This is a genomic window from Arthrobacter sp. NPDC093125 (assembly GCF_044754225.1).
Classification (GTDB): domain Bacteria; phylum Actinomycetota; class Actinomycetes; order Actinomycetales; family Micrococcaceae; genus Arthrobacter.
The window spans coordinates 282,961-340,458 of sequence record NZ_JBIVOQ010000004.1; the positions used below are offsets into that span (position 1 = coordinate 282,961).

Genomic DNA, 57,498 nt, shown 5'->3' on the forward strand with positions numbered 1-57,498 from the left:
CCAGCAGCCCCAGCGTCAGGGAGCCAAGGCCCGGCCCCACCTCAAGGACAGTCTCCTCCGGCCCGATGCCGGCAGCGGTGACAATCCTGCGGATGGTGTTGCCGTCGATCACAAAGTTCTGGCCCAGCGTCTTGGTAGGCCGGACACCGAGATCCTCGGCCAGCCTGCGGATATCGGAGGCGCCCAGTAGAGGAGCAGGGGCGGTACCGGAGGCGGAAGGAGTCGGGTCAGTCACCTAGGTATCCTATCCCGCAGGCCGCGCATGTCCCTTGCTCCGCCGCCGTGCCTGCAGCCGGAGTGCGAGCCCGCGCGCCTGCCACCGGTTGCGCCCTATGTCTGCCTGAACGGCAAAGGCCGGGCCCGGAAATTCCGGACCCGGCCCTCGCGGACGCTTCCCTCGGGGGCTTCCCTCGGGGACGCTTAGCTGCTGGCAGCCCAGCCGCAGCCCCACGGCTGAAGCCCGCGCTCGGCGTACACACGGTTGGCAATGTCGATCTGCTGCGCCTTCGAGGCCTGGCTGGCATTGGGCGCATACTGACCGCCGCCCGAGCCAATCCAAGTCTGGATATCGAACTGCAGTCCGCCGTAGTACCCGTTGCCGCTGTTGATCGACCAGTTGCCGCCCGATTCACACTGGGCGATCTTGTCCCACATGCCCTCGTTCATCATGGCCGGAGCTGCGGCGCCGGTGTTTCCGCTTTCAGCCTCGGCAGCAGGCTTGGGCTTGGGCTTGGGCTTTTCCTTGGTGCCCACGGTGACCTTCTCCGTGACCGGCTCACGGGTCACGGTCCGGGAGACGAGGGTACGCGATGCTTCGCGGCCGTCGACCAGGACGAGCTTGTACTTGTGGGTGACGATTCCGGGGGCCCCGGCCTGGGTGACCTTTTCCTCGCCCTTGAGGATGGCCGCGCTGTTGGTGGACAGCGTCTCAAAGGGAATCTCTTCGGCGACGGTGGCTGTCTTGCTGGTGTCGACGCGGGAGACCTTGACCACCATGTTGCTGACGACCTTCGCGTTGGCCGGCTGCGAGGTGCGGTCAGCCGCGGCCAGCTTCACCCGGGCGTCCTTGAGCACTTCGCCGACGGTTGCGGCGGTGGTGGTTGTCTTGGCGGCTTTTCCGTCGGCCAGAATAGTCACGGTCTTCGGCGTCGAGATGGCAACGAAGGAGCCGTCGACTGACAGCTGGGCGGTCTTCGGGACCGAGAGTTCGGAGGAGCTGGCAACACCGAGCTGGGTGACGAGGCCGGCCACGTCCCGGGCCGTGGTGCTGACGGTCTTTTCAGCACCGTCCAGGTTCACTTTGACAGCCTTGGCAAGGTTGACGTTGATCACCGAGCCGTTCTCAACGGTGGCATCCAGCGACGGGGACACGCGGTCGGAGGCCTTCAGGTCCACCTTGGCTGCCTTAACGACCTGCTCCACGGTGCCGCCGAAGGTCTGGACGGAGCTCACTTTGCCGTCAACGTTCAGGGTCACAGTCTTGTTGTTGCCCACGAAGGCAACCAGCCCCAGTACGAGAGCCGAGAGCACCACCAGCTGCGTGGCTACCTTAGCGACGCTGAACTTGCCGTCCGACGTAAAGAACTTGTCCACGATTGCCCACATCTTTTGAGCCATCCGGGCACGGGGAAAAACGCACAGAGGCAGCCACGGCAGGACACCCGGGGGGTGGCTCCGGGCAGGCCGGAGTTCTGCAGCGGGCTTGTGCGCCGCCACACTCAAGGCATGACACCGCGAGGCGCCCTGCCTAAAAATTGAGTGACATCATCCGGAGGCCTTCCCCGACCCCGGCTAATAATTGTTCACTGTAACCGATCCGTTATAAAGCGGCCAAAAAATGTTACATACCGGGTATGCACGCCGTTTTCGTCCGGGCGCAGCATTACTCCCAAGAGCCGTAAGCACGGAGCGTGTTTTCACTGATCCGGCTGCAGAACTCGCCCAGGTCCGAACCTGTCAATTCGGCCATGGCCCGGACCGTGTAAGGCACCATGTAGCTGGCATTGGGCCTGCCCCGGTGGGGATGCGGCGTGAGGAAGGGTGAATCGGTCTCCACCAGAATGAGCTCCGGGTCGGCAACTGCCAGTGATGCCCTGAGGTTGTCCGCATTTTTGAAGGTGAGCGTTCCTGCGAAGGACATGAACCACCCTTCGCGGTTGCAGATCCTGGCCAGGTGCTCGTCCCCGGAATAGCAGTGGAAAACCACCCGGTCCGGAGTGCCTTCCTCCCGCAGGACCTGCACCACGTCATCGTGGGCGTCCCTGTCGTGGATCTGCAGTGTCAGATCCAGCCGCTTGGCGATGTCGATGTGCCGGCGGAACGAGTAACGCTGATGAACCAGCCCCTCCCCTTCGGTGCGGAAGAAATCCAGACCTGTTTCTCCAATGGCGCGGACCCGGGGATGCGCCGCAAGCTCCTCGATTTCACGCAGTGCCTCCTCCAGTTCCCCCCGGCCCGCATAGTCTGGAGCATCGTTCGGGTGAATTGCCACCGCACCCAGCAGCCGGCGGTCCGTGTCGACCGCCTGGACCGTGAACCGGGATGATTCAAGGTCGGTGCCGACCTGCACAGCACCGCTGACTCCCACCGCTTCGGCAGCATCCAGCGCGGCGCTGATCTCCACCTTAATGTCCGTGAAGGGGTAATCCAGGTGGGTGTGGTTGTCCATGACAGGCACCGGCAGCGGCTCCGGAGCCGGCGGATAGCCCTGTTTGCCGGACCCGTCGGTTCCGGGCGCTCGGTACGGCTGGGGAGTCAGGGAATTGCACATTCCTCCAGCCTAGCGGCGGGTAGCGGACCCATTCGGCCCCGGGATATGACCCAGGGCTCAGAAGCAGGCCAGAATTACCCGGAACTCTCTGTCAGGCACAGCAGTTGTGTTAGTACGCTGGTATGGAGAGATGTGTCCGCCCTGACGGTCAACGGCAGCGCGCCTGCCATACCGTTTCGCGTGACACTCAGGCCTGAAAGGTTGCCGATGGAACCGCACCGACATACCAGCATGGATGACATAGTTCCGGGCGGGCACGGCTTTGTTGGAAGCGGCGGGCTCGGCACCCAACTCAACGGCCACAAGTCCGCAGCCATGGGCCCCCAGGCCTTCCGTGGCGCGAGCGAGCGCATCCTCACCGCCATCAATACGGTCATCGACGGCAAGGCCGAGGCGGCGAAGCTGGCCTTGACGGTCCTGCTTGCCCAGGGCCACCTGCTTGTTGAAGACGTTCCAGGGGTGGGCAAAACCCTCCTCGCCAAGACGCTGGCTCGCACCATCGACTGCTCTGTCAGCCGGATCCAGTTCACTCCGGACCTGTTGCCGTCCGACGTGACCGGCGTGTCCATCTACAACCAGTCGTCGCGGCAGTTCGAATTCCGTCCGGGAGCCGTCTTCGCGAACATCGTCATCGGCGACGAAATCAACCGCGCCTCGGCGAAGACGCAGTCCGCCCTCCTCGAATGTATGGAGGAGCACCAAGTCACGGTTGACGGCCACTCCTACGGGCTTGCCGAACCGTTCATGGTGGTGGCGACGCAGAACCCGATTGAGATGGAAGGGACGTATCCGCTGCCGGAGGCCCAGCGGGACCGCTTCATGGCCCGGATCTCCATGGGGTATCCGGACAAGGATTCCGAGATTGAAATGCTGGAGACCCACCAGGCGACGTCGCCGCTGGCGCACGTGACATCCGTGGTGACATCTGCTGACGTCGCCGCCATGATTGCCACGGTCCAGCAGGTTTACGTGTCCCAGTCTGTGAAGGAATATACGGTTGCCGTGGGACGTGCCACCCGTGACAGTGCCATGCTGCGCCTGGGAGCCAGTCCGCGGTCGATGCTCCAGCTGCTTCGCGCAGCCAAGGCCACGGCGGCTTTGGACGGCCGGGATTTCGTGCTGCCGGATGACGTCGTTGCCGTCGCGGAATCGGTGCTGGCGCACCGGATCATTCTGGACCGGAAAGCCGCCGGCACCGGCGAGACGCCGCAGAGCGTGATCCGCAGCGTCCTTGCCAAGCTTCCGGTCAGCCAGGAAATGGCTGACTCGGCCCGGGCCCCCCGGCATGCGGAGGCCGCCGAACTCCGCCCGAGCCGCTAGCAGGGCAGCGCCGTGGCACTGCGTGACCGCCTCCCCCGACACCTCTTCACCACACGCGGCTGGGGACTCATAGCCGCGGGCATCGTTTCCCTGCTCTGCGCCCAGGTGATGGGCCGCCGGGACCTGCTCGCCCTGGGCGTCTTCCTGGTGGTTGTGCCGCTGATTTCGCTCGCCGGGATCCGGCTGGTCAAGCCCAGGTTCCGTGTCTACCGGGAGTTCAGCCCCTCCACGGTGGAGACCGATTCTGTCACCACCGTACGGCTGGCCGTCGCCAGGACGGGCCCGGGCACCGGAAGGGTCATCATGGAGGAGCGGCTCCCGTCGAGGTTCGGCGAATCCCCGGCGTTCCATTTTCCTGCCAGGTCGGCCAGCGGCGGAACCAGCCGCTACGAGTACCGTCTGCGCTCCGGGCGGCGCGGACAGTTCACGATCGGACCGGTGACGGCGGAATTCACGGATCCGTTCGGGCTTTCGCTGCACAGGCACACGATTGACGACGGCGACACGCTCACCGTGACGCCGGCCGCCGTCGAACTTCCCGCGACAGGGCTCGCCGGCGCAAGGGGAAATGACGGGATCACTGCGACGCGGATCCGGGCCAACCCCAGTGACGATGACGTCATGACCAGGGAATACCGCCACGGCGATCCAATGCGGCGCGTGCACTGGCCCGCGACTGCCCGTCACGGCGCCCTCATGGTGCGGCAGGAGGAGTCCGTGACCACCCCCGAGGCGACCGTTATCCTCGACCAGCGGTTCGCCGCCCACTCCTCCGGCTTCGGTCCGGTTTTCAGCGGCGCCGGCGACGATGGCGGCCACCTCGTCGGAAGCGACACCTTCGAGTGGGCCGTAACGGCCGCCATGTCCGTCAGCGCCCACCTTTCGGAACGGAACTATGCACTCCGGTTCCTGGACGCCGCGGGTGAGCCCGGGTTCCGCCGCTCCCCCTCAGCACCGGAACCCGACAGTGAGGAATATAGAGGCGCAGCAGGACTTCAATCCATTGCAGAAAGCCTTGCAGCCATCCAGCTGACCGGACAGCACCACCTGCGGCGCGAGCATGACACGGTCCGCCGGGAGCACCCGGCGGCCGGCGAGTCCGGGCAGGCAGTGTTCGACGACCTGCTCATGGACAAGCTCGCGGCACACCGGATGCGCGGACCGGTCCTGGCACTCCTTGGCAAAATATCCCTGGCCGAGGCACGCGCGCTGGCGCCGGCGGCCGGCTACGCGGCAAACGCTTTTGCCATGGTCATGACCGACAGGACCTCCGAGTCTGCCGAACTTCTTGAGGCCCTGCGCCAGGGCGGGTGGCGCGCCGTAGCTGTGGATGCGGCCACCTCCCTGCCTGCCGCGTGGACATATTTCGATGAGGGCGACGCCACTGTGGCAGCTGCGGCTGCCGATGTGCGCCGCGGTGCGGAGGTGGCACGGTGACACTGGCTCCCCAACGTCAGCACGGCTCTGCTGAACAACCGCCCCCCGCAACACCCCGCCGTACCCGGCGCCCGGGCCCGGGGGCATACCCCTGGGCGATGTCGGGAGCGGTGGCCGTCGGGGTGGCCGGCGCCGCGCTCTCCCTCAACGGGGTGCTGAGGGGCTGGGCCTGGTACCTGCCGGTGCTAACGACCATCCTTGTGGTGTCCCTGACGATGGCCGGACTGCGCGCCCTGCGGGCCCAGCCGTTGCTGGTGACGCTGGGCGGCTTCGTGGCGCTGTTGTTCATCCTGGGCTTCACATTTTTCCGCCGCGACAATCTCGCAGGCTTCATTCCCACGGACGCAACCATGACGGCGCTGGGCAGGCACCTGCGGCGGGCCAGCGAGACCGTGCTGTCAGAAAGCTCGCCGGTGGCCCCAAATGCCGGCATTGTGCTGGTGACATGCGCCGCCTTGGGGCTGGTTGTGATCCTGGTGGACGCCCTTGCCCTTCCTCTCGGCATGCCGGCGACCAGCGGCCTGGGTCTGCTGGCGGTGCTAGTGGTGCCGGCCATGATCAAGCCGCAAAGCATCGGGGTCGCAGGATTCCTCGGGACAGCCATCGGATTCCTGCTCATTCTCGCGTGCAGCCAATGGTTCTCCCCGGATGCCCGCATCCAGGCGGACACCTCGCGAAACCCCGGGCAGGCCAAGCGGGCGGCCCTGTCCGGTGCCGTGGCCCTCGTGACTACGCTGGTTCTGCAGCTCGTGATCCCGGGCTTTGACCAGGGCACGTTCCCGCAGGGTTCACGGCTGAATCCGTGGGCGTCCTCGAGCGGCCTGAATCCGATGATCAGCCTGGGCAACAGCCTCCGCCGCCCCACGGGTGACGGCCGGATCACGTACGCCACGAACGCCGCCACTCCGCTGTACCTGCGCTCCGTGACCGTGGACAGGTTCGACGGCGAGGCCTGGTCACCAGATGACCGCGATGCCGCCCGCAGGGCCGGCCCCGGGCGGATGGAGACAGGCCACGAGATCCTCGCCCCGGAGCAGGTCCGCACGGTCACGGCCGTCAACACGGGTGATTTCACCAGCCCGTACCTCCCGGCTCCCTACGCACCCGAAGCTGTCAACGGCCTGAGCGGCCGGTGGAGCTGGGATCCGGCGACCCTGAGCATCAAGGGCACCGACACCAACTCCCGCAACCAGCAGTATCTGGTCCGGTCGACGGCCCCGAAACTGACAACGGAACTGCTGGACCAGTCATCGGCGGCAGTGAGCGGGATTCCCGAGGAATTCGTCCGGCCGCCCGCCAACGTCCCCGAAATCGTCCGTACCACCGCCGATTCCGTGACCTCGAACAGCAGGACTGCCTTTGAGAAGGCGATGGCACTCCAGAGGTTCCTGCGCTCCGCGGACTTCACCTACTCCCTCGAATCACCGATTCAGGGCGGGTATGACGGCAACGGGCTGTCCGTGTTGGCGGACTTCCTCACCCAGAAGAGCGGATACTGCATCCACTTCGCGTCCGCCATGGCCGTCATGGCCAGGGTTGAAGGAATCCCGAGCAGGATCGCCGTGGGCTACGCGCCCGGCCGGCTTACGGGTGCCACAGTGTTTGTGCCCGGCCAGGGAGCACTTCCGGAGTTCGAGGTGGACGCCAGGGACGCCCATGCCTGGCCCGAACTGTACTTCCAGGGCCTCGGGTGGGTGCCTTTCGAGCCCACTCCCTCACGCGGCGTCGTGCCGGCCTATGCCCAGGACCCCTCTTCGGGCGGCGCCGGCACCAGTGACGGCAACGACGGACTGCTGCCCACAAGCGGACCGGTTCCGCCACCCGTGACGCCACCAGCTCCGCTTCCCCTTCCCGAGGGCGGGGAGCCCCAGGCAGGCAACCAGTCCCTCGTGGTGATTTACGGCGCCGCCGGGGTGCTCGTACTGCTCCTGATCGCCGCTTCTCCCCGGCTGGTCCGCACCAGCGTGCGGTCCCGCCGCCTGCGGGCTCCGGACCCGGGACAGGGATTTGATCCGGCACCGCTCGCCTGGTCAGAGCTGCGGGACCTGGCGACGGATTATGGCGTTCCCCCAAATTCCAGTGAGACACCCCGGGCGTTTTCTGCGCGGCTCCGGAGCTTCCTTGCGCTCCCGCGGACCGCAAAGACCCGGGTGGCGGAGGCGTCTGCCCGGGCAGTCCCCGGACAGCCTGCAGCAGAGGGCCAGTCTGCAGCAGAGCGCGCCGCTGAGGCCGCGGTGCAAGACCTGACGGCAGCCTATGAGCGCCACGAGTACGGGCGGCCGGGTGCCGTGCCGGCCGCCGGCTCTGGCGGGTGGGGTGCCGGCGCAGAAAACGCCGGTGGAGAAAACGCCTGGGCGGAAAACATAGCTGCCGTGCGGAAGGTGCTGCGCCGCAATGCCGGAGTATTGGGACGGCTGCGCGCGGAGTGGTTGCCGCCGTCGGTCATGGCCCGCTGGGGCCACACCGCCGGATCGCCCTTCCGGGCCCTGGGCCGGGCAGCAGCCCGCGCCGGACGGGCCGTCGCGGGCTCCTGGGCAGGTGCACGCGACGGCCTGAGGCGGCTGCGGGACGGCTAGCCGGCGTACGGGTCGGCGATGCCGATGTACTGCGTGTAGAGGTATTCCTCGATGCCTTCCAGGCCGCCTTCGCGTCCCAGGCCCGACTGCTTGACCCCGCCGAACGGCGCGGCGGCGTTGGAGATGACGCCGGCGTTCAGGCCAAGCATGCCGGTTTCGAGCCGCTCGCCCATCCGGATGCCGCGGTTCAGGTCCTTCGTGAACACGTAGGCCACCAGGCCGTATTCGGTGTTGTTGGCCAGACGGACAGCCTCGTCCTCGCTGCTGAAGGTGATGATCGGCGCGACCGGGCCGAAGATTTCCTCGGACAGGATCCGGGTCCCTTCAGTGACGCCCTTGAGGATGGTGGGCTGGTAGAAGTAGCCCGGCCCGTCCACTGGCGCCCCGCCGAGGACTGCGCTGGCACCGGAGGAAACGGCGTCGCTGACCAGCTCGTGGACCTTGTCCCGGCTCTTCGCATCGATCAGCGGCCCCACCTTCGACTCAGGGTCGGTGCCGCGGGCGGTGGTCATATCCTTCATCTTGGCCGCGAACTTCTCGGCGAATTCGTCGGCGACCGATTCGTGCACGATGAACCGGTTCGCGGCCGTGCAGGCCTCGCCCATGTTCCGCAGCTTGGCGAGCATGGCTCCGGCGACGGCGGCGTCGACGTCGGCGTCCTCGAACACCAGGAACGGTGCGTTGCCGCCCAATTCCATGGACGTGCGCAGCACAGTCTCGGAGGCATCCGCAAGCAGCCGGCGGCCCACCTCGGTGGAACCAGTGAAGGAGAGCTTGCGCAGCCGGGAATCCTTGATCAGCGGCCCCGTGGTGGCCCCGGCGGTGGAGGTCGGAATGACGTTCAGCACTCCGGCGGGCAGGCCGGCCTCCTGCATGACCGAGGCAAACAGCTGGGAGGTCAGCGGCGTCAGGTTAGCGGACTTGAGCACCATGGTGCAGCCGGCAGCGACCGCGGGGGCGACCTTGCGGGTGGCCATGGCGAGCGGGAAGTTCCACGGTGTGATCAGCAGGCACGGGCCCACCGGCTTCTTGGTAACGAGCAGGCGGGACTTGCCGTCCGGGGAGGTGGAGTACCGGCCGAAGGCACGGACGGCTTCCTCGGAGAACCAGCGCAGGAACTCCGCACCGTAGGTGACCTCGCCGCGGGCCTCGGCGAGGGGCTTGCCCATCTCCAGAGTCATCAGCAGCGCGAAGTCCTCGGCCCGCTCGGTGACCAGGTCAAAGGCCCGGCGCAGGATTTCGCCCCGTTCCCGCGGCGGAACCTTCGCCCAGGACTCCTGGGCCGCTGCCGCCGCGTCCAGGGCCGCCTTGCCGTCCTCCGCCCCGGCGTCGGCGATGCTCACCAGGACCTTGCCGGTGGAAGGGTCCTCGACGTCGAACGTCTTGCCGGACGCGGCCGGACGCCACTCACCGTTGATCAGCAGGCCAGTGGGAACAGCAGCAAGCAGTTGGCTTTCGCGCTCTGCGGTAACAGTGGATTGTGTGGTTACGGACACGGTGACTCCCTCGTCGGCAATCGGATTGCGAATTGGTGCAGCCACCGCAGCGGGCCCCTGTGGACTGCTGCACATGCGGCTGGTTTAAGGCCACGCTACTGCCCGGCTCCAACCAGTGTCTACGCATGCGCGCACTACGCATTCCCTTTCCTGCTGTGCAGCTGCACAGCAGGAAAGTCCGTCGTTTCTGGAGTTTCGCGCCTGCGCTTGGTTACCGGGCAGCCAGCACAGCAGCGTACAGTTCACGCTTGCTGACCCGCGCCTCTTCAGCAACGGCGGCAACGGCGTCCTTGAGGCGGAGCCCACCCGAAACCAGCGCATTGACGGCGGCCACGTTGTCCTCCGGGGCTCCCGGCGGCCGCTCCGGTGCGCCGCCCACCACCACCGCTATTTCCCCGCGGATCTCATTCGACTCGGCCCACTGCAGCAGTTCGCGGAGTGTTCCGCGCAGGACTTCCTCGTACGTCTTCGTCAGTTCCCGGCACACTGCAGCCTTGCGGTCCGGCCCGAACCGCTCATGCAGGGCACGGAGCATGGCCTCCAGGCGGTGCGGCGCCTCGAAGAAGACCATGGTGCGCCGCTCGGCGTCGAGATCGGCCAGATGGGAGGCCCGTTCGCCGGCTTTCCGCGGCAGGAATCCCTCGAAGCAGAAGCGGTCGGTGGGGAGCCCCGAGAGAGCCAGGGCGGTGAGGACGGCTGACGGGCCAGGAACGGCCGTGACCGTAAGTCCCGCGGCAACGGCTCCCTCAACGAGCCGGAAACCCGGATCAGAAACCGCAGGCATGCCGGCATCCGTCACCATGACGATGGTCTTGCCCGCGCGGACCTGGTCCAGCAGCTCGGCTGTCTTGGTGGCCTCATTGTGCTCGTGATAGCTGATGATCCTGCCAGCTACGGTGACTTCCAGGCTCTGCACGAGCCTGTGCAGCCTGCGTGTATCCTCCGCGGCCACGATGTCGGCGGTGGCCAGCAGCTCAACCAGCCGGGAGGAAGCGTCACCGACATTGCCGATGGGTGTGGCGGCCAGCACGATCCGGCCCGGGCTTCCGGGAAGGCCGCGGCCGGTGTCCTGTTCGTCGGTGCCGGTCTGCGCGCTGCTGGGTTCTTGATCCACCCACCCAGCCTACTGCCGGCCGCGGTCCGGCGCAGACCCCGCAGCCCACAGGGTGCGGCCAAACAGGACAGGGCATGGAATGCCCAGGGCAAGCCGCAGGAACCTACAGCGGCAAACGGTAGCATGGGCACGTGACGCAGACCTCCGTGCGGCCTGACACGGCCGGTTCCGCCCGTACACAGGCTTCGGCCGCCGAAACCAGTGCCAGCGCCGGCGAGAGGCACAACTGGATTACCCGCCCGCGGGAAGCGTTCACCTACGAGGCACTGACCGGCCGCCTCATCGGGAACATCCGCAGCTGGCGGGACTACCCGCCGTCGCTGAGGCTGTGGTTCTGGCTGGTACCGGCGCTGACCGCCGCGGTGGGCGGCGTCCTGCGGTTCGCCCGCCTGGAGGTGCCGGGCAGCCTGGTCTTCGACGAAACGTACTACGTCAAGGACGCCTACTCGTACCTCATCAGCGGGTACGAGCGGAGCTGGCCGGAGAAGGCCAACGACGCGTTCAACGCCGGGAACCCCAACGTGCTCCTGGACTCCCCCGAATACGTAGTGCACCCGCCCGTGGGCAAGTGGATGATCGCCGCCGGCATGTGGCTTGTCGGTCCGGACAACCCGCTGGGCTGGCGCTTTTCGGCGGCGCTTACGGGTGCGCTGTCCATAGCCCTGGTGGCCCTCATCGCCCAGAAACTCTTCCGCTCCCTTCTCCTGGGCGCTTCGGCGGGACTGCTCCTCGCCATCGACGGCCACCATCTGGTCTTGTCGCGGACGTCGCTGCTGGATATTTTCCTCATGTTCTGGGTTCTGGCCGCGTTCGGTGCGCTGCTGCTGGACCGCGACGACGGCCGGCGCCGGCTGGCGGTCCGGCTCGCCAGGCAGGCGGCCGGGTCCCCCACAGGCATGCCGTCCCAGCTCCAGCTGCTGTCCGGCCCCTGGCTTGGAATCCGCTGGTGGCGGATCCTCGCCGGAGTTTGCCTCGGCCTGGCATGCGGCACCAAGTGGTCGGCACTCTTTTTCCTGGCGGGCTTCGGGCTGCTGACGGTGTTCTGGGATCTGAGCGCGCGCCGCGCCGCGGGAATCAGGGGTTGGATCAGCGCCGGCGTCATCAAGGACGGCCTGCTCGCGTTTGCAAGCATCGTCCCCGTGGCGGCCGTGACGTACATTGCCACCTGGACAGGATGGTTCCGCTCGACGGATGCCTACTACCGGCAGTGGGCCACAACCAACCCGAACCTGGAATGGGGCTGGCTCCCGGACAGCGTCCGCTCGCTGGCGCACTACCACCTTGAGGCGTACAAGTTCCATCAGGGCCTCAGTTCGGAGCACCCCTACGAGGCCAGCGCCTGGAGCTGGCTGGTGATGGGCAGGCCCACATCCTTCTACTACGAGTCCCCGCCGCGGGGCACTGCGGGCTGCGACGTATCCAACTGCACGTCGGCGATCCTGTCGGTCGGCAACCCCCTGATCTGGTGGGCTGCCGCTATCTCGCTCGTCGTGCTGCTGTTCTGGTGGGCCGGCCGCCGCGACTGGCGGGCAGGCGCCGTGCTGGCGGCTGTGGGTTCCGGCTACCTGCCGTGGTTCCTGTACCCGGAACGGACGATGTTTTTCTTCTACGCCGTGTCCTTCGAGCCCTTCCTGATCCTGGCACTGGTGTACTGCCTGGGCCTGGTTCTGGGACGCAGCACGGATCCCCTGTGGCGCAGGCGATCCGGGCTGTATGGACTGGTGCTCTTCCTGGTGGGGGCGGTTCTGCTCTCGGCGTTCTTCTATCCCGTATGGACCGCGGAGGTCATCCCCTACCAGGACTGGCGGGTCAGGATGTGGATGCCCTCCTGGATCTGAGGGTGAACCTACTGCTTTACAGCGCGACCGGCCGGTCCTCGGCGTCGGATTCGGCGTCGTCCTGGCGTTCCTTCCGCCCCTTTTTCACAGCTTTCGGCAGGCCCCGCCGGCGGCGGGTGGGCCAAGTCAGGATCAGGGTGACGACGGCGGTCAGCAGCACCAGCGCGGCGATGACAATGCCGGCATCGATCCAGAACTGTCCGGGGAACAGCCGGATCAGCGTGTCCTGCAGGGCGAAGGTCCACGTGCCGCTGGCGAAGAAGATCCGGTGGAACTCGGTGAAGAACTGCTCCCAGCCGAGGAAGGCCAGCACACCGAGGCCGATGATCAGCACGAGCGTGATGATGGAGCCGGCAAACAGGCCGCGCCGGACCCCGCCGTTGCTGCGGCGGCGGAGGTAGATGATGGCCACGATGCAGAGGACTGCCAGGAGCGCGCCTGCGCCGAAGGCTGAGAGGATCACGAGCTTCACGTCCGCCATGTGGCTGACTTCGCCGTCCTGGAAGAGCTTCTCTCCGCTGCGGTTCACCAGCTCGCCCAGGTAGCGCGGACCGGACCAGTTGCTGAGGTAGTCCACGGCGTAGGAGCCGTACGTCATGCGGTCATCGGCATTGAACCCGTAGCCGTCGCCCGGGAAACCCGGGCGGTGGTACTCCACCCAGAGGAAGAGCGGACTGGTGACGGCGCGCACGGCCAACACCAGGAGAACCACAGGGAAGAAGACGGCCAGCAGGACCTGCATGACACGGGGCAACACGGGCTTTGCCCTGGCCGCCTGCTCGCGTTCGGCGTTCCGGCGTTCCACGTCTTCCTGCGGAGGGCGGATCTGGAGGGCCGAGGTCGGCAGCGGTTCGCTGAAGTGGCCGCCGGAAGACTGGTCGGAGGATGAGGTTGGGCCGTCCAGCGCTGTACTGCCCGGAGCGGGAGTGTATGCCGCGGTTTTGCTGTCCGACCCATCCCGGACCGGCCCATTCCGGTCCGATGCCTTGCTCGCCGGCGTTGGAATGTAGGACGCGTCCGTGCCGGACGTCTCCCCTGCGGCGGCAGCCTCTGCCGCCTTACGGTCGGCCCGGCTGCCGGGCTGAACGGCACCGGCCGGACCTGCCGCCGTCGAGCCTGTACCTGACAGACCGCCGGGTGCCGAAGCGCCGGATGCCTCGCCGTGGCCAGCCGCGTCGCCTTCTTGGGAAGAGCCGGCGGGAGTTGCGGCCTTCATCCATTCGAAGGCAGGCTCGTCCGGATCCTGGGCAGTATCAAACGCCGGACCTTCAGATTCCGGCTGCGGATCGAGCCGTCTGGACGGGATCGAAGTATTGTCGTTCACTGCAGCTTCACTTCCGTAGGCGTCCGCGCTCCAGGCCGTGACCGGGCAACGCTGTGTATCTCCTGAAGAGCCTACCGCCCGCTCATCCGGCACGGCGAGGTGAAACTCCGGCCGCCGGAATCATGCCGCTATTTCGTTATAACCCGCTGAACTAATGGCTAGCGCTTGGCGTACTGCGCCCACGGAATGTTCCAGTCTCCGTAGCCTTCGAGCGGTTCGACGGCGGGCGCACCGGTGTTGAGGGTCTGGACGACATCCCCGGTCTTCATGTTGCTGAAGAACCACGCGGCGTCGGCGGGAAGCAGGCCCACGCAGCCGTGCGACACGTTGTACTTGCCGACGGCGCCCCAGGCAGACTCGAGTGCCTGATGGACGTAAACGCCGGAGGAGGTGAGCCTGTTGGCGTATTCGACGGTGAGCGGCGGGTAGTAGCCCTTGTCGCCGGGCTTGAGCCCGATGCTTCCGGCGTTGAACTTGGAGCGGCGTTCCTGCTCCATGATGACTGCGTAGCCGGTGGGTGAGAGCCAGTCGGGATCGCCAAGGGTCACAGGCGCCGTCTTGACGAGCTTCCCGTCGAAGTAGACCTTCATGGTCTTGGTGGTGTCGTCCACGACGGCGAGCCGCTGGGGGCCGACCTTGAACTGCACCTTGGCGTCGAAGTTGCCGATCATGCCGTTGCCGAAATCGACACCGAACAGCTTCATGTCAACGGTGACCTGGCTGTTGGAGGCCCAGAACTTTTCCGGGCGGATGCGTACGCGCTGGTCCGAATACCAGTGCCAGGCAACGGGCTGTTTGGAGGAGACGGTGATTTTCACGGCTTTCTCCACCGCCGCCTTATTGACGACGGGCTCGCTGAACACGATTTCGATGGGCTGCCCTGCACCCACCGTAGAGCCGTTCTCCGGGTACACGGCGGCGTCGGCTTCGTTGGCGGTTTCGACCGTGGTGAACGTCTGGGTTTTCTTGGTCTCGCGGCCCGCTTCATCAACAATCGTGAAGCTGTAGGTGTAGGCGGAATTGAACTGGAGCGGGTCCAGCGCGGTCCAGGTGCTGCCGTCGGCGCTCATGCTGCCCTTGACCGGCTCGCCTCCTGCCGCCGGGACCAGGAGAACGTCTTTGAGCTTGCCGTTTACGGCCTTGACGGAGGGTGCCACGGCAGGGTTGACGGCCTTCGCGCCGTCGGTGGGTGTGACGCCCAACTCCACGGCCTTCACCACCGGGGCAGCCAGGCCGGGCTCGTTGCGGACAGGGGTGGAGGCTTCCGACTCCGGTGCAGGCTTGGCCCAGCCCGGTGCTGTGGCAACGCCAATTCCACCGGCAGCGACGGCAGCGCAGAGCGCTGCCACTGCCAAAATCTTGCCGATCTTCCGGTTGTCCTTGTTGGTCAAGACTGGTTCTCCATGTCCCCCGCCGGGCCGTCCGCCCACGTCCGTCCTAGTGCCCAGCAGAAGCGCTGTCCACTCAATTTTATCGCACGGGCGGGACCGGCCTGTCCGGAGGGCGGCGCCGGGCAGTCCCCTGCTAGTACCGGTAGTGCTCCGGCTTGTAGGGTCCTGCTGCGTCCACGTCAAGGTAGTCGGCCTGGTCCTTGGACAGCTCCGTCAGTTCCACACCGAGGGCATCCAGGTGCAGCCGTGCCACCTTCTCGTCCAGGATCTTGGGCAGGACGTAAACCTGGTTGTGGTACTCCCGTTCGGCTTCCGGCTGGTCCTTCTTGGTGAACAGCTCGATCTGCGCAATCGTCTGGTTGGCGAAGGAGTTACTCATGACGAACGACGGGTGGCCCGTCGCGTTGCCGAGGTTCAGCAGGCGGCCCTCGGAAAGCACGATGATCGACCGCGCGTCGGAGCCCTCCGCGGCGTCACCCTCGAAGACCCACTCGTGCACCTGGGGCTTGATTTCGATCTTGCGGATGCCCGGGACGCGGGCAAGGCCTGCCATGTCGATCTCGTTGTCGAAGTGGCCGATGTTGCCTACGATGGCCTTGTTCTTCATGCCCACCATGTGCTCGGCCATGATGACGTCCTTGTTGCCCGTGGTGGTGATGAAGATGTCGCCCTGGGCCAGCACGGACTCAAGCTTTGCCACCTGGTAGCCGTCCATGGCTGCCTGCAGTGCGCAGATGGGATCGATCTCGGTGACAATGACGCGGGCGCCCTGGCCGCGGAGGGCCTCCGCGGCGCCCTTACCGACGTCGCCGTAACCGCAGACGACGGCGACCTTGCCGCCGATCAGCACGTCGGTGGCCCGGTTCAGGCCATCCGGCAAGGAATGACGGATGCCGTACTTGTTGTCGAACTTGCTCTTGGTCACGGAGTCATTGACATTGATGGCCGGGAACAGCAGCTTTCCCTGTTCCGCGAGCAGGTAGAGGCGGTGGACGCCGGTGGTGGTCTCTTCGCTGACGCCGTGGATTCCGGCGGCTAGCCGCGTCCACTTCTTCGGGTCCTCGGCGAGGGTCCGGCGCAGGAGGTCCAGCACGATGCCGTATTCCTCCGGGTCGTTCTCGGCGGCGACCGGTACGGCGCCGGCTGCCTCGAACTCAACACCGCGGTGCACGAGGAGGGTGGCGTCGCCGCCGTCGTCGAGAATCATGTTCGGACCAAGCTCGGGGTTTGTGTCGGCACCCGGCCAGGTGAGGATCTGTTCGGCCGTCCACCAGTATTCCTCCAGGGTCTCGCCCTTCCAGGCAAAGACGGGAACGCCCTGGGGGTCGTCGACAGTGCCTGTGCCGACCACAACGGCGGCAGCGGCTTCGTCCTGCGTGGAGAAGATGTTGCAGGACGCCCAGCGGACCTCGGCGCCCAGGGCGGTGAGGGTTTCGATGAGGACAGCGGTCTGCACGGTCATGTGCAGGGAACCGGCGATGCGCGCGCCCTTCAACGGCTGGCTCGGGCCGAATTCCTTGCGGAGCGACATGAGGCCCGGCATCTCGTGCTCGGCCAGGCGGATCTGGTGGCGCCCGGCCTCCGCGAGGGAAATGTCGGCGACCTTGTAATCGAGAGTCATGGGAGTCCTTTGCTGTATCCGGCGTCTTCTGCGGTGCGGGCTGGAGGTTTAGGCTGTGGGCACTTCGGGCGCTGCCGGCGTTTCCGGTGCTGCGGGGTTCTGGCCGGGGCCGTCATGCTGGTCTGAACGGGCGGCGTTCGCCGCGGCCAGCAGTTCCGGAGGAAGGAGCAGAGGAATACCGTCCTCGATCGCGTAGCGCAGCTTGTCGCCGTTGCCGTCCGTGGCTGTGGAAACCAGTTCTTCGCCTTCCTGGATCAGGGCCGAGCCGGTGACTGGACACCGCAGGACGGACAACAGGTCAGGACTGATCTTTGGCATGATGGATGCTCCCTGGTGGGCGAAAAGGCGCGCTGTGGCTGAAGGATTTGCAGATCCCAGCCTACCGCCAGATGGGATCAGGACGGCTCGCGCAGGATGCGCAGGTGTCCGCGCCGGGTTCCTTCGGATCCCGCGGGCGCTTCGAGCGTGGAATGGGCGTTGCGCTGACCCTGCTGCGGTCCGGTCGCTGCGGGCCTCGCCGCCGCCTCCCGGACAGCGTCTGCCAGGGCCAGGAGATCGTCAGGGCCAGGCTGTGGCGGCTGGGACGGCATGGCGAGCCGCAGGACTTCCCAGCCCCGGGGAACGGTGAGCGAGTCGGCGTGCTGTCCGCAGAGGTCGTAGCAGTGCGGTTCGGCGTAGGTGGCGAGCGGCCCCAGCACCGCTGTTGAGTCCGCATAAACGTACGTCAAAGTGGCCACCGCGGACTGGCGGCAGGCTGACCTGGAACATTGACGGATAGCACCCACAACATCACAGAATACTCCGACCGCCCTGCGATCAGGACATCGGCGCACCGGGCAACGTGGTGCTGACGCGGTGCCGCTGCCTCCGGCGATTATGTCGCGCAAATCATCCGCCGGGTTTAGAGTCTGTATATGCAGTCATCGCACCAAGATTCGGGTTTTACGGTCCGGTTGGCTGACCCCGAGGCTCCCCAGGACGCCGCCCGTCCGGCAGCCGGGCGCAGCTTTGCACAGCGGCGGCGCAACCGCCACGGGCGCGGCCTTCGCGGGGAACTCATGTTGCCCACGCTGCCCGCCTACAGGTCCCGCTCGGACCGGTTTGACGAACTGGTCATGGATTCTGCCCAGCGGCTCCACGACATCTGGGGTAAGCCGCTCGACGGCGTACGGTTTGCCGTGGATGAGATCCCGCCGAACCTTGAACAGCTCGCCGCGGATAAGTCTCCGGCGCCCATGGGCTGCTACACGCCCGCCACCGAGGACGAGGGCCCGATCATTACCCTCTACCGCAGGGTTGTGGAGCAGGGATGCCCCGTCAAGGAGGAACTCCAGGACCTGGTGCATGACGTGGTGGTGGAGCACACCGCTGAGATGCTCGGCGTTGCACCTGAAACACTGGACCCGGTCTATCGCCGGCGCTACTGACTCGCAGCCCGGCTACTGACCTGCAGCCCGGGCACCCCATTGGCGTGCCCCCCTTAGTAGCCCGGCCCCTTAGTAGCCCAGTGTTACCGGAACTTTCTCCTGCCCTTCCGCGCCGGGCGTGACGGCGACGGTCGCGACGTCGTTCCTGCCGTCCTTTTCCAGGAGCACCGCGCCATACGCCGCGCCGCCGGCGGCGGAAACCAGGTAGGCGACCACCGGGGACTTGTCGATCTGCTCCGGCACCTGCAACGAGGACGTGGTGCCGCCGGCGATATCCGCTGTGGCCGCCGTACGCACCTTTCCGTCAGCTGTGACAGGCGTGTACGAGATGGTGGCGCGCTCCCCCAGCGCCCCTATGACGAGGAACCGCTCTCCGCCCGGCGGGACGGGAACGACGTGCTGGCTGCCGAGCCTGCCCGTCGACGGCGCCCAGGCGAAGTCCGTGGGCTGGGAGGCCTTCAGACCGCGGGTGGCGCGCGCTGCTGCAACGATCGTCACATCCGAGCTTGCCGAGACCGTGTACTGCCCTGCCGGCAGTCCGGTGAGGGGTAGTTCCGTCACCGTTCCCGCCTTGGCCGTGACCACACCGCCCGCAGGCAGGGCTTTCTGCCCGCCGCGGCCGAAGACGTTGACTTCCACCACTGCGTCAACAGGGCCCGGGACGGTGATGTGCAGCGCCGGCGCCGCGTCGCTGAAGCCGCTTTCCTTTGACAGGTCCTCGCTGCCGGCGGGGTCCTGGATGTCGAGTCCGGTCATGACCTGCAGCGCCGAAGGCGCCGTTCCCGGGGCGATGTAATCGACTCCGCCAGGAGTGAGACCGCGAAGGACGCTTTGCTGGATGAAAGCGCTGACCGGGCCGCCGGTGCTGCGGGCGTGGACGGTCAGTCGTTCCTGGCCAGGGGCCAGACCGGCGAGCACGATGGAACGCGTGGTTCCGGGCGCCACCAGGAGCCCGCGGCTGCCGGGGGCTTTGATCTGGCCGTCTTTGCCAAACAGTTCAAGGTTCACGGTCGCCGGCGTCGTTGACGCGTTGGTCAGATGCAGCACGCTGCTGCGCCCGACGGCCGTGTTCGCCCCTGTCAGCCAGAGGTCATTGAGCGGTTCCTGGCACGCGGCGGCCGCGGACCCCTGCAGGTCGCCATCGGTTGCGGAGTACGCCATGACGCCGGCCGCGGCAGGTTGCCGATTGCCCTGGGCATCGGCGCCGAGAACGGTGACATCCTTCACGGGGGTTCCGGCGATGACTCCCGCCAGCTGTGCCGAGGCGCCCGCCGGGGGTTTAGCGGAGCCGGGATCCTTTGCGATCAGCTCCAGTTCCGAACCGCCAAGTGCGGAGAGCCTGCTGCCCGGGAGCAGTGCCCCGGCGGCGCCGACCACCGCCGCCGAAACGGTGCTCCGGGCCGTGGCCGATTCCGGACTGAACTGGGGATCTGTTCCCACGGGCGTGCCTTCGAGCAGCTTGGCGGGGCCGGGGCAGACGTCCTGGCTGGCGCCGGCCGGGACGGAGGCCAGGGGCACCTCAAGCTGCTGTCGGCCGGAAGGCTCGGGCGCGAACGACGCTGCCGCCACCATGCCACCCCCGGCCGCAAGCAGCGCCACTGCCGAAAGCAGGCCGACGGCGGCTGAACGGCGGGCGGGACGGCCGTCCCGTTTAAGGGCTGTGGCACCGTTGGCAGAGCGGCTCTTTGCGGCACCGCTTTTTGCGGAACGGCCGGATTTTTTTGGAGCCCTCGATTTTTTGGGGGCGCGCGATTTTGTAGGAGCAGCTGCTCTTGCCGGAGCAGCGGCCGCTTCCGGAACTCCCGCATTCTCCGCAGCGGCGCCGTTCTCTTCCTTATGCATTCTGGTATTCCTTACGCAGGGAGCCTTCGTCCCTGGACAGGCCGGTATTGGGGCGCCGGGCCGGCATGGGCAGTGCCAGCAGGACGGTCAGTCCGATGACTGCTGCCTGGACAATGCCCGTCCACAGCGCCCACGGGTTCTCATAACGGACCGTCACCTCTCCGGCCTGCGGGGGCAGCGTGAAAGCCTGGGACCATCCGGACGTGGTGGACGTCAGTTTCCGGCCATTCAGCCATGCCGTCCAGCCCGGATCCGCACGTTCGGCAAGGACCAGGAGCCGGCCTTCGGGCCCCTTCGGTACGGCGGTCTCCACTCGGGTGAGTTCCGAGGGCAGCAGGTTTGTGGTGGCACCCTTGGCATCGACGATGCGTGCCCGGTGGGCGACGTCGGCCGGCTTCAGGACCCGGTCGTTAAGCAGGCTGACGCGCCAGAGCCAGCCGGCATCGGTGGGACCAACAGACACGAGGCCCGGGACTGCGTCCATTCGGCTCGCGGTCAACTGGGCCGCGGTGTCAGTGGAGCGCAGGACGACGAAGCCCACTCCCAGCCGCTCGAGTTCAGGCCGCGGATCCACGCCGTGCCCCGCGACCACGGTGGCGACGGCGGTGCGCAGGGCAGCCGTCACTTCGTCATCGTCGCGGACTGTTTCTTCGCCCGGCAGGCCGCGGATGTCGCGGGCAGAGGCAATGGTGGAAAGGGCATCAAGGGTGGTGCCCCCGCCCCGCATCAGCGAGGCGCCATAAGTTTCATTCTCACCGATCTGGATCAGCAGGGTCCGGGTCTGCTCCGGTCCTTCGCCCCGGTCAATCGCGGTGGCCGGCAGCGTCCGCGGATCAGCGGCTGCCACCATTCTGGGCGTGCCGAGCGCCGGCGTCTCCACCGGGGCCGAGGCGGACGGCTGCACGACGTTCTGGGCTGTCCACGCCGTGAGCCCGGCCACCGGCCCCGCCACCAGGAGTGTGATCGTGACGGTGGCCGCTGCACGGGCCAGGGCAGCGCGCCGTCCTGATGGGACGCGCGCAGGAGACGTGGTTCCGGGACCCGGTGTTGCGGAACCCGGTGCGCCTGCGAGGGCCAGCAGGCTTTCCCCGCCGATCAGGGCCGCCCCGAGGAAAGCGAAGACCGCGGCGGAGACGGCGGCGCCGGGGAACGGCGGCACAAGGAATCCGGCTCCGACACTGGTGGCGACGTGCGAGGCGAGCCAGCTGCCCGCCAGCGCGATCAGGGCCGCTGCCCACAGGGCACGCGCCACGCGCACCCGCGGGGAAGGCAGGAACAGCGCGGCCACGGCAAGCGCCAGCACCGGCACCCCGATGAGGAGGGCCAACAGCAGTGCCCATGGCACGGTCCCGGCGGCGAACGGTGCCAGGCCGGACAACCCCTCCGCAGCGTCAAAGCTCAGCGGCTGGCCCAGCACCTGCTGCCAGAGAGGGGCGGCGTCAAAGTCCAGCGGCATTCCCGGGTCGGCCAAGAGCGCGCGGGGACGGTCCAGTGTGGACAGCGCAAAGGGGATGAACAGCACAGCGCTCGGCAGGAGGGCCCACCACAGGGTGCGGCCCCTACTCCGCAGCAGGAGGGCCGCAACAATGATCACGACGGCGGCCGGCACCAGCAGCGATGGCGTGCTGGCCGTGACCACGGCCAGCGCCAGTCCCGCCGCCGCTGCCGCCGTCCACGAGGGAGTTCCGTTGACGCCCGGCTTCACGGGCGGTTTCTCGGCCACGCGCCCCTCGGACTGTGCCGGCGCACCGTAGCGGCCGCGCCCGATGGCCGTGCCCGTGGCCCGCAGCAGGGCCAGGACCAGCAGCGGCATCAGGAGGTGGGCAAGCAGCGCTCCGATCCGTCCCTGGTTCAGCGCAACCTGCAGGGCCGGAGCTCCGGCCCACACGAGGGCGGCCACCAGCCTCAGCCTGCGGCGTGAGGTCAGCGCGCCGGAGGCAAACCACGCGGTGAGGCCGGACAGCGGCATGGCGAGGAGGAGCAGCCACACAACAGCTCCGTTGGCGTTGCCTCCGCCGAGCACGCCCAGGATCCACAGGACGTAACCGAACGGGTCCCCGTGCCCGGGAAGCCCTGCCCCCAGCCCGATCCACCAGCCTGAGGCACGGTGCCAGATCTCTTCCAGGTTTGCGGAGACGGGCAGGAGCGCACCGCCGGACACGGCTTCCGCACGGAAGAGCCCCGCCAGGCCGGCAAAGGAGGCGACGCAGGCGATGATGACGGCGGCAAGGGCTCCGTTGCCCACCCAGCCCCGTTCGTTGGTAGCCAGCGCGGCGAAGTCGTCAGTAGAGTCGCCGGTCGGCTGATCGGCAAGGGAATCACGGCTCTCGCCTTCCGCCTGGCTGTCTTCGGCGCCCAGGGCCTCCATGAGTGAGCGGCGGTGGCTCCACACTTCGCGGCGTTCAGTCTGCAGCGCGTTGACTACCGAACGCCGGACGCGGCGCGTGCGGGCGGCATTGCGCCGGGCACGGAAAATGGACGCCGGACGGCCCAGCGCCGCGACTGTGGCCAGAAGCTGGGAGAAGCCGTGGCCGGGATCCTTCACGGCGATGCTGAACACAAGTTTGAAGATGCTGCCCAGGAAGGCTCCCACTGCATGCACAGGGACCAGCCACAGGGGGGCGTGCTTCAGCCGGAGGTGGACCTGCGCCCGGCGCGCCGCCGAAGCATTGCCCAGGGCATGGGGACGGTGGGCTACGTGGAACATTCTGGCGCTGGGTACGACCACCACGCGGTGTCCGGCAAGGCGGTTTCGCCAGCAGAAGTCGACGTCGTCGCCGGTTCCGGGAAGCGCCGGGTCGAACCCGTTCAGCTGCTCCCAGACATCGCGCCTGACCAGCATGCCCGCTGAGTTGACGGCAAAAGTGTCGGAGCGGCCGTCGTATTGGCCTTGGTCAAGCTCGTCCGCCTCGATCAGGGTGAGGCGTTCGGCCCACCGGCTCGTGGAAAGGCCGACGTCGATGAGTCTGCGCGGCGCGTCCCAGTCCAGCTGTTTGCAGCCGGCCACCGTGACGGAAGGAGCCCGCTCAACGGCGTGCAGCAGCTCGGCGAGCGCTTCCGGTGCGGGGGCGGCGTCGTCGTGTATTAACCAGATCCACTCCGATGCCGCGCCCGGGGATTCCGGGTCCCACGGGGCCAGCGCGGCGAGGGCCGCACTGACGGCAGCCCCCATTCCCGCTCTCCCGGAAGCTGCGCGGGTGACGTTGCCACGCCCGAGCTCGCGTTCAAGGAGAGCAGCAGAGCTGTCATGCGAACCGGCGTCCACCCCGAGGGCGACATCAGCCGGCCGGGTCTGGTCCGCCAGCGCCGCCAGGGTCCTGGGGAGATAATCACTGCCGTTGTGGGCTACCACCACAGCAGTGACGTGTACTTCCTGAAGAATTAGACTGCCCGCTTCCTCAGCCGACGGCGCTCACGCTCGGAGAGGCCTCCCCAGATGCCGAACCGCTCGTCATTCGCCAGTGCATACTCAAGGCACTGGGACCGTACGTTGCAGGCCCCGCAAACCTTTTTGGCGTCCCTCGTGGAGCCGCCCTTCTCGGGAAAGAACGCTTCCGGGTCGGTTTGGGCGCACAGAGCATCCGTCTGCCAGCCGAGTTCACCTTCGTCATCGAAGTCCTCTGTACGGGGAAGACCGATCCACACGGGCTGCGTCAGGGTTCCGGCCTCCGGAGCCAGGAGCTCCATGGGGGGATCGTCCGGGTCCTCGTCATGGTCCGACCCCCCGCCCAGCAGCGCCTCATGCTGCGCAAGGAAGGCAGTAGCCTGATCCTGCAAAGACGCAGTGGTGTCCAGGTTGTACCGCTCGGCGGCATCCGGGTCCGCCGGATCGACATACCAGTCACTCGGCACCCCTCGTGAACGGTACTTCGCCGTGGCCTGGCTGGCTACAACGGCTTCTTCATGGATACGCTCAGCTTGCCCCATGGCGTTCCCTCCTGAATGTGGTCAGCCCCTGCCCGGAGACTCAGGACACTAGGTTTGTGTGCCAAGGTTTCGCGGCGGCTTTTCGATATCTAATTACACGCGTGTAACTAATGTGAGTCAAGCCGCGGACGGATAATAATCAACTCATTGGCGATTCAGCCGCCGCGCCACGCCCGGGAATTTTTTTGGGTGTCGGCAGGAAGGCACGCGGAATTTGACAGCAAGCTTAGGGTTTAACCCCTCGGAGGTGCAATCCCGCGGAAAACGCCGCGATTACTCCAGTGACGTTAATAAAAGCTGTGGCGGACGTCATAGTTGCTCCGGCCAGAACGCGAAGGTGCGCTTTGGGGCCATGCGCACTCGGACACCCACGCCAGTTGGACAGCCGCCGTCTCCCCAGCCAGCCGAGTCCTTGGCAGGCAAGTCTTCTGCCAGCCAGTCTTCTTCCAGTAGACACTGCAGACCTGCGTGGCAAGATGTAGCCATGAACATCCCGGCCACTGCCCTGCTGACGGCCCTGCGCTCAGGCCACTCCACCTCCCCCCGCCTGACCTGGTACGGCCCGGACGCTGAACGGGTGGAGCTCTCGGGCCGCGTCCTGGACAACTGGGTGGCCAAGACGAGCAACCTTTTGCAGGATGAACTCGATGCCACACCCGGAATGCGGCTCCGGCTCGACCTTCCGGCGCACTGGAAATCCATAATCTGGGCACTGGCCGCATGGCAGCTCGGGATGGAGGTTGTCCTGGACAGCAACAGCGCAGACGTTCTCGCGACTGCTGCACCGGAGGAAGCCGAACAGGGGTTCGACGCCGTTGTGGCAGTGCCGCTCCCGGCCCTTGCCATGAAGTGGCCAGGCGATCTTCCGGCCGGGGTGATCGACTATGCAGCCGAAGTGCGCTCCCACGGGGACGTTTTCATGCCCCACGAAGACCCAAACCCGGAGCATCCGGCACTGCGCAGCTCAAACGGAGATGCAGTCCGCCACGCGGACCTGCTGGAGAACTTTGCGGCCGGGCATGAGGCCGGTGCCCGTCTGCTGGTCCGCGCCGACGAGGGGCTGGAGTCGGCCCTCGCGAACGCGCTGGGGGCCTGGAAGAACGACGGCTCGGTGGTGCTGGTGCACGGGGACGTGGAGCTGACGGAGAATCTGCTCGCCGCGGAGCGGGTGCACGGCGACTGACCGCGTTCTGCTAACTCAGCGGCTCGGCCCGATCACCCGTTCCGCTAAATCGCCGGCTCTGCTAAATCACCAGGGTCCTGCTACTCGGGCCTGACCGGCAGGTCGGTCCCCCCAGCGCCGGAGTCCCGCAATCCCGGCTTCCCCGGTACTGCGGAGTCGTGAACTGCGGTGTCGCGGACTGCGGAATCGCTTCCGACCGGGACCGAGGTCCGGTGGTGATGATGGCCCTCGATGAGCTCGTGGTCGTGGGAGAACTCCGGCTCCTGGTCCAGTTCCTCGTTGAAGACCCAGAAGCGGTAGGCGAAAAAGCGGAAGATGGTTCCCAGCACCAGCCCCACCACGCTGCCGGCGATGAAGAGGGACGGCTTGTCGCTGAGGCCCAGGATGTACTTCGCGAACCAGACGCAGCCCGAGGCGATAAGCAGGCCCACGAAATTCATCACGGCAAACAGCAGCGCCTCGCGGAGGACGTTGGCCTGTTTGCGGTGGCGGAAGGTCCAGAACCTGTTGGCGATCCACGAGAAGATGCTCGCCACCACGGTGGCGATGGCCTTCGCCCACACCTCGCTGCCGTGCATTGGGCCGGTGAAAAGCCAGATAAAAACAGCCGAGTCAATGACGAATGCCACACCGCCAACGGCACCGAACTTTGCCACCTCGCGCCAGAAAAGCGAGGCAAGCCCCCGGATGCGATCTGAAAGCGTGTTAATCATGACCCTCCATGGCCGTCTGGTTGTTGGGCCGATGGGCCAAGGTCCCATTTTAGCCCGTCTTGCCCGGTGCGGCTCCAACCGGCGGGCGGCGGCGGCCCCAACGAGCGCGCGGCGAAGGGAAGCACCGGAGCTCCGCTCCGCCGTCGAAATTAACGGCACTCACAGGCTCCCGCATCACGAAAGCCGGTAACGGCGCTCCTTTTCTGTAGTCTGGAAGATGTGACTTTTCCAGTAATCGGCGTAGTTGGCGGCGGCCAGCTAGCCCGCATGATGGCCCCTGCCGCTACAGCCCTAGGCTTCGAACTCCGCATCCTGGTTGAAGGCGAAGACGTTTCGGCGGTCTCGGCCGTGCCCAACGCCCCCGTCGGCGACTATAAGGACCTGGCTGCGCTGCTGGAGTTCTCGCAGGGCCTGGACGTGATGACCTTCGACCACGAGCACGTTCCGGCAGAACATCTGCATGAACTAATTGCGGCGGGAGTGAACGTCCAGCCCGGACCCGATGCCCTCATCAACGCGCAGGACAAGCTCGTGATGCGCGCCGCGATCGACCGACTCGAGCTGCCCAACCCGGAATGGGCGTCCGTGGACGACGTGGAAGCCCTCATTGCCTTCGGCGACAAGACCGGATGGCCCGTGGTGCTCAAAACCCCACGGGGCGGCTACGACGGCAAGGGCGTCCGGATCGTCGGATCCGCCGATGAGGCCGCGGAGACGGCCGACTGGTTTGAGGCCATGAGCCCCCTTTTGGCCGAAGCCAAGGTGGAATTCAGCCGCGAGCTCTCCGCCCTGGTGGCCCGCACACCGGACGGCGACTCGCGCGCCTGGCCCGTGGTCCACACCATCCAGGTCGACGGCGTCTGCGACGAAGTGATCGCCCCCGCGCAGGACATTCCGCTCGAGGTCGCCGCGGCGGCCGAGGATGCCGCCCTGAGGATCGCCAACGAACTGGGCGTCACCGGGGTCATGGCCGTGGAACTCTTCGAGACGCCAGGTTCGGGCTCCGGCTTCCTCATCAACGAGCTCGCGATGCGCCCCCACAACACCGGTCACTGGACCCAGGACGGTTCGGTGACGAGCCAGTTTGAACAGCACCTGCGTGCGGTGCTGAACCTGCCGCTGGGCGCCACGGACGTGCTCGGCAGCGTTGTTGTGATGAAGAACTTCCTGGGCGGTGAGAACACGGACCTGTTTTCCGCCTACCCGGCAGCACTCGCCGCGGAGCCTGCGGCCAAGGTCCACTGCTACGGAAAATCCGTTCGTCCTGGCAGGAAGATCGGCCACGTTAACCTCGTGGGCGCCAGCGTGGCGGACGTTGACGGGCTGCGTGAACGCGCCTCGACCGTGGCAAACATCATCCGGAACGGCAGGCCGTCCGGCACGGCAACCGGCTTACCCATGCCATCCGGCCTAACCGAGGAGAACGCATGAACCCCGAATCCCCCGCCAACCAGGAAACGGATGCTCTCGTAGGCCTCGTCATGGGCTCGGACTCCGACTGGCCCGTCATGGAGGCTGCCGCTGACGCGCTGGCCGAGTTCGGCATTCCTTTCGAGGCCGACGTCGTCTCGGCCCACCGGATGCCCACCGAGATGATCCGGTATGGCCAGACGGCGCACGAGCGCGGCCTGCGCGTCATCATCGCCGGGGCCGGGGGCGCCGCCCACCTTCCGGGCATGCTGGCCTCCGTCACTCCCCTTCCCGTCATCGGGGTGCCCGTCCCGCTCAAGACCCTGGACGGCATGGATTCGCTGCTGTCCATTGTGCAGATGCCCGCGGGCGTCCCCGTGGCCACAGTTTCGATCGCCGGCGCCCGGAATGCGGGCCTGCTTGCCGTACGGATGCTCGCCGCCGGCACGGACGACCTAGCGGCCAGCCTCCGCGGCGACCTCCTGGACTTCGCGCAGGAGCTCAACGACGTCGCCAGCCGGAAGGGTGCCAACCTCCGGCAGAAGGTCAACGAAGTCTTCGCCGAAGGTAACGTTGTTCCGCGGGGCAGCCGCTAGGGAAGGGCCCATGTCCAACACCAAACTGCCAACCGACGGACTCCTGACGGACCCTGTCCGGTATCCGGCCAGCGCCAATGAATCAGCCCGGACCAAACGCGCTTTCCTGCTGATCCTCCTCACGCTGTTTGTGCCCGGCAGCGCCCAGGTCGCGGCCGGTGACCGGAAGCTGGGGCGCATTGCCCTGCGCGTGACGCTCAGCGTATGGGCCCTCGCCATCCTGGCCCTGGTGCTGCTGTTTACTGCCCGGACGCTGCTCATCAACATTGTCGCCAACCCGGTGGCCTCCCTGCTCATCGTCCTGGTCCTGGCCGCCCTGGCGGTCGGCTGGGCGGTGCTGTTCATCAACACGCTGCGGCTGATCCGGCCCGTGCTGCTGGCGAAACGCATGCGGCCGGTGGTCGTCGTCGCTCTTGCCCTTGCCATGGTGGTGAGCAGCGGCTCCCTCGGCTACGCGGCCTACCTGCTCAACATCAGCCGGAACGCCATCGGCAGCATTTTTGCCGGCGGCCCCGCCATCGAGCCTGTGGACGGCCGCTACAACTTCCTCATGATGGGCGGTGACGCCGGCGCCGACCGCACCGGCCGGCGCCCCGATAGCCTGTCCGTCCTCAGCGTTGACGCCGAGACCGGCAAGACGGCCATCATTTCCGTCCCCCGCAACCTGCAGAACGCCCGCTTCAGCGAGGGCTCGCCGATGCTGCAGATCTACCCCGACGGCTACAACTGCGGCAACGACTGCCTCATCAATGCCATCAACACCGAGGTCACCAACAATCACAAGGACCTGTACCCCGATGTTGCCGACCCCGGGGCCCAGGCCACCCTCGAGGCAGTTTCGGGAACGCTCGGCATCACCGTCCAGGCGTACGTGCTCGTGGACATGGACGGCTTCGCCAAGCTCATTGACGCGATGGGCGGCATCCGGATCAAGGCCGGCGGCTGGGTCCCCATCAGCGGACCGATGGTGGACGAAGCCAACGGCATCCACGGCATGCCGGACGGCTGGATTCCGGCCGGCGACCAAAAGCTCAACGGCTTCCAGGCACTCTGGTACGGCCGGTCCCGCGAGTTCGTGGACGACTACGCACGGATCCAGCGGCAGCAGTGCGTCCAGCAGGCGATGCTCAAACAGCTGGACCCGGCCACGCTGCTCGCCAAATTCGAGGACATCGCCAACGCCGGCACCAAGGTGGTGGACTCCAACATTTCCTCCAGCCAGCTGGGCAGCTTCGTGGACCTCGCGATGAAGGCCAAGGGCCAGGACATCAGCCGTCTCACCATCGGCCCGCCGGACTTCGACGCGTCCTTCTCCACAGCGCCGGATTTCGACGTTATCCACGACCGGGTCAGGAAACTGCTCAGTGGCACGGGTTCGCAGCCGTCGCCGGCCGCGGCACCCGATGACGCGCTGCAGCCGCAATATGCCGGCGTCGGCACCGGCCTGACGGCAGCCGGCCCCGCAGCACCGGTGACCTTGCAGGTGCCCACGCCGCCGCCGTCGGACTTCACGCCGGTGACCACAACGCCTGCCGGTGAGCCGATCACCGAAGAGATGCTGAACCAGTTCAAGCGCGAGGGGAACGAGCAGGCCATCCGCGAACTCGTGGCCACCAACGGCCAATGCGCACCCCTCTGACCAACACGTGCTTTTAGAAAGAAGGACACCCGGCTGTGTACGAAATCGATAACGTCCTCCGGCCGTACGCCTGGGGATCGACGACGGCGATCGCCGGGCTTCTCGGCAGGCCGGAGTCGGGCGGCCCCGAAGCGGAGCTGTGGATCGGCGCGCACCCCGACTCCCCTTCTGTCGCGACACGCCCCGACGGCACGGCCGCGCCACTAAATGAACTGATTGCCGAGGACCCCGGCCACCACCTGGGGGAAGCCTCCGTTGCCGCATTCGGGCCGCGCCTGCCCTTCCTCACCAAGGTCCTCGCGGCCGCCAAGCCGTTGTCGCTGCAGGTGCACCCCAGCCTTGAGCAGGCCCGGACCGGCTTCGCCCGGGAGAACGCGGAGGGCGTCGCTGCCGATGCCGCCCATCGCAACTACCGGGATGACAACCACAAGCCGGAAATGATTTTCGCGCTGACGCCCTTCGACGCGCTCTGCGGTTTCCGGAAGCCGGCGAAGTCCCGTGATGTGTTCCTGCACCTGGCCGGGTGCCTCGAGCTCTCGGGTTCCGGCGTTCCCGCAGTGCTTTCCGAAGTGATCGATGACCTCGCGCAGTCCGGGGAACACGACGCCCTGCGGTCCGCGTTTGAGCGGCTGATCGCAGGCGGCGACGGTGTCACCGAGGCAACGAAGCGGGTTGTCGACGCGCTGGCGGCCGGCGCTCCCATGGCGCCCTACCAGCCGGAGCTGTCCACCGTGCTGAGCCTCAACAGCGAGTACCCCGGTGATCCTGGGGTGCTGATTTCCCTGCTGCTGAACCGGCTTTCACTGGAACCGGGCGAGGCTGTCTACCTGCCCGCCGGCAACGTGCATGCGTACCTCCACGGTCTGGGCGTTGAGGTCATGGCGTCCTCGGACAACGTGCTGCGCGGCGGCCTCACGCCGAAGTTCGTTGACGTTCCGGAACTGCTGAACACCGTCATCTTCGAGTCCGTCGGGGTTCCCATGCTTCGCGCGGAGGTGTCCGAGCTCGGGCAGGAGCTGTACCGGCCGCCGTTCCGGGAGTTCCAGCTTCAGCGGATCGAAGTGGTTCCCGGCGGCGCCCCGGTGCCGCTGGCGCAGTCGGGGGCCGCGGTGGTCATTGTGACGTCGGGGTCCGTCTACCTGGATTCCCCCAAGGGTGACCTGCAGCTGGACCACGGCCGAAGCGCGTTCCTCCCGGCGGCCGACGCGCCCGTGAACGTGCACCCGGTTTCAGGCTCGGCTGACACTGCTGTGGCCTTCGCCGTGACCACCGCTTTGGAGGCCTGAGCGCCATGGAATACTTCCTGCAAACCGAGGCGTGGGCCGACTTCCAGCGGTCCCTTGGACGCCGCGTTCACCAGCGCTCCGGCCGGGGCTGGAGCTTCCTTGCCATCGAGGAAAAGAACCCCGCCGGCAAAGTTCTGTACGCGCCCTACGGGCCGGTGGCGGAGTCTGTCGCTGCCTTTGACGACGCGCTGGCCGCCCTCGTGGAGGTGGCCAGATCGTGCCACGCGGTCTTTGTCCGGATCGAGCCTGTGACAGCAGGGCTGGATCCGGCAACGGCAGCCGACGCGCTGAAGAGCCGGGGGCTGCAGCCGGCCCCGGTCAACCAGCAGCCCGAGCTCAGCTGGATCGTGGACGTCGACCGGGACTTCAAGGAGGTGCTGGCCGACATGAAGCCGGTGAACCGGAACCTCTATCGGAACATCCACAAGAAGGGCGTCACGTTCCGCTCCACGCAGGATCCCGAGGACATCAGGATCCTCCTGAACTTCCTGCACATGACGGCACGGCGCAACGGCTTCAAGCCGCAAAGCGACGAGTACCTGACCCAGGTGGCCGAGTCCATGATGCCCGCCAAAGCTGCCACCCTGTTCGTGGCCGAACTCCACGGCGGCCCGATCGCAGCGGCTCTGGCCTACGATTCCGCGGATACCCGCACCTACGCCCACGCCGCCTTGGACGACACGCACCGGAAGCTGAGCGCGGGGATTCCGCTGCTTGTCACCCTGATGGCCGACGCCAGGGAAAAGGGCCTGAAGCACGTGGATCTCTGGGGCGTGGCGCCGGCCGATGAGCCTGACCACAAATGGGCCGGCTTCAGCGCCTTCAAGAAATCCTTCGGCGGGCGCGAAATTGCCTACCCGGGGACGTGGGACCTGCCGGTGAACAAGCCCCGCTACGCCGCGTACCAGGCTGCCCGCAAACTCCGCGAAGCACTCCGCACCGTCCTCCGCACCACCCTGAAGCGCATCCAACGCCCCACCCCCTGAGCGCGAACGTACACTTAAGCCCCCTCGCTCAGCGCGAACGTACAGTTGTGGCCCCGGCTCCAGGGGCCACAACTGTACGTTCGCGCTTCCGGGAGGTTTTGTGCCTGTGGATAACGCCCTGACGGAACTTCGACCGGTCCAGACTGGAGCATGTGTCTCTCACGATTACCCCAGGACCTGCTGGCGGGATCATTCACCTCATCCCACGCTCAGGCCTACGGTGTGTCCCGAAAACGGCAGCGCCAGCCGGACCTGGCCACTCCTTCGCGCGGGATCCGCGTTCCGTTGGAGGGCGAGGCCACCATGTGCGCGAACCTGCGGGCCTACACCGCAATGGATGACGCGTCCACCCTGACACATCACTCTGGGGCCAGGATATGGGGTTACAGCCTTCCCGGCTGGATGCAGGAGGACTGGAGAATCCACGTCGCCCGTGACCGGGGCGACAGCAAACCCCGTCGGCGAAACGTCGTCGGTCACCGCCTGACCTTCAAACCTGGCGAGGTGGTGGTCCACGAGGGCGTCCGGGTCACCTCACCAGCACGGACCTGGCTCGATCTCGCGAACCTGCTCAGCGTCGACGAACTCATCGCCGCGGGAGATTCCGCAGTGGTTTCCCATGGCCCGGACTTTCCGAAGCCGCGATCTCCGCTGGCAATGACTGAGGACCTGCGGCGCATCATTGCCGCGCACCCGGGCATGCGTGGAATGAAAACAGCGCGGCTGGCCCTCCCCGAGATCCGTGTAGGGGCGGACTCCCCGCAGGAGACAAGGATGCGGCTGGTTCTGGCCCGCACGAAGCTGGGCGAACCAGTCCTCAACCACGTGATCCGCAACAGCTGGGGCCAGTCGGCGGTGTGGCCGGACGCCGCGTATCCTGAACATCGCCTAGCGCTCCAGTACGACGGCTCACACCATTCGGATCCGGATCAGGCTGCACGGGACAGGAGACGCAAGGAGACCACGGAGCGTCTGGGCTGGACTGAGATCAGAATATTCAAAGACGATCTCGACGGCGACAAGCCCTTCGTCCTCGAGAAGGTCAGGGCAGTGCTCGATGGACAACTGCGGCGCCGGGCATCAGGAACCTAGGCCCCCACGAACCCGATCCAAAAGCGCGAACGTACAGTTGTGGCCCCAAATCCGCTCGGAATTGGGGCCACAACTGTACGTTCGCGCAGGGGGTGCGGCACGCCGCGCGGGATGCGCGGATCCGCCCAGGCGGGGCTAGCTCTTGCGGGCGTAGCCTTCCCACTTGCTGGCCTGGTGCTCGCCGTCGACGAAACGGATGGTGCCCGACTTGGAGCGCATGACGATCGACTGCGTCAGCACCTTCTCCTTGTCGTAGCGCACGCCCTTGAGGAGGTCGCCGTCGGTGATGCCGGTGGCGGCGAAGTAGCAGTTGTCGCTCTTGACGAGGTCGTTCGTGGAGAGGACCCGCTCGAGGTCGTGGCCGGCGTCGATGGCCTTCTGCTTCTCGTCATCGCTGGTGGGCCAGAGGCGGCCCTGGATGACGCCGCCGAGGGACTTGATGGCGCATGCAGCGACGATGCCTTCGGGGGTTCCGCCGATGCCCATCAGTGCGTCCACGCCGGTGCCGGAGCGGGCTGCGGCAATGGCGCCGGCAACGTCGCCGTCCATGATGAATTTGGTGCGCGCGCCTGCCTCGCGGATTTCCTCCACCAGCGGGCGGTGGCGGTCGCGGTCGAGGATCATGACGTTGAGCTGGTTGACCTTGACGCCCTTTGCCTTGGCGATCAGGTGCAGGTTCTGCTTGACGGGCAGGCGCAGGTCCACCATGTCCGCGGCTTCGGGGCCGGTGACGAGCTTCTCCATGTAGAACACTGCCGACGGGTCAAACATGGAACCGCGCTCGGCCACGGCGAGAACGGCCAAGGCGTTGTTGATGCCCAGGGCGGTCAGGCGGGTTCCGTCGATGGGATCGACGGCGACATCGCACTCGGGGCCGGTGCCGTCACCAACCTGCTCGCCGTTGAACAGCATGGGGGCTTCGTCTTTTTCACCTTCACCGATGACCACAACTCCGTTGAAGTGGACGGTGTGAAGGAAGGAGCGCATGGCGTCGACGGCGGCGCCGTCCGCCTTGTTCTTGTCGCCGAATCCAACCCAGTGGCCGCCGGCAATTGCCGCGGCTTCGGTGACGCGGACAAGCTCCAGTGCGAGGTTGCGGTCCGGCTCGTCGGTTCCGACGGCGAGCGACGGGGAAAGCGTTGAGTACTTCTGGGTCATGGACGCTGGTGACACGTGAACCTCTTCTTCGAGTGGCGATCATTGGACCCGCGATGCCGTGGCAGGCACGCGCGGTGATTCCTCTGTTACTGATCATAGTCGCGGCGGGGGGCAGAGGTGGTGGAATGACCAACGTGTGAAGCGCCTCACCGCCTCCTCCCCGGAATGTGAGATCGGAGCATGCATGGGCGACTATAGAAGGGTGAGTGAAACGCAGGACAGGTCCGCACCCGAAAACCGCGCAGGCGGGCACGGCTCCTCCGCAGCCTCCCCCAATCCGGCCACCGAGCCGGTTAAGCCGGTAATCCCCGCAGCTGCCGCCAAGCGTGCCAATGCTTCCGTCATCGGGATGCTCATCGCGCTGGTGGTCAGCATCGCCGCCTTCCTGCCGATCGTTCTGATGAACCCGGCGCCGAAGACGGAGGGTTTCCGTCCGGACATCAACGTCGGCGCGGTGGCCGGCAATGCCGCCGATGTGGCGGGATTCACACCGGTCACGCCCGAGCCGGGCGACACATTCAGACCCAATTACGCGCGCTGGGAGGCCGGCACAGCGTCCGGTGTCCCCACTTGGGAAGTCGGCTATGTCACGCCCAAGGAAGCTTTCATTGGCCTGGTCCAGACGCGCCGGGCGAATCCCACCTGGATCCTGCAGGAGACAAAGAACGCTCCGGTAACCGGATCCCGGGAAGCCGGGGGCCGCGACTGGGAGCTCCGGGACACGGGCAAGGGTGAGAGGAGCATGGTGCTGGACCACCGCGGAACCACCGTCATCCTGCGTGGCGACGCCCAACTGGACGAGTTCTCGGCACTGGCCGCCGCCGTCGTGAAGTCCATGGAAAGTAACCCGGCAGTAACGGTTTCCCCTACGCAGAGCCCCAGCCCGTAAGGTAGGGGCCGTGGCAACCTATCTAACCCCTGCTCTGGCCTGGCGCCGCCTGCGCGAAGGAAACGAACGCTTCGTCAGCGGTGAAACCTCTCACCCCAACCAGGACGCCTCACGGCGGTCTTCCCTGGTGGAAAACCAGCACCCCTTCGCGGTGATATTCGGGTGCTCGGACTCGCGGCTCGCCGCAGAAATCATTTTCGACGTCGGACTGGGCGACGTTTTCGTGGTGCGGACCGCGGGGCAGGTCATTGACGACGCCGTCCTGGGCTCGCTCGAGTACAGCATCGGCGTGCTCGGCGTGCCGCTGATCGTGGTGCTGGGCCATGACAGCTGCGGCGCGGTGAGCGCCACCAAGTCTGCGGTCGAAACCGGGCAGATGCCCACGGGCTTCATCCGGGACCTCGTGGAGCGCATCACTCCGTCGGTGCTGACGTCCCTCCGCAATGAGCAGACCGAGGTCAACGACATGGTGGTGGAGCACGTCAAGCAGACCTCGCAGCGGCTGGTCGACAGCTCTCGTGTGATTTCGGACGCAATCGAAAACGGGCGGGCAGCGGTCATCGGCCTCTCCTATAGCCTCGCGGAAGGCCACGCGGAGCTTGTTTCCGGAATCGGCGAGCTTTAGCAGCCCGCTTAAGGCCGCCGGAAGCGCTCCGGCCGGCGGCCCGTAGCAAGCGGTTCACGGTTTTCGATGCGGCGGAAGATCACCCTAAGCTAGCCCCATGACTTCCATTGAAGAGTTCCGCATTGAACATGACACGATGGGCGAAGTCCGCGTCCCCGTGAACGCCCTGTACCGCGCGCAGACGCAACGTGCAGTCGAGAACTTCCCGATCTCCGGAAAAACCCTGGAACGTGCCCACATCGAGGCACTGGCCCGGGTCAAGAAGGCCGCCGCGCAGGCCAACGCAGAACTGGGCGTGCTCGACGGCGAGCTGGCCAAGGCGATCGCCGAGGCTGCCGATGAGGTGGCCACGGGCAAGTACGACGGCGACTTCCCCATCGACGTTTTCCAGACCGGCTCCGGCACGTCCTCGAACATGAACACCAACGAGGTCCTCGCCGAGCTGGCTACCCGCGCCCTGAAGGCCGCCGGCAGCGACAAAGTGGTCCACCCCAACGACCACGTCAACGCCTCGCAGTCCTCAAACGACGTGTTCCCCACCTCCGTGCACGTGGCCGCCACCTCGGCCCTGCTCAACGACCTCATCCCTGCGCTCGGCTACCTCGCCGAATCCCTGGAGCGGAAGGCCGTTGAATTCAAGGACGTCGTCAAGTCCGGCCGCACCCACCTCATGGACGCCACCCCGGTGACCCTTGGCCAGGAGTTCGGCGGCTATGCGGCGCAGGTCCGCTACGGCATCGAGCGCATCAACGCCGCCCTTCCCCGCGTGGCCGAGGTCCCGCTCGGCGGCACCGCGGTGGGCACCGGCATCAACACCCCGGCCGGCTTCCCGGAGCGCGTCATCGAACTGCTCGCCACCGACACCGGCCTGCCCCTGACCGAGGCCCGCGACCACTTCGAGGCCCAGGCCAACCGCGACGGCCTCATCGAAGCCTCCAGCCAGCTGCGCAACATTGCCATCTCCTTCATGAAGATCAACAATGACCTGCGCTGGATGGGGTCCGGCCCCAATACCGGCCTCGGCGAAATCGCCATTCCGGACCTGCAGCCGGGCTCGTCCATCATGCCTGGCAAGGTCAACCCCGTCATCTGCGAGGCCTCCATCATGGTCTGCGCCCAGGTCATCGGCAACGACACCGCCATCGCCTGGTCCGGCACGAACGGCGCCTTCGAACTGAACGTCGGCATCCCGGTCATGGCCGCGAACCTCCTCGAGTCCGTGCGCCTGCTGGCCAACACGAGCCGCGTCATGGCGGACAAGATGATCGACGGCATCACGGCCAACGCCGAGCGCGCCCGCTTCCTGGCCGAGGCGTCGCCGTCCATCGTCACCCCGCTGAACAAGTACATCGGGTACGAGAACGCAGCGAAGATCGCCAAGAAGGCCGTGGCAGAGGGCCTCACCATCCGCGAAGCCGTGGTTGCCATGGGCTTCCTGGAACACGGTGAGCTGACCGAAGAGCAGCTGGACACCGCCCTGGATGTCATGTCCATGACACGCCCTCCGCACAAGGCGTAAGTCCACGCTTAAGTCCGACGGCGGCCGCCCACCTTCCCAGCGAAGGCGGGCGGCCGCTGGGGTTAAGGCGGTTCTGGCCGGCCCGCGGGTCCCCGCAGCGCCTGGGGCCACAAGTGTCCGTTCGCGCCGTGCCCCCCGCAGCGCTTGGGGCCACAAGTGTCCGTTCGCGCTGTACTTCACGCTCAGGCGGGCAGCACCGCCATGGCGGCCGCCGCACCGGCCAGCATGAACGGCCCGAAGGGTATGGCAGATCTGAGCGTTCCGCGCCGCGAGGCCAGCAGGACGATGCTCCACAGGCCGCCCAGCAGGAAGGCGGCGAACGTGCCCGCAAAGACGTGCGTCCAGCCGAGATACCCCAGGTACATTCCCAACACGCCCGCCAGCTTCACGTCGCCGAAGCCCATTCCGGGCGGATACACCAGACGCAGGACAAAGTAGAACAGCCAGAGGACCGCTCCCCCGGCCAGGATCCGCAGTGCCGGCACTCCGAACAGCTGCGCGGCAGCGCCGGGCAGGCCGCCGCTTCCGGGAGCCGACATGACAAGACTTGCCACAGCTCCCAGCAACAACCCTCCCGCCACGGCATAGGACGGGAAAACAATCCTGTTCGGCAGCAGATGGTGGCGGATGTCGATCACCGTCAGCCGCACCGCCATCACGGCAAAGTAGGCACAGGCCGCGAGAACCAGCCAGAAGGCGGGAGGGGCCGCCTGCCAGAGTCCGTCCAGTCGTTGGATCACTCTCGGATGCTACTGCATCCGGCCCGTCGCCGCTTGCCCCGCGCGTAAACTGTGGATATGGGGACCTGGGATGCCAAACACCGGCAGGATCACGGCGGATCCGCGATGCCCCTAAACCCCGGGTCTTTTCGGAACCTCTGCCGTTCATCCCCCTGGAAATGGCAGTCCCTCCGGTTCGAATACCGCGAGACCTCCGAGGCCGGCGCCAGCCCGGTGCGCGCCTGGCTGCGCCGCCCCGGTGCACTCCGCCTTGAAACCCTGGACGGCACGCTGCTGCACAGCACCACCGGCATCAACGATTCACGGGACGGCCTGTATATCAGCGCCACCCGGCGCTCGTGGCTGCTGCCTGCGCATCTGGTCACCCCCGTTTACGACGACGCCGGGCTGGTCAGGCGCCGCCCGGAGGCAGCATACGGCGAACCGTCGTTCGGGAACAGCCGCCTTGCCGCGGCCCTTGATCCCGTGGAGCTCGCCGGCAACGCTCCCGTTCCGATGGAGTTCCCCCGTGCCAACGCCGTGGAGCTGCTCGAACCGGTCCGCGAGGTCGAGCATGAAGGGCGTCCCGCCTTGGAGACGGTGGTGGCTCCGAATCCCGGCTACCGGCCGCTGGATCCCGAGAGCCCCCTGTGCGGACCTGGGCGGACACGCGTCCGGATCGATATGGGGACCGGTGTCTGCGTGGCCTGCGAAGCCCTTGATGAAGGACCGGATGCCCCCGGACACCTCATCCGCATCCTCGCCGTCGAAGAGTACATGCTCGATGACCTCTTCGTGGCTGAGCCGGTGAACCTCACCGACGTCCGGGAACACATCCAGTGGCCCTTGGGCTAGGTCTCAGGCCCCTTCCAAAAGCTCGGTGACGAGAGCCGCGATCGGCGAGCGCTCCGAGCGGGTGAGCGTAATGTGCCCGAAGAGCGGATGCCCCTTAAGGGTTTCCACCACGGCTGCCACGCCGTCGTGCCGGCCGACCCGCAGGTTGTCCCGCTGGGCGACGTCGTGCGTGAGGACAATCTTCGAGTTCTGGCCGATGCGGCTCATGACGGTGAGCAGCACGTTCTTCTCGAGGGACTGTGCCTCATCCACGATCACGAAGGCATCGTGCAGGGAGCGGCCGCGGATATGGGTCAGCGGCATGACCTCCAGCATCCCGCGGTCCATGACCTCCTCCACCACTTCCTGGCTGACGAGGGCCCCGAGCGTGTCAAAGACGGCCTGCGCCCATGGGTTCATCTTCTCGGACTCTGAACCGGGCAGGTAGCCGAGCTCCTGGCCGCCGACGGCGTAGAGGGGACGGAAGACGATCACCTTGCGGTGCTCCCGGCGCTCCAGTACTGCCTCCAGCCCCGCGCACAGGGCGAGCGCCGATTTGCCGGTGCCCGCCCGCCCGCCAATGGAAACGATACCCACGGCCGGGTCCATCAGCAGGTCGATGGCGAGCCGCTGTTCGGCCGAGCGCCCGTGCAGGCCGAAGACGTCGCGGTCCCCCTTCACGAGGCGGACCTGCTTGTCCGCGCCCACCCGGCCGAGGGCCGATCCCCTGCTGGACAGGAGAACCAGTCCGGTGTTGACGGGCAGCTCTGCCGCGGCGGGAATGAAGACCGGCTCGTGGCCGTACAGGGTTGAGATCTCCGACTCACTCGCGTCAACTTCGGCCACGCCTGTCCAGCCTGAGTCCTTGACCAGCTCGTTCCGGTATTCGTCGGCGAGCAGCCCCATCGCGGAGGCCTTCACCCGCATGGGGAGGTCCTTGGTAACCACCGTCACGTTCCTGCCCTCGTTGGCCAGATTCATGGCGACGGCGAGGATGCGGCTGTCATTGTCGCCGCCCCGGAAGCCTGCCGGAAGCACGTCCGAGGAGATGTGGTTCAGCTCCACCATGAGCGTTCCGCCGGCCTCGCCCAGGGGAATGGGCCGGTTGAGGCCGCCGTGCTGGGTCCTGAGGTCGTCGAGGAGCCGGAGCGCTGCCCTCGCGAAATAGCCCAGCTCGGGGTCGTGCCGTTTTCCCTCGAGCTCGGTGATCACCACGATGGGCAAGACCACTTCGTGTTCTGCGAAGCGCAGCAGCGCACGGGGATCGGACAGCAACACCGAGGTGTCAATGACGAACGTCGAGACAGTTGGCTGGGATTCTGACTCTGGGCCGGAAACAGCAAGACCGGCTGCGGCATCTTCCGTGGCCGCACCGGTCTGTGAATTGGCTCGCTTGGCGCGAGAGGTAGCCTTCTCACCCTGGTCCGTGATGACTGCGGGCAGTTGTTCAGAAATAGCCACATCGACTCCAGCCCCGGGGCACATGCCCGGAATTGTTATTGGTGAGGCGGCTCGGCCCGGAGGCCGGGCTCGGCCTCCCATACATCCGGTGCGATTGTCCGCTCCATGTACTGGCCTCCCCGATCAGCCGGCGGTTTGCCTGCTGATGGGTCTAACGTAAATCTCCCCCAACAAATTTCCAAAGTCCTGCAGCGGCGATTCCTGTTGCCGGCGCATGAATTCGAGGTGAACGGGGGCCGGCGGCTCCGCAGCCGGCCCCCATATCAGCACAGTTAGGAGCAGATCAGCACAGTCAGGAGCCGAAGCGGCGCTGCCGCCCGGCATAGTCCCGGAGGGCGCGCAGGAAATCGACTTTCCGAAAGGCGGGCCAGAGGGCCTCGCAGAAGTAGAACTCGCTGTAGGCGCTCTGCCACATGAGGAAGCCAGACAGACGTTGCTCTCCGGAGGTCCGGATGACCAGGTCCGGATCCGGCTGGCCCCTGGTGTAGAGGAAACGGGAGATGTCATCAACGGACAGGGTGTCTGCCAGCTCGCTGATATCGGCCTTGCGCGCCACCGCATCGTGCAGCAGCTCACGGACGGCGTCGACGATCTCCCGGCGGCCGCCGTAGCCGACTGCCACATTGACGTGGAGTTTCTCACGCACCGGCGTCCGCGCGGTCAGCCTGGTGAGGCGGTCGGCCAGGTAGTCAGGGAGGAGTTCGGGGGCGCCCATGGCGTGAACGGAAATATCGGCGTCTTCGTCAAGCCGGTCCAGGGTGTTGGCGATGATGCCCATGAGGAGGTCCAGTTCCTCGCCGGAGCGGCTCATGTTGTCGGTGGAGAGCATGTAGAGCGTAACCACTCTGACCCCCAGTTCCTGGCACCAGCCAAGGAATTCGTGGATCTTATCCGCCCCGGCCTGGTGGCCCTGGCTGGTGGGGGCATTGAACTGGCGCGCCCAGCGCCGGTTGCCGTCGACCATCACGCCGATGTGCTTGGGTATGCGCGCGGGTTCCAGCGCCCGGAGCAGCCGGCGCTCGTAAAAGCCATAGAGGAATCCGGGCAATTCCATCCGGGGCTTCACCTGACTTCCTGCGCTGTCTGACTGCTGTGCAAATCCTAGGCTACCGTCCGGAGCGGGCAGGTGCGCGCGGCGGGCGGACAGAGAGGCGGACAGCAGGCGCACGACGCAAAAACTACTGGCAAGTAACTTACCAAGCGGTAGGTTATCCTGAAGACATGTCAAACACCAGCCCGCCAAGCAACCCGGGGACCCCCGAGCGTGAGCCGAAGGCTACGAACCAGCCCGTGAATGCAGCCGTGGACGGTGCCGCTGTCCGGATTGCTGAACTGCTCATGATCAAGCCGAAATGGCGCGGCTGGATCCACACGGTGACCGCCCCGCTGGCCCTGGCCGCCGGGATCGTGCTGCTAATACTGGCGCCGACGCCGGACCGCAAGATCGCCTCCGCCGTTTACGCCCTTACGGGCGTGCTGCTGTTCGGCATCAGCGCCGTCTACCACCGTGGGAACTGGTCGCCGGGCGTGAAAGCAGTGCTGAAGCGCCTCGACCACACGAACATCATGCTGGTCATCGCCGGCAGCTACACTCCGCTGGCCTGGAGCCTGCTTGAGAGGCCGACGGCGGTGCTCCTGCTGTGGCTGATCTGGTCCGGAGCGATCCTTGGCGTGCTGTTCCGGCTCCTGTGGACCAACGCACCGCGCTGGCTGTATGTGCCCATCTACATAGCGCTGGGGTGCGGATCGCTGTTCTACCTTCCGGACTTTTTCGCGGCCAGCGTGCCGGCAGCGCTGCTCATCTGCATCGGCGGCGCGCTGTACATCGCCGGGGCTGTCTTCTACGCGCTGAAGAAACCGAATATCAGCTACGAGCATTTCGGCTTCCACGAACTGTTCCACGCGTTCACGGTGTTCGCCTTCGCCGCCCATTTCGCGGCCATTGTCATCGCTGTCCTGTCCTGAACCCCGCGTATTAAGCGCGCCTTAGGACCAGGCCGGTCCTCGATTGAGCCGTTCCAGCACCTCGGGCACGGATCCCACGGGACGATCGCACACCATGTCGCGGCAGAGGTAGACCAGCGGAGCACCTCCGGCTCCGGCTGTGCGGCCGCGCAGCAACGGCACGATACTGCTGTCCCCCTCCTCATCAGCGGCAGCCGCTTCGTCTCCCACGGCAATGACCAGGCCGGGGCTGGGTGACTGCAGCAGAGCCCGGTGCAGCTCGTCCCTCGCAGGACCGGATGACCCGACGACGGCCGCCTCCACGGGCCCTTCCGCCGCGGCCTGGGCGGTGGCGAGGAGCCAGCCGACAGCCCGCGGAGCCCGCGTGGCAATCGGCGGCAGCAGAGACAGGATATTGCCGGCCAGCGCCCGGTGCTCGGCCGAGCCGGACAGCGCAGCATAGCTGAGCAGGACGCCGGCAAAGGCTGCCGCGCCGCTGGGTGTGGCGCCGTCGAAGGGTTCCAGGCCGGGCCTGCCGCCTTGGGCATTGGTGACCGGCAGGGATTCCCCGGCAGTGTCCGCCAGGCCGCCGTCGACGATGAACCGTGCGCGGGCCGCCGCGATCAGCGATTCCGCCAGCCGGTACCAGCGGGCGTCGCCGGTGACGGAAAACAGCGCAAGGAAGCCCTCGGCGCAAAACGCGTAGTCCTCCAGCAGCCCGCCGATCCCCCGCGCAGTCCCGGCATGGGAAACGCGCACCAGCCGGGCCGCGTCAGGCTTCCAGTGGACCTGCTCCAGGTACCCGCCGATCCGCACCGCCGCGTCCACCAGCCCCGGCTCGTCCAGCACTGCCCCGGCCTCCGCGAGGGCGGCCACGGCAAGTCCGTTCCAGCCGGCCACCACTTTGTCGTCGCGTGCAGGCTGCGGCCGGTGGTCGCGGGCAGCGAGCAGGCGGGGCCGGACCCGGTTCCAGAGTGCCGTCTCCTCCGGGGCAAGAGCCCTCGCGGGGTGCAGGGGCGATCCGAGCTCCGAGACGGTGCCCTCCTTCCCCACGTTCATGATGCGGGCAACGGCGGCCGCGTCGTCGCTGCCCAGCACGTCCTCGAGGTCGGGGACCGTCCAGAGATAGGTGCCGCCTTCGTGATGCACGCCGTTGATCACGGAATCAGCGTCGAGTGAGGACGCCAGCGCCCCGGCAGCGCTTCCCAGCCCGAGGGATGCCAGCATCCAGCCGGCCGTGCGACCCGCGGCATCCGCAGCTTCCTCCGCGGGAAGGTCGTCCGTGCCGCCGAGACGGACCCAGTGGACATAGACCCGCAGCAGCTGCGCATTGTCATACAGCATTTTTTCAAAGTGCGGCACGGACCAGTCACGGGTGACCGAGTACCGGGCGAAACCGCCGTCGAGCTGGTCGAACAGGGCCGAACGCGCCATCCCCGCCAAGGCCCGTCCGGCCATGGCGCGGGCCTCCCCGGCGGTCTCCGACGGCGTAGCCGCGTGCCTTAGCAAGAATTCCAGAACGGCCGACGGCGGAAACTTGGGGGCGGCGCCGAAGCCGCCGGCGTCGGGGTCTTCCGAGAGGGCCAGCGAACGGACAGCAGCCGGCAGCAGCTCGGGATCGAGTATGCCGGGCGGTCCGTCCAGGCGCACGGCGGTGGAAAGCTGGGCCTGGCCCATGTTCTGCGCGAGCGCCTGGGCGTTTTGCTCCACGCCGTTCCTGCGCTCGGACCAGGCGTCGTGCACCGCCTCCAGCACCTGCAGGAACGAGGGCCTGCCGGGTAGGGGCCGGGGCGGGTAGTAAGTGCCGGCGTAAAAGGCGAGTCCTTCCGGTGTCAGGAAAACCGACATGGGCCACCCGCCCTCGCCGCTGATCGCCTGCGTCGCGGCCATGTAGACGGAGTCGACATCCGGCCGCTCTTCCCGGTCCACCTTGAGGGCGACAAAATGCTCATTGAGGTAGTCGGCCACGGCTTGGTCCTCGAAAGACTCATGGGCCATCACGTGGCACCAATGGCAGGCGGCGTAGCCTATCGAGAGGAAGACGGGAACGTCCCGGGCGGCTGCGTCGGCAAAGGCCTGGTCGCCGAACGGCTGCCAGTGCACCGGGTTGCCCGCGTGCTGCCTGAGGTAGGCAGACGGTTCATCGCCCAGTGCATTTCGTGCACCGGAGTCAGGTGTCTGTGCGGCCTGCATTGCCGTCAGCGGCGTCGTCCCGCGCGATGTCCGCGGCCTCGGCTGCGGCCATGCGTTCTTCTTCCACCTGTGCGCGGTAGCGTACCCGCCGGATCCTGCGCACCATGTCCACGATCAGCAGCGCCGTCAGCACCACGATGAAGGCCGTCAGCAGGAAGCCGAGCAGGCCGGGAGTCACCTGGTCCTCGGAGAGGCCCGGCCGCAAGGAAGGCGAGGGCGCCGGTGAGGATGCCAGGATGGTGAGCATGTGGTGCACTGTTGGAACTTTCTCGGTGGGCTAATGCCTGGTGGGCTGTTGCCTAGGTAGCCGGCGGCGCAGAACGCCCCTGCTGTTTTCCGGACCGCTGTTTCTACATGTAATAGAAATAGCCTCTTGACTCTATCTTAGTCCCGCGAACAGGTCTTTCTCAGGGAGATCGGTGGCTATCCGTGAATGAATCAGGGTGTAGTCCTCCCAGGGCCACGCCCTGCGCTGCATGTCAGGAGACACCGCGAAGAAGAAGCCCAGCGGGTCGACCTGGGTGCGGTGGGCACGGAGGGCATCGTCCCTGGCCTCGAAGTAGTCCCCGCAGTCCACCTGCGTGGTGGTCTGGTGCGTGGGCGGCGGTGCGGTGTGGCCCTCGGCGTCGGCTTCCAGCCATGCCGCCAGGCGCTCGGCGTAGGGCGACTGGAGCCCGGCCTCCTCGAGTGCGAAGTGCAGGGCACGGAAGCGTTCCGGGCTGAAGGCGCGATCATAGTAAAGCTTGCTGGGCGCCCACGGTGTACCGATACCCGGGTATTTCTCCGGGTCACCCGCAGCCTCGAAGGCCTCCACCGCCACGCGGTGCGCCATGATGTGATCCGGGTGGGGGTAGCCGCCCTTTTCGTCATAGCTGATCATTACGTGCGGCTTGAAGTCCCGGACAAGGCGGACCAGCGGCGCCGCGGCACGGTGCAGGGGCTGCAGGGCGAACGAGCCCGGCGGCAGCGGCGGGAGCGGATCCCCTTCCGGCAGCCCGGAGTCCACGAATCCCAGCCACCTCTGTTTTACCCCGAGGATGCGTGCGGCCTCGTTCATTTCGAGCCTGCGCGCGCCGGCCATGTCCCGCTTCGGGTGCGGCTCGCCCTCCATCGCGGGATTTTGGATGTCGCCGCGGGAACCGTCCGTGCAGGTGGCTACCATGACGTCCACTCCGGACGCCGCGTACATCGCCATCGTTGCTGCGCCCTTGCTGGACTCGTCATCCGGGTGGGCGTGCACCGCCATAAGGCGGAGCGAAGGTGACGGGCTCGTGGACGCTGCCATCTGGGACTGCTCCTCTTTCTGCTGTTGCCGTGAAAAGCCGTTTCCGGCAGGGCCAAGCTTCCGGCAATACGGGCTTTCCGGATATTTCCCCGGAGGATCCCCACTAAACTGGATTAGTGACTACCGAGGACAAGTCGGGCTCTCCCCTGCCTGCAGACATTAGCCTAGCCAATCGCTATGGCGGTCCAAAGCGCCGGATGTCCCGCAAAGCCAAACGGAACGCGGCCATCGCCGCCCTGGCCGTCGGGATGGGTTTCCTGGCGTGGGTTTCCACGTCCAACGCCATGCAGTCGGTCACATTCAAGGACGTCGGGTACACCACGGTGGATGCCACCCAGGCCGCCATCGACTTCCAGGTCACCCGGGAACCCGGAACCGAGGTGCAGTGCGCCGTCAAGGCTCTCGACTCGAAGTTTGCCATCGTGGGATGGAAGGTCGTTGACATCCCGGCTGCGCAGCCCGCTTCCGGAGAGGTATCAGTCAGCGACGGGGGCCGCACGGTGGCCCTGCGTGAAGTGCTGCGCACCGAATCGCAGTCGGTCTCGGCGGTCGTGGACAGCTGCTGGATCCCCGAGTCCGCCAAGTAGGAATGTGAGCCACACCGCTCGCTCGTTGGGTTTCATCCACAGGATTGACTACAATGGACCAATACCTTTACCCCGCTGAGTTGGTTACTGAGTTCCACAAGTGGCCACCGTGGCGGGGTCTTTGCTTGTATGACCTGCTTGCTAACCACTAGAGGAGATGTCCGTGTCTACCACCAACAGCGCGCCTGCAGCTTGGCTTACCCAGGAAGCATTTGACCGCCTGAAGGCAGAGCTGGACCACCTTTCCAGCGCCGGCCGGGCCGAAATCGTCCAGAAGATCGAAGCCGCGCGCCAAGAGGGCGACCTCAAGGAGAACGGCGGCTACCACGCGGCCAAAGAAGAGCAGGGCAAGATTGAGGCCCGCATCCGTCAGCTCACCCAGCTCCTTCGTGACGCCCACGTTGGCGAAGCACCGGCAGACGACGGAATCGTTGAGCCCGGCATGATCGTCGTTGCCCGGATTGCCGGAGACGAAGAGACCTTCCTGCTCGGCTCCCGGGAGATCGCCGGCGATTCCGACATCGACGTGTTCAGCGAGAAGTCCCCGCTTGGTGCGGCCATCATGGGCCACAAAGAGGGCGACACCCTGAGCTACACCGCTCCCAACGGCAAGGCGATCACGGTGGAGATCATCTCCGCCAAGCCGTACGTAGGCTGACCCTGGCGGCACCTTCGCCTGTTTGTTGCGATTGTTTTTGCGGCAGCCTTTGCTGCAACGCACGACGCCGGCCCTCCCCTACCGCGGGAGGGCCGGCGTTACTCTTTAAGTTGTGTTTTAGGGCGCACTTTGGCACCTTAATGCTTCAGGTCCAGAACCTAGCTTCTGCGGCCGGCGCTGCTGCGGGCCCGCAGCAGAACCGCGGCGAAGACGCCGCCCACCGCGCCGCCAAGGTGCGCCTGCCAGGAAACAAAACCTGCCACGCTGGGAATCAACCCGAACAGGATGCTGCCGTACGCCGTGAACAGCACCAGCGAGAGCAGGATCTGCCACCAGCTGCGGTTGAAGAAGCCCCTCACCAGCAGGAAGGCAAACAGCCCGAAAACCAGCCCGGACGATCCCACCGTGACGCCGTGGCCGCCGATCAGCCAGACCGCCAGGCCGGATCCGAGCCAGCTGCAGACGATAGCTGTCAGGAAGACGCGCAGCCCGGACATGAAGACCAGGAAGCCGAAAATAATCAGGGGCAGCGCGTTGGACAGCACGTGGTTTAGGTTGGAGTGCAGCAGCGGGAAGATGAAGATGTCCAGCAGCCCGTCGGGGCTGCGCGGCCTGAGGCCGAAGACCCGGTTCAGCCCGTGCAGCAATGCCGTGTTGAGAAACTCGATGGCGAAGAGCAGCAGCACGAAGGAGCCGACCACCAGCAACCCGCCCTTGGCCCGTGCAGCGGGAGTGTCCCGTGCCGCAGGCGTGTCCCGGGCGAAAGGGTCCCGTGGGGTCTCGAGCATCTTGGCCTCCTCATGCAGCAGTTTCTAATGCACCCGTTTCTAGTGCACCACGATCGGCTGGAAGCCCTCGGCCCGCAGGGCTGCCAGTACCTGTTCTCCGTGCTCGTGGCCCTTGGTTTCGAGGTTCACTGTGATGGACACGTCGCCCATGCTGATGGAACCGCCCACCCGGGTGTGGTCCAGGCCGGTCACGTTGGCGTCGTTCTCCGCGATGATGCGGGCGATGGTGGCGAGTGAGCCGGGCCGGTCATCGAGCATCATCCGCACGGTCATGTACCGGCCCGCCGCCGAGAGGCCGCGCTGGATCACCTTGAGCATCAGCATGGGGTCGATGTTCCCGCCGGAGAGCACCACGGCGGTGGTGCCAGGGTTCTCGATCTTGCCGTCCATGAGGGCCGCCACGCCCACAGCGCCGGCGGGCTCCACCACCATTTTCGCGCGCTCCAGCAGGAAAATCAGGGCGCGGGCCAGGGAGTCCTCGCTGACGGTGACCACGTCATCCACCAGTTCCCGGATGATGCTGAACGGCAGCTGGCCGGGCCGCCCCACGGCGATGCCGTCGGCCATGGTGGACACCTTCTTCAGCGGCACCAGGGCGTCTGCCGCCAGCGACGGCGGGTAGGCAGCGGCGTTCTCCGCCTGGACGCCGATGATGCGGATGTCCCGGCCGAGCTCCTTGGCGCGGGCCTTCACGGCCACCGCGACGCCGGCCAGCAGCCCGCCGCCGCCGACCCCCATGAGGATGGTGTCGACGTCGGGCACCTGTTCGAGGATTTCCAGCCCGAGCGTGCCCTGGCCGGCCACAACGTCCACATTGTCGAAGGGATGGACGAACACGGCCCCGGTGTCATCGGCGTAGCGCTGGGCCTCGGCGAGGGCCTCGTCCACGTTGTGGCCGTGCAGGATGACCTCGGCGCCGTGGCTGCGGGTGGCGGCGAGCTTGGGCAGCGCCACGCCGAGCGGCATGTAGATCCTCGCCTTGATGCCGAGGCTATTGGCGGCAACGGCCACGCCCTGGGCGTGGTTACCGGCGGAAGCGGCGACCACACCGCGCTTCTTGTCCGCGTCGGACAGCCGGGCCATCCTGACGTAGGCGCCGCGCACCTTGAAGGAGCCGGCGCGCTGGAGGTTCTCGCACTTGAAGAATACCTGGCCGCCCACCATGCTGCCGAGGGCGCGGGAGGATTCCACGGGTGTGCGGGTAATAATCCCGTCAAGCAGCTTCTGCGCCTCAAGGACATCGTCCAGCGTGACGGGAAGGCTTTCAGGGGTATTCACGAACTTATTCTCCTTTGGGAAATTCCGTTTCGGGGCCAGGGGCAGCCTTGCTGCCCGGAGTCCCTGTTCCATGACCGGCGTCCTTGCCGTGGCCGGTGCCCGGCAGGCGGGCTTCCTTGATGGTGTTGTCCTGGCCGGTTCCGGCCGGGCCTGCCGCGAACGCACCGCGCGCGGCAGCCAGTACCTGATCATGTTCCCACGTTCTGCCCGCAATATACCGAATCGCCGAATTTGCTACGGCCAGGATGGGGACCGAGAAGAGGGCTCCGGGGATGCCTGCGAGGTAGGAGCCGGCCGCGACGGAGAGGATGACTGCCACCGGGTGCAGTGCCACGGCCTTGCCCATGACGAGCGGCTGCAGGATGTGGCTTTCCAGCTGCTGTACGAGCAGCACGATGCCCAGCATCACGAGGGCGTTCACCGGGCCGTTCGCGACGAGCGCCAGCAGCACGGCGATGGCTCCTGTTATCAGGGCACCGACGATGGGAATGAACGAACCGATGAACACCAGCACGCCCAGCGGCAGCGCCAGCGGAACTCCGATGATGGCCGCGCCCACTCCGATGCCCACCGCATCCACGAAGGCCACGAACATCTGGATCCGCGCGTAGCTGACCATGGAGGCCCAGCCGCGGCGCCCGGCACCGTCGGCGGGAATGCGGGCGCGCCGCGGCAGCAGCCGGACCAGGAAGGCCCAGATCCGGCCGCCCTCCAGGAGGAAGAAGATCAGGATGAAGAGGGCAAGGATCATCCCCGCGGCAAAATGTCCTGCAGTGCTGCCGAAGGAAAGCGCTCCGCTGAGGATGCTGCGGCTGTTGTCCTGCAGCGCCGTCGTGGCCTCCTGGATGTACCGGTCGATCTGGGCCGCGGTCAGGTGCAGCGGCCCCTGGGCCAGCCAGTCCTGAATCTGCTGGATCCCCGTCAGCGCCTCGCTCCACAGCTCCCGGAAGCCAAGAACCAACTGGCGTCCCACCAGCGCGAGGGCTCCGGCTATCAGCCCGATGAATGCCAGCACCGTCACGGCGACCGCCAGCCCGTTGGGGAGACGCTGCGAGCGCAACCATCCGACCACCGGACTGAGCAGGCCGGCCAGCAGCGCCGCCACCATGACCGGGATGATGAGGAAACTGACCCTGCCGAGCAGCCAGACCAGCACCCCCATGACCAGCAGGATCAGGCCCACCCGCCATGACCAGGCCGCCGCGATGCGCACGCCGTAGGGAATGTCCTGCTCTATTTCCCGCTCGGTCCTGGGCCGCGAGGGGGGAAGGATGGCTGGCCTGGCCGGCTCGTCCGGCAGAGGGTCCTTAGCTGGCGTCATAGCCCCATAATTCCCTAGCTGTGCGGCTATGGGAAACGCAGGGACTGCTGTCAGGAACCGCTGTCCAAGGACGCGCTGATCCCCCACGTCATGGTGAACGCATCATTCGACGCAAGCCAGCGCAGGCCGTGGCCGGAATTGAACGCGTTGGCGGGTCCAGTCATGGGCTCGATAGCCACAGCCTTGGCCCTTCCGGGGTACTTGGTGGAGACAAAGACGTGGGCGAAGGCGCAGCCGGCATCCTGCCAGAGGCTGACGCTGCGGCCATCCCCGGCAGCCAGCGTGTGGCGGGCGATGCCGCCGTCGAACTCCAGGTCCGTCATGGAGACGTCGATGTCGAGGTCCCCCACCCTCCGGCCCTGGCGCAGGTCGGTGTCGCCGCTGACCGGTTCTGAGCTCCGCGGGATAAGCCGCTCATCCGCCACCAGCCGTGTCGCGGCCCGGACGGTGAGGGTGAGCTCTTCGCTGGGGACTTCACCGAGCCGCAGGTAAGGGTGCGCCCCGAGCACGAATGGCGCGTCCGCCTGCGAGTCGTTGATCAGAGTCTGGCGCACCACCAGGCCCAGGTCCTCGGCGAGGGAGTACTCCACGCGGTGCCGCACGAGGAACGGATATCCGTGCTGCGGGAACACCGGGGCCTCCAAGGTCACGGAAAACTCCGACTCCGCAACCAGCGCGTAGGAGCTGTTGCGCAGGAGCCCGTGGCTGGCGTTGTTCTTGGACACCTCCGTGATGTCCAGCTGCTGCTTCTTGCCGTTGAGCTGCCAAACGCCGTCCTCCACACGGTTCGCCCAGGGCGCCAGGGTGATACCCGCCCCGCCCGGCGGGATCTCCGTGTCCGCGTAGGACTCCGTCAGCTGGACGCCGGCGCGGCTGTACCACCGCAGCCCCGCGGCGAGTTCGGTTACGACGGCGAACGCGTCGCCGCGCCTGAGTTCATACTGCCGGCCGGAGGCATAGCGCCTGCGTTCGGGCTGGTCATCGTGGGATTCGGTTACGGCGCCGGAAGTCATGGAACTTACCGTACAACTCTTGCCCAAGCCCGGGCGGCGACCTTGTGTCCGGGCACCAATTTGTTACTTTTTGTTCGAAAGTATTTGTTTTTGATCGATTTGTGCCACACTGGTGATGTGCCCGCCGGACCGCCGGCCTACCGCGCTCAAAGGACACGACGCATGACCTCCATTACCAGCACCAGCCTCGCCGACGGCCGGGAACTGCTTTATTTCGACGACGCCGGGTCTCGCCGCGCGCGCTCAGTGGAAGAAGCACCCGACCTCCGTGATCTCCCCGTCCGGGGGGAACCCGGCGAAGTCCGGTTTGACGCGCTGACGGGAGAATGGGTGGCCGTGGCCGCCCACCGCCAGACCCGGACGCATCTGCCCCCGGCCGACCAGTGCCCGATCTGCCCCACCACCGCTTCCAACCCCTCCGAAATCCCCGCCCCGGACTACGACGTTGTGGTGTTCGAGAACCGTTTCCCCTCCCTTGGACCGGCCGTGGGTCCGGTCCCCGACAACGCCGGCTGGGGAACCACAGGGCCGGCCTTCGGCAGGTGCGAGGTGGTGACGTTTACGCCCGAGCACACCGGATCCTTCAGCGGCCTGACAGAAACCCGGGCCAGGACCGTGGTGGAAGCGTGGGCCCACCGCACCGCGGCCCTGAGCGCCCTTCCCGGCATCAAGCAGGTTTTCCCCTTCGAGAACCGCGGTGCCGACATCGGCGTCACCCTGCACCACCCGCACGGGCAGATCTACGCCTACCCGTATGTCACGCCCCGGGCTGCCGTGATGGGCGCCGCGGCGCGAAAGTTCTATGACGACGCCGGCGGCCGGCAGACGCTGACCGGTTCCCTCCTGAAGGCCGAACGGGAGGACGGCAGCAGGATGGTGCTCGAAAGCGACAGCTTCAGCGCCTACGTTCCGTTCGCCGCCCGCTGGCCTCTCGAGATCCACCTCGTGCCGCACCGCCAGGTCCCCGACCTTGCGGGCCTCACCGGCGCCGAAAAGGACGAGCTCGCGCACGTCTACCTGGACCTGCTCAAGCGCCTTGACGCCCTCTACCCCACCCCGACCCCCTACATCTCGGCATGGCACCAGGCACCTGTTGACCGGCTGTTCCGCCCGGCCGGTTACCTGCACCTGCAGCTGACCTCACCGCGCCGTGCTGCCGATAAGCTGAAATTCCTGGCAGGATCGGAGGCAGCCATGGGAGCCTTCATTAACGACACCACTCCGGAACTGGTGGCGGAGCGGCTCCGCGCCGTCTCTGTTCCGGGCTCCCCTGCCTCCGCCCTCGCCCCATCCGCGTCCGCCTCCTCCGTGCCGGGCGTCACCGAAGGAGCTTCCGCATGACCGCTGCCGCCAGCCCCGTGAATCTCGCCGGACAATTCAGCAGCGCCTTCGGCCGGGAACCTGACGGCATCTGGCAGGCTCCGGGCCGCGTCAACCTGATCGGGGAACACACGGACTACAACGAAGGCTTTGTGCTGCCCTTCGCCATCGACAGGACGGCGCGTGTCGCCGTCGGGGTCCGGTCAGACGGCAAGGTCCGCCTGCTGTCCACCTACGGGGACCAGGGCCTGACAACGGCGGATACGGCGCACCTGGAGCAGCACTCCGCCAAAGGCTGGACGAAGTACCCCCTTGGCGTCATGTGGTCGCTGCAGCAGCGCGGAATCGACGTCCCCGGACTCGACCTGCTCCTGGACTCCGACGTCCCGCTCGGCGCCGGGCTCTCCTCCTCCCATGCCATCGAGTGCGCAGTGATCTCGGCCCTGAACGACATCACCGGGGCAGGACTCAGCCCTGAAGACATGGTGCTCGCCACGCAGCGCGCTGAGAATGACTTCGTCGGCGCGCCCACGGGGATCATGGACCAGTCAGCGTCCCTGCGGGGGGCGGCCGGGCATGCCGTGTTCCTGGACTGCCGCGATCAGGCGGTCCGGCTGGTGCCGTTTGCCGCCGAGGAAGCAGGCCTGGCCATGCTCGTGATTGACACCAAGGTTTCCCACTCACACGCCGACGGCGGTTATGCCTCCCGCCGCGAGGCCTGCGAACTCGGCGCTGAGGTGCTGGGCGTCAAGGCGCTTCGCGATGTTGCGCTGGAAGATCTTGACGAGGCAAGCGGCCTCCTGGATGACGTCACCTTTCGCCGGGTCCGCCATGTTGTCACTGAGAATGACCGGGTGCTGCAGACAGTCGAGCTGCTGGACAACCAGGGGCCGTCGTCGATCGGGGCACTGCTGGACGCCAGCCACGTTTCCATGCGCGACGACTTCGAAATCTCCTGCCCGGAACTCGACCTTGCGGTCGGGACAGCCCGGGCGAACGGCGCCATCGGCGCCAGGATGACCGGCGGCGGGTTTGGCGGCGCGGCGATCGCACTGACTCCGGTGGCTGAAGAGCAGCGGGTGCGTGCCGCCGTCCTACAGGCCTTTGCCCAGGCGGGCTACACTGCCCCGGACCTCTTCACCGTCACGCCCTCCGCCGGAGCGATGCGGGTGGCATAGCAGCGGGCGTAGGCTTGGCGCATGCCGGAAGCAGTCATCGTTTCAACCGCCAGAAGCCCGATCGGCCGCGCTTTCAAGGGTTCGCTGAAAGACGAACGCCCTGATGACCTGGCCGCCGCCATGGTCAGTGCCGCGCTGGCCAAGCTGCCGTCCTTCGACCCCTCCGGAGACAGCGGATCCGGACTGGATGACCTTTATCTCGGCTGCGCCGAGCCCAGCGGCGAAGCCGGTTCGAACATGGCGCGCGTGGTGACAATCCTCACCGGCCTGGACAACGTACCCGCTGCCACGATCAACCGGTTTTGCGCCTCAAGCCTGCAGACCATCCGGATGGCCTATCACGCGATCAAAGCGGGTGAGGGCCACGCGTTCGTCGCCGGCGGCGTCGAGGCGGTCTCGCGCTACCAAAACTGGGCCGGGGCCGGGGAAACCGACGCCGGCAACCACAACCCCGTCTTCGAACCGGCCCGCCACCGCACGGCGGCGCGGGCCGAGTCCAACACGCCCTGGACGGACCCGCGGCTCGGCGGCCGGATGCCGGACATCTACATCGCCATGGGCCAGACGGCGGAGAACGTGGCCACCTCCTACGGCATCAGCCGGCCGGACCAGGACGAATGGGCCGTGCTCAGCCAGAACCGGACCGAGGCCGCCATTGCGTCTGGATTCTATGCCCGGGAAATCACGCCGTATGAACGCCGTGACGGAACGGTCGTGGACCGGGATGACTCGCCGCGCCCTGGCGTCACCCTGGAAGCGGTCAGCGCATTGCAACCTGTGTTCCGGCGGGATGGAACGGTCACGGCCGGGAACGCCTGCCCCCTCAATGACGGCGCGGCCGCCACGGTCATCATGAGCGATTCCCGGGCACGGGAGCTCGGCCTGGAACCTCTGGCGCGGATCGTCTCCACGGGCGTCAGCGCACTGTCACCGGAACTGATGGGCATGGGGCCGGTGGAGTCCATCCGGCGGGCCCTGGCCGCGGCCGGGCTCGGGATTGGCGACATAGACCTCGTGGAACTCAACGAGGCCTTCGCCGTCCAGGTGCTGGCCAGCGCAAGGGAACTCGGCATCGACCCCGCGAGACTCAACGTGCACGGCGGCGCCATTGCCTTGGGACATCCGTTCGGCATGACCGGCGCCCGCCTCACCACCACGCTGCTCAACGGGCTCCGCGAGATGGACGGAACGATGGGCCTGGCCACCCTGTGCGTCGGCGGCGGACAGGGCATGGCCGTGGTTGTGGAGCGCCTCAGCTAAAGCGCCCGAACGCAAAAGCGGGCCCCGCCGCTTGGCGGGGCCCGCTTTTGTTGGACATCGACGATCGACGGCGTTACGCCGTACCGTCCTACTCTTCGCCGCGGAGGATGGAGAGCAGTCGGATGATTTCCACGTACAGCCAGACCAGCGTGACGGTGAGGCCAAACGCTGCGGTCCAGGCGAAGCGCTCCGGGGCGCCGCTGCGGACACCCGCTTCGATGCTGGTGAAGTCCATGATCAGCGAGAAGGCTGCCAGGCCGATGGCGAGGATGCCGATGAAGACGCCCAGCGGGATTCCGAAGATCTCAAAACTCGTGCTGAGGCCGAACGGGGACTGCACCGCGCCGGTCCAGACCATCACCATGTTCACGAGGGCAAAGACAGCGTAGCCGATCATGGCGATCATGAAGAAGCGCATGGCCTTGGGAGTGGCGCGCACCTTACCGCTGCGGAAGAGCAGCAGGGTCACAGCGAACACCGAGAGGGTGCCGATCACGGCCTGCAGCCCGACGCCGGGGAACATGCCGTCGAGGATGCGTGTCAGTCCGCCGAGGAAGAAGCCCTCAAGGCCGGCGTACGCAAGGATGAGTGCGGGCGAGGGCTGCTTCTTGAAGGTGTTGACCATGGCCAGCACAAAGCCGCCCAGTGCGCCGACGATCATCAGCATGCTCGCGACGGGCAGGCTGACGAACAGCGTGACCGCGGCGCCAGCCATCACCGCGGCAAGGCAGATTGCCGTCTTGACGATGACGTCGTCGTAGGTCATCCGGCCGGTTTCGGCGGGTCCTGCCGCCGGGCGGTTGTACATCTGCTGCAGCTGGTCATCCGTCATGTTCGGCTGCTGCGGCCAGCCTCCGGGCGCGTTCATGACCGGCGTCTGGCCGTAGCCGCCCTGGCCATACGGGTTCTGCCCGTACGCCTGCGGAACAGGCGGTGCCTGGGTGGCTTCACGGAAGTTCTTTCCGTTGAAGATCGGGTTTCCGCCAAGTGCCATTGCGGGTGTCCTCCATATAAGGGGTTGGTGGATCTTTTCTTAAGTTCAAACTATCAATTCCCACGCGCCAGCGGCAGGCAAAGTTCCCGTGAACTCTTGCCTCGACACGCAATCGTGACCTGGGGCCGCACTCTCTCGCCCACACCACCCTCCCGTTCACCCATTGTTTAGGAATACTCAGCGACAACAAAAGTTTTCGTTAGAGCTACTGACTTGTCAGCAGTGGGGCCCCTTCGAGTTGTTATCCGATCGCTATGCAGCGGCGGCTTCTGCGGGCAAAGTTTGTACTGACCGCGCGGTAACATGAGCGGTGCAAGGTGACACATATCACAAGAATGCGCTACATCGCGTGTCATCTTCACCGTTCGCAGCGGTTGCAACGACGCACGCCGCCCACCCCCTGTGGAGGTTTTGAATTTGAGACGCACACCGAAAGGCCTGCCGCGCAAACGGCCAGCCGGGCTGCTGAAGGCCATGGGAGCTATCGCCTCCCTTGTCCTGGCGCTCCTGCTGGCAGCCGCGCCGGCATCCCAGGCCGCCACCCCCTCCCCGACACCACCCCCGTCGGACCAGCAGTTCCGGAACAGCATCAGCGGCTTCCTCCGTGACGATGCCCGCAACCCTCTCGAAGGTGTGAAAATCACCGCCAAGAACGCTGATTTCACCGGAACCGCCACTTCGGGTGCCAACGGTTCCTGGCGCATAGCCGTGCCGACACAGGGCAGCTATGAAGTGGAACTGGACGAGTCCACCCTGCCGGAGGGCATCAAGCTCGCCGAGGGTCAGTCCAATCCGCGCACCGTCACGTTCAGCCAGACCTCAAACCTGTCGGTGATTTTTGCCTTCGGTGAAGGCATCGTGGTCCAGCAACAGGACTTCGGCCAAAACCTCCTCAACCGCCTCGTGGCCGGGCTGAGCTTCGGCCTCCTGCTCGCCCTGGCATCTGTCGGGCTCTCGCTCATTTTCGGAACCACAGGCCTCACCAACTTCGCGCACGGCGAGATGGTCACGCTCGGTGCAGTTCTTGTTTTTGCCTTCAGCGCTATGAACCTGCCGTTCTGGCTCGCTATCATCCTCGCCCTCCTGGGAGGCGGCCTCTTCGGCTACGCCCAGGACGCGGGACTTTGGAGGCCATTGAGGCGCCGCGGCAGCGGGCTCGTGCCGATGATGATCGTCAGCATCGGCCTTGCCCTGGCGGTCCGGTACATCATCCAGTTCAACTTCGGCGGCGCCACCCAGCAGCTCCCCTTCGCCCAAAGCGCGGAGGTCCAGATCGGCCCGGTGTCCATCTCCCCCAACAACCTGTGGTCGCTGGTGATCAGCGCCATCGTCATCGCCCTGATCGGCATCGTGCTCCTGAAGACCCGTCTGGGCAAGGCCACCCGTGCGGTGGCCGACAACCCGGCCCTGGCCGCAGCCTCGGGAATCGACGTGGACGGCGTCATCCGCCTTGTGTGGATCGTCGGCGGTGTGCTCGCTTCCCTTG

The 57,498-nt window shown here is 66.5% G+C and carries 49 protein-coding genes (2 of these 49 cut by a window edge); 23 read left to right on the plus strand and 26 right to left on the minus strand.

Annotated features, from left to right (window positions below):
• The 3 genes from rsmA to ACIP9X_RS10945 all read right to left on the minus strand — a co-directional run.
• A protein-coding gene (rsmA, locus tag ACIP9X_RS10935) for a 16S rRNA (adenine(1518)-N(6)/adenine(1519)-N(6))-dimethyltransferase RsmA (protein WP_400479754.1) crosses the window boundary here: on the minus strand, window positions 1–235 show its 5' end (the start). Its footprint begins 653 nt before the window's first position; the window shows 235 of its 888 coding nt (coding positions 1–235); its start codon is at window positions 233–235; its stop codon lies beyond the left edge, outside the window.
• Window positions 236–420: 185 nt separating this feature from the next.
• On the minus strand, window positions 421–1,593 hold the full coding sequence (locus ACIP9X_RS10940) for a transglycosylase family protein (protein ID WP_400479755.1): 1,173 nt from the start codon (window positions 1,591–1,593) through the stop codon (window positions 421–423).
• A 289-nt stretch (window positions 1,594–1,882) separates the two neighbouring features.
• Complete coding sequence (locus tag ACIP9X_RS10945) at window positions 1,883–2,770, minus strand: TatD family hydrolase (protein ID WP_400479756.1); 888 nt, start codon at window positions 2,768–2,770, stop codon at window positions 1,883–1,885.
• A 231-nt stretch (window positions 2,771–3,001) separates the two neighbouring features.
• On the opposite strand from ACIP9X_RS10945, the gene ACIP9X_RS10950 reads away from it, so the two are divergent.
• From ACIP9X_RS10950 to ACIP9X_RS10960, 3 genes are read left to right on the plus strand one after another with little or no spacing between them, the layout of a single operon-like run.
• Window positions 3,002–4,090, plus strand: coding sequence for an AAA family ATPase (locus tag ACIP9X_RS10950; protein WP_400479757.1), 1,089 nt, complete (start codon window positions 3,002–3,004; stop codon window positions 4,088–4,090).
• A gap of 12 nt (window positions 4,091–4,102) precedes the next feature.
• Window positions 4,103–5,527 carry a DUF58 domain-containing protein gene (locus ACIP9X_RS10955; RefSeq protein ID WP_400479758.1) on the plus strand — a complete coding sequence of 475 codons (1,425 nt, stop codon included), beginning with the start codon at window positions 4,103–4,105 and terminating at the stop codon, window positions 5,525–5,527.
• Complete coding sequence (locus ACIP9X_RS10960; RefSeq protein WP_400479759.1) at window positions 5,524–8,103, plus strand: transglutaminaseTgpA domain-containing protein; 2,580 nt, start codon at window positions 5,524–5,526, stop codon at window positions 8,101–8,103. Before ACIP9X_RS10955 ends, ACIP9X_RS10960 begins: the two co-directional genes overlap by 4 nt.
• Here ACIP9X_RS10960 and ACIP9X_RS10965 read toward each other — a convergent pair.
• A complete protein-coding gene (locus tag ACIP9X_RS10965; protein WP_400479760.1) occupies window positions 8,100–9,599 on the minus strand; it encodes an NAD-dependent succinate-semialdehyde dehydrogenase in 1,500 nt (499 codons plus the stop codon). The two genes, ACIP9X_RS10960 and ACIP9X_RS10965, sit on opposite strands and share 4 nt — an antisense overlap.
• A 211-nt stretch (window positions 9,600–9,810) precedes the next feature.
• Window positions 9,811–10,632 carry a 16S rRNA (cytidine(1402)-2'-O)-methyltransferase gene (gene rsmI, locus ACIP9X_RS10970; protein ID WP_400479885.1) on the minus strand — a complete coding sequence of 274 codons (822 nt, stop codon included), beginning with the start codon at window positions 10,630–10,632 and terminating at the stop codon, window positions 9,811–9,813.
• A 212-nt stretch (window positions 10,633–10,844) separates the two neighbouring features.
• On the opposite strand from rsmI, the gene ACIP9X_RS10975 reads away from it, so the two are divergent.
• Window positions 10,845–12,551 carry a dolichyl-phosphate-mannose--protein mannosyltransferase gene (locus tag ACIP9X_RS10975; protein WP_400479761.1) on the plus strand — a complete coding sequence of 569 codons (1,707 nt, stop codon included), beginning with the start codon at window positions 10,845–10,847 and terminating at the stop codon, window positions 12,549–12,551.
• 16 nt (window positions 12,552–12,567) lie between these two features.
• Here ACIP9X_RS10975 and ACIP9X_RS10980 read toward each other — a convergent pair whose 3' ends face one another.
• The 5 genes from ACIP9X_RS10980 to ACIP9X_RS11000 all read right to left on the minus strand — a co-directional run bounded on the left by ACIP9X_RS10980 (window position 12,568) and on the right by ACIP9X_RS11000 (window position 17,672).
• Window positions 12,568–13,875, minus strand: a complete 1,308-nt coding sequence (locus ACIP9X_RS10980) for a TIGR01906 family membrane protein (protein WP_400479762.1) — start codon at window positions 13,873–13,875, stop codon at window positions 12,568–12,570.
• A gap of 158 nt (window positions 13,876–14,033) precedes the next feature.
• Entirely contained in the window at window positions 14,034–15,266 is a 1,233-nt protein-coding gene (locus ACIP9X_RS10985; RefSeq protein WP_400479763.1) for an Ig-like domain-containing protein, read from the minus strand.
• A gap of 133 nt (window positions 15,267–15,399) precedes the next feature.
• Window positions 15,400–16,887, minus strand: coding sequence for an adenosylhomocysteinase (gene ahcY / locus ACIP9X_RS10990; RefSeq protein ID WP_400479764.1), 1,488 nt, complete (start codon window positions 16,885–16,887; stop codon window positions 15,400–15,402).
• 48 nt (window positions 16,888–16,935) lie between these two features.
• The gene (locus tag ACIP9X_RS10995) at window positions 16,936–17,205 is read right to left on the minus strand and encodes a Trm112 family protein (RefSeq protein ID WP_400479765.1); all 270 of its coding nucleotides are present in this window, start codon (window positions 17,203–17,205) and stop codon (window positions 16,936–16,938) included.
• Between the two features lie 77 nt (window positions 17,206–17,282).
• Window positions 17,283–17,672 carry a DUF3499 domain-containing protein gene (locus ACIP9X_RS11000; RefSeq protein ID WP_400479766.1) on the minus strand — a complete coding sequence of 130 codons (390 nt, stop codon included), beginning with the start codon at window positions 17,670–17,672 and terminating at the stop codon, window positions 17,283–17,285.
• 129 nt (window positions 17,673–17,801) lie between these two features.
• Here ACIP9X_RS11000 and ACIP9X_RS11005 point away from each other — a divergent pair, with 129 nt between their 5' ends.
• The gene (locus tag ACIP9X_RS11005; RefSeq protein WP_400479767.1) at window positions 17,802–18,314 is read left to right on the plus strand and encodes a metallopeptidase family protein; all 513 of its coding nucleotides are present in this window, start codon (window positions 17,802–17,804) and stop codon (window positions 18,312–18,314) included.
• A 69-nt stretch (window positions 18,315–18,383) separates the two neighbouring features.
• Here the strand turns inward: ACIP9X_RS11005 and ACIP9X_RS11010 are convergent, their stop codons facing one another.
• From ACIP9X_RS11010 to ACIP9X_RS11020, 3 genes are read right to left on the minus strand one after another with little or no spacing between them, the layout of a single operon-like run.
• Window positions 18,384–20,156 (minus strand): DUF5719 family protein, encoded by a 1,773-nt coding sequence (locus ACIP9X_RS11010; protein WP_400479768.1) that lies wholly within the window; start codon window positions 20,154–20,156, stop codon window positions 18,384–18,386.
• The gene (locus tag ACIP9X_RS11015) at window positions 20,149–23,508 is read right to left on the minus strand and encodes a glycosyltransferase (protein ID WP_400479886.1); all 3,360 of its coding nucleotides are present in this window, start codon (window positions 23,506–23,508) and stop codon (window positions 20,149–20,151) included. The genes ACIP9X_RS11010 and ACIP9X_RS11015 overlap by 8 nt, the downstream gene beginning before the upstream one ends.
• 29 nt (window positions 23,509–23,537) lie before the next feature.
• The gene (locus ACIP9X_RS11020; protein WP_400479769.1) at window positions 23,538–24,083 is read right to left on the minus strand and encodes a WhiB family transcriptional regulator; all 546 of its coding nucleotides are present in this window, start codon (window positions 24,081–24,083) and stop codon (window positions 23,538–23,540) included.
• A gap of 484 nt (window positions 24,084–24,567) precedes the next feature.
• Between ACIP9X_RS11020 and ACIP9X_RS11025 the strand changes: the two genes are divergently transcribed.
• Complete coding sequence (locus tag ACIP9X_RS11025; RefSeq protein ID WP_400479770.1) at window positions 24,568–25,266, plus strand: TIGR03089 family protein; 699 nt, start codon at window positions 24,568–24,570, stop codon at window positions 25,264–25,266.
• Window positions 25,267–25,346: 80 nt separating this feature from the next.
• Here the strand turns inward: ACIP9X_RS11025 and ACIP9X_RS11030 are convergent, their stop codons facing one another.
• Entirely contained in the window at window positions 25,347–25,979 is a 633-nt protein-coding gene (locus tag ACIP9X_RS11030) for a GtrA family protein (protein WP_400479771.1), read from the minus strand.
• Between the two features lie 267 nt (window positions 25,980–26,246).
• Here ACIP9X_RS11030 and ACIP9X_RS11035 point away from each other — a divergent pair, with 267 nt between their 5' ends.
• From ACIP9X_RS11035 to ACIP9X_RS11060, 6 genes are all read left to right on the plus strand, one after another.
• Window positions 26,247–27,410 (plus strand): 5-(carboxyamino)imidazole ribonucleotide synthase, encoded by a 1,164-nt coding sequence (locus ACIP9X_RS11035; protein ID WP_400479887.1) that lies wholly within the window; start codon window positions 26,247–26,249, stop codon window positions 27,408–27,410.
• The gene (purE, locus tag ACIP9X_RS11040; protein ID WP_400479772.1) at window positions 27,407–27,985 is read left to right on the plus strand and encodes a 5-(carboxyamino)imidazole ribonucleotide mutase; all 579 of its coding nucleotides are present in this window, start codon (window positions 27,407–27,409) and stop codon (window positions 27,983–27,985) included. Before ACIP9X_RS11035 ends, purE begins: the two co-directional genes overlap by 4 nt.
• Before the next feature lie 10 nt (window positions 27,986–27,995).
• A complete protein-coding gene (locus ACIP9X_RS11045) occupies window positions 27,996–29,624 on the plus strand; it encodes an LCP family protein (protein ID WP_400479773.1) in 1,629 nt (542 codons plus the stop codon).
• Between the two features lie 35 nt (window positions 29,625–29,659).
• Window positions 29,660–30,910, plus strand: a complete 1,251-nt coding sequence (gene manA / locus ACIP9X_RS11050) for a mannose-6-phosphate isomerase, class I (RefSeq protein ID WP_400479774.1) — start codon at window positions 29,660–29,662, stop codon at window positions 30,908–30,910.
• 5 nt (window positions 30,911–30,915) lie between these two features.
• A complete protein-coding gene (locus ACIP9X_RS11055) occupies window positions 30,916–31,896 on the plus strand; it encodes a lipid II:glycine glycyltransferase FemX (protein WP_400479775.1) in 981 nt (326 codons plus the stop codon).
• A gap of 150 nt (window positions 31,897–32,046) precedes the next feature.
• Window positions 32,047–32,988 carry an endonuclease domain-containing protein gene (locus ACIP9X_RS11060; RefSeq protein WP_400479776.1) on the plus strand — a complete coding sequence of 314 codons (942 nt, stop codon included), beginning with the start codon at window positions 32,047–32,049 and terminating at the stop codon, window positions 32,986–32,988.
• A 135-nt stretch (window positions 32,989–33,123) separates the two neighbouring features.
• On the opposite strand, the gene glpX is transcribed toward ACIP9X_RS11060, so the two are convergent.
• Window positions 33,124–34,146 (minus strand): class II fructose-bisphosphatase, encoded by a 1,023-nt coding sequence (gene glpX, locus ACIP9X_RS11065; protein WP_400479888.1) that lies wholly within the window; start codon window positions 34,144–34,146, stop codon window positions 33,124–33,126.
• 184 nt (window positions 34,147–34,330) lie between these two features.
• On the opposite strand from glpX, the gene ACIP9X_RS11070 reads away from it, so the two are divergent.
• From ACIP9X_RS11070 to ACIP9X_RS11080, 3 genes are all read left to right on the plus strand, one after another.
• Window positions 34,331–35,035 (plus strand): DUF4245 domain-containing protein, encoded by a 705-nt coding sequence (locus tag ACIP9X_RS11070; protein WP_400479777.1) that lies wholly within the window; start codon window positions 34,331–34,333, stop codon window positions 35,033–35,035.
• A 10-nt stretch (window positions 35,036–35,045) separates the two neighbouring features.
• Complete coding sequence (locus ACIP9X_RS11075; RefSeq protein ID WP_400479778.1) at window positions 35,046–35,660, plus strand: carbonic anhydrase; 615 nt, start codon at window positions 35,046–35,048, stop codon at window positions 35,658–35,660.
• Window positions 35,661–35,757: 97 nt separating this feature from the next.
• A complete protein-coding gene (locus tag ACIP9X_RS11080) occupies window positions 35,758–37,179 on the plus strand; it encodes a class II fumarate hydratase (RefSeq protein WP_400479779.1) in 1,422 nt (473 codons plus the stop codon).
• A 182-nt stretch (window positions 37,180–37,361) separates the two neighbouring features.
• Here the strand turns inward: ACIP9X_RS11080 and ACIP9X_RS11085 are convergent, their stop codons facing one another.
• Complete coding sequence (locus ACIP9X_RS11085; protein ID WP_400479780.1) at window positions 37,362–37,919, minus strand: prepilin peptidase; 558 nt, start codon at window positions 37,917–37,919, stop codon at window positions 37,362–37,364.
• 57 nt (window positions 37,920–37,976) lie between these two features.
• Between ACIP9X_RS11085 and ACIP9X_RS11090 the strand changes: the two genes are divergently transcribed.
• Window positions 37,977–38,753 (plus strand): hypothetical protein, encoded by a 777-nt coding sequence (locus ACIP9X_RS11090; protein ID WP_400479781.1) that lies wholly within the window; start codon window positions 37,977–37,979, stop codon window positions 38,751–38,753.
• Between the two features lie 3 nt (window positions 38,754–38,756).
• On the opposite strand, the gene ACIP9X_RS11095 is transcribed toward ACIP9X_RS11090, so the two are convergent.
• On the minus strand, window positions 38,757–40,193 hold the full coding sequence (locus ACIP9X_RS11095; RefSeq protein ID WP_400479782.1) for a PhoH family protein: 1,437 nt from the start codon (window positions 40,191–40,193) through the stop codon (window positions 38,757–38,759).
• A gap of 292 nt (window positions 40,194–40,485) precedes the next feature.
• On the minus strand, window positions 40,486–41,247 hold the full coding sequence (locus ACIP9X_RS11100) for an isoprenyl transferase (RefSeq protein ID WP_400479783.1): 762 nt from the start codon (window positions 41,245–41,247) through the stop codon (window positions 40,486–40,488).
• 269 nt (window positions 41,248–41,516) lie between these two features.
• Here ACIP9X_RS11100 and ACIP9X_RS11105 point away from each other — a divergent pair, with 269 nt between their 5' ends.
• Window positions 41,517–42,158 (plus strand): hemolysin III family protein, encoded by a 642-nt coding sequence (locus tag ACIP9X_RS11105; RefSeq protein ID WP_400479889.1) that lies wholly within the window; start codon window positions 41,517–41,519, stop codon window positions 42,156–42,158.
• A 21-nt stretch (window positions 42,159–42,179) separates the two neighbouring features.
• Here ACIP9X_RS11105 and ACIP9X_RS11110 read toward each other — a convergent pair whose 3' ends face one another.
• The 3 genes from ACIP9X_RS11110 to mca form a co-directional block, all read right to left on the minus strand.
• Entirely contained in the window at window positions 42,180–44,330 is a 2,151-nt protein-coding gene (locus tag ACIP9X_RS11110; RefSeq protein WP_400479784.1) for a thioredoxin domain-containing protein, read from the minus strand.
• Window positions 44,308–44,586: a hypothetical protein gene (locus ACIP9X_RS11115; RefSeq protein ID WP_400479785.1), complete on the minus strand. Its 279-nt coding sequence runs from the start codon at window positions 44,584–44,586 to the stop codon at window positions 44,308–44,310. The genes ACIP9X_RS11110 and ACIP9X_RS11115 overlap by 23 nt, the downstream gene beginning before the upstream one ends.
• Window positions 44,587–44,709: 123 nt before the next feature.
• Window positions 44,710–45,615: a mycothiol conjugate amidase Mca gene (gene mca, locus ACIP9X_RS11120; RefSeq protein WP_400479786.1), complete on the minus strand. Its 906-nt coding sequence runs from the start codon at window positions 45,613–45,615 to the stop codon at window positions 44,710–44,712.
• A gap of 116 nt (window positions 45,616–45,731) precedes the next feature.
• Between mca and ACIP9X_RS11125 the strand changes: the two genes are divergently transcribed.
• Together ACIP9X_RS11125 and greA are read left to right on the plus strand one after the other, a co-directional pair.
• Complete coding sequence (locus ACIP9X_RS11125) at window positions 45,732–46,202, plus strand: DUF4307 domain-containing protein (RefSeq protein WP_400479787.1); 471 nt, start codon at window positions 45,732–45,734, stop codon at window positions 46,200–46,202.
• A gap of 163 nt (window positions 46,203–46,365) precedes the next feature.
• Complete coding sequence (gene greA / locus ACIP9X_RS11130) at window positions 46,366–46,860, plus strand: transcription elongation factor GreA (protein ID WP_400479788.1); 495 nt, start codon at window positions 46,366–46,368, stop codon at window positions 46,858–46,860.
• A gap of 158 nt (window positions 46,861–47,018) precedes the next feature.
• Here greA and ACIP9X_RS11135 read toward each other — a convergent pair whose 3' ends face one another.
• Genes ACIP9X_RS11135 through ACIP9X_RS11150 form a run of 4 tightly spaced genes read right to left on the minus strand, consistent with a single transcriptional unit; the run spans window position 47,019 to window position 51,260 of the window.
• Window positions 47,019–47,648 (minus strand): rhomboid family intramembrane serine protease, encoded by a 630-nt coding sequence (locus tag ACIP9X_RS11135; RefSeq protein WP_400479789.1) that lies wholly within the window; start codon window positions 47,646–47,648, stop codon window positions 47,019–47,021.
• 39 nt (window positions 47,649–47,687) lie between these two features.
• Complete coding sequence (gene ilvA, locus ACIP9X_RS11140) at window positions 47,688–48,926, minus strand: threonine ammonia-lyase (protein ID WP_400479790.1); 1,239 nt, start codon at window positions 48,924–48,926, stop codon at window positions 47,688–47,690.
• Window positions 48,927–48,930: 4 nt separating this feature from the next.
• On the minus strand, window positions 48,931–50,247 hold the full coding sequence (locus tag ACIP9X_RS11145; protein WP_400479791.1) for an AI-2E family transporter: 1,317 nt from the start codon (window positions 50,245–50,247) through the stop codon (window positions 48,931–48,933).
• A gap of 50 nt (window positions 50,248–50,297) precedes the next feature.
• Window positions 50,298–51,260, minus strand: coding sequence for an aldose 1-epimerase family protein (locus tag ACIP9X_RS11150; RefSeq protein WP_400479792.1), 963 nt, complete (start codon window positions 51,258–51,260; stop codon window positions 50,298–50,300).
• 162 nt (window positions 51,261–51,422) lie between these two features.
• Between ACIP9X_RS11150 and galT the strand changes: the two genes are divergently transcribed.
• The 3 genes from galT to ACIP9X_RS11165 are packed head-to-tail and all read left to right on the plus strand — an operon-like array spanning window position 51,423 to window position 55,018.
• Window positions 51,423–52,601, plus strand: a complete 1,179-nt coding sequence (gene galT, locus ACIP9X_RS11155) for a galactose-1-phosphate uridylyltransferase (protein ID WP_400479793.1) — start codon at window positions 51,423–51,425, stop codon at window positions 52,599–52,601.
• The gene (gene galK, locus ACIP9X_RS11160) at window positions 52,598–53,758 is read left to right on the plus strand and encodes a galactokinase (RefSeq protein ID WP_400479794.1); all 1,161 of its coding nucleotides are present in this window, start codon (window positions 52,598–52,600) and stop codon (window positions 53,756–53,758) included. Before galT ends, galK begins: the two co-directional genes overlap by 4 nt.
• A gap of 21 nt (window positions 53,759–53,779) precedes the next feature.
• Window positions 53,780–55,018, plus strand: coding sequence for an acetyl-CoA C-acetyltransferase (locus ACIP9X_RS11165; RefSeq protein WP_400479795.1), 1,239 nt, complete (start codon window positions 53,780–53,782; stop codon window positions 55,016–55,018).
• 88 nt (window positions 55,019–55,106) lie between these two features.
• Here ACIP9X_RS11165 and ACIP9X_RS11170 read toward each other — a convergent pair whose 3' ends face one another.
• Window positions 55,107–56,012, minus strand: a complete 906-nt coding sequence (locus ACIP9X_RS11170) for a Bax inhibitor-1/YccA family protein (protein WP_400479796.1) — start codon at window positions 56,010–56,012, stop codon at window positions 55,107–55,109.
• A 474-nt stretch (window positions 56,013–56,486) separates the two neighbouring features.
• On the opposite strand from ACIP9X_RS11170, the gene ACIP9X_RS11175 reads away from it, so the two are divergent.
• On the plus strand, window positions 56,487–57,498 hold the 5' portion of the coding sequence (locus ACIP9X_RS11175; protein WP_400479890.1) for a branched-chain amino acid ABC transporter permease. 272 nt of this gene lie beyond the right edge of the window; the window shows 1,012 of its 1,284 coding nt (coding positions 1–1,012); the start codon lies at window positions 56,487–56,489; its stop codon lies beyond the right edge, outside the window.

Excerpts from the sequence above, each read along its gene's own strand:
- ACIP9X_RS10945 (WP_400479756.1), bottom strand. The coding sequence starts at position 2,770 with ATGTGCAATTCCCTGACTCCCCAGCCGTACCGAGCGCCCGGAACCGAC.
- ACIP9X_RS10950 (WP_400479757.1), top strand. The coding sequence starts at position 3,002 with ATGGATGACATAGTTCCGGGCGGGCACGGCTTTGTTGGAAGCGGCGGG.
- ahcY (WP_400479764.1), bottom strand. The coding sequence starts at position 16,887 with ATGACTCTCGATTACAAGGTCGCCGACATTTCCCTCGCGGAGGCCGGG.
- ACIP9X_RS10995 (WP_400479765.1), bottom strand. The coding sequence starts at position 17,205 with ATGCCAAAGATCAGTCCTGACCTGTTGTCCGTCCTGCGGTGTCCAGTC.
- ACIP9X_RS11005 (WP_400479767.1), top strand. The coding sequence starts at position 17,802 with ATGCAGTCATCGCACCAAGATTCGGGTTTTACGGTCCGGTTGGCTGAC.
- ACIP9X_RS11010 (WP_400479768.1), bottom strand. The coding sequence starts at position 20,156 with ATGCATAAGGAAGAGAACGGCGCCGCTGCGGAGAATGCGGGAGTTCCG.
- ACIP9X_RS11020 (WP_400479769.1), bottom strand. The coding sequence starts at position 24,083 with ATGGGGCAAGCTGAGCGTATCCATGAAGAAGCCGTTGTAGCCAGCCAG.
- ACIP9X_RS11025 (WP_400479770.1), top strand. The coding sequence starts at position 24,568 with ATGAACATCCCGGCCACTGCCCTGCTGACGGCCCTGCGCTCAGGCCAC.
- ACIP9X_RS11030 (WP_400479771.1), bottom strand. The coding sequence starts at position 25,979 with ATGATTAACACGCTTTCAGATCGCATCCGGGGGCTTGCCTCGCTTTTC.
- ACIP9X_RS11035 (WP_400479887.1), top strand. The coding sequence starts at position 26,247 with ATGATGGCCCCTGCCGCTACAGCCCTAGGCTTCGAACTCCGCATCCTG.
- purE (WP_400479772.1), top strand. The coding sequence starts at position 27,407 with ATGAACCCCGAATCCCCCGCCAACCAGGAAACGGATGCTCTCGTAGGC.
- ACIP9X_RS11045 (WP_400479773.1), top strand. The coding sequence starts at position 27,996 with ATGTCCAACACCAAACTGCCAACCGACGGACTCCTGACGGACCCTGTC.
- ACIP9X_RS11055 (WP_400479775.1), top strand. The coding sequence starts at position 30,916 with ATGGAATACTTCCTGCAAACCGAGGCGTGGGCCGACTTCCAGCGGTCC.
- ACIP9X_RS11060 (WP_400479776.1), top strand. The coding sequence starts at position 32,047 with ATGTGTCTCTCACGATTACCCCAGGACCTGCTGGCGGGATCATTCACC.
- glpX (WP_400479888.1), bottom strand. The coding sequence starts at position 34,146 with ATGACCCAGAAGTACTCAACGCTTTCCCCGTCGCTCGCCGTCGGAACC.
- ACIP9X_RS11070 (WP_400479777.1), top strand. The coding sequence starts at position 34,331 with ATGGGCGACTATAGAAGGGTGAGTGAAACGCAGGACAGGTCCGCACCC.
- ACIP9X_RS11080 (WP_400479779.1), top strand. The coding sequence starts at position 35,758 with ATGACTTCCATTGAAGAGTTCCGCATTGAACATGACACGATGGGCGAA.
- ACIP9X_RS11090 (WP_400479781.1), top strand. The coding sequence starts at position 37,977 with ATGGGGACCTGGGATGCCAAACACCGGCAGGATCACGGCGGATCCGCG.
- ACIP9X_RS11100 (WP_400479783.1), bottom strand. The coding sequence starts at position 41,247 with ATGGAATTGCCCGGATTCCTCTATGGCTTTTACGAGCGCCGGCTGCTC.
- ACIP9X_RS11110 (WP_400479784.1), bottom strand. The coding sequence starts at position 44,330 with ATGCAGGCCGCACAGACACCTGACTCCGGTGCACGAAATGCACTGGGC.
- mca (WP_400479786.1), bottom strand. The coding sequence starts at position 45,615 with ATGGCAGCGTCCACGAGCCCGTCACCTTCGCTCCGCCTTATGGCGGTG.
- ACIP9X_RS11135 (WP_400479789.1), bottom strand. The coding sequence starts at position 47,648 with ATGCTCGAGACCCCACGGGACCCTTTCGCCCGGGACACGCCTGCGGCA.
- ACIP9X_RS11145 (WP_400479791.1), bottom strand. The coding sequence starts at position 50,247 with ATGACGCCAGCTAAGGACCCTCTGCCGGACGAGCCGGCCAGGCCAGCC.
- ACIP9X_RS11150 (WP_400479792.1), bottom strand. The coding sequence starts at position 51,260 with ATGACTTCCGGCGCCGTAACCGAATCCCACGATGACCAGCCCGAACGC.
- galT (WP_400479793.1), top strand. The coding sequence starts at position 51,423 with ATGACCTCCATTACCAGCACCAGCCTCGCCGACGGCCGGGAACTGCTT.
- galK (WP_400479794.1), top strand. The coding sequence starts at position 52,598 with ATGACCGCTGCCGCCAGCCCCGTGAATCTCGCCGGACAATTCAGCAGC.
- ACIP9X_RS11165 (WP_400479795.1), top strand. The coding sequence starts at position 53,780 with ATGCCGGAAGCAGTCATCGTTTCAACCGCCAGAAGCCCGATCGGCCGC.
- ACIP9X_RS11170 (WP_400479796.1), bottom strand. The coding sequence starts at position 56,012 with ATGGCACTTGGCGGAAACCCGATCTTCAACGGAAAGAACTTCCGTGAA.